This window comes from Pantoea sp. JGM49, from assembly GCF_018257655.1.
GTDB lineage: Bacteria > Pseudomonadota > Gammaproteobacteria > Enterobacterales > Enterobacteriaceae > Pantoea > Pantoea communis.
In genome coordinates, this window is record NZ_JAERJM010000003.1 from 57,672 (window position 1) to 115,342 (window position 57,671).

53 protein-coding genes and 1 riboswitch (1 of these 54 only partly in view) are annotated in these 57,671 nt (G+C 54.4%); of the genes, 26 read left to right on the forward strand and 27 right to left on the reverse strand.

What is annotated here, in order from left to right; genetic code table 11:
- Positions 1-27: 27 nt before the first annotated feature.
- Positions 28-714, forward strand: a complete 687-nt coding sequence (locus JK231_RS06300) for a GntR family transcriptional regulator (RefSeq protein ID WP_034824871.1) — start codon at positions 28-30, stop codon at positions 712-714.
- A 213-nt stretch (positions 715-927) separates the two neighbouring features.
- On the opposite strand, the gene fbaB is transcribed toward JK231_RS06300, so the two are convergent.
- The 3 genes from fbaB to thiM all read right to left on the reverse strand — a co-directional run bounded on the left by fbaB (position 928) and on the right by thiM (position 3,770).
- Positions 928-1,980, reverse strand: a complete 1,053-nt coding sequence (gene fbaB / locus JK231_RS06305) for a class I fructose-bisphosphate aldolase (RefSeq protein ID WP_045832840.1) — start codon at positions 1,978-1,980, stop codon at positions 928-930.
- Positions 1,981-2,187: 207 nt separating this feature from the next.
- Complete coding sequence (thiD, locus tag JK231_RS06310; protein ID WP_211728228.1) at positions 2,188-2,988, reverse strand: bifunctional hydroxymethylpyrimidine kinase/phosphomethylpyrimidine kinase; 801 nt, start codon at positions 2,986-2,988, stop codon at positions 2,188-2,190.
- A complete protein-coding gene (gene thiM / locus JK231_RS06315) occupies positions 2,985-3,770 on the reverse strand; it encodes a hydroxyethylthiazole kinase (RefSeq protein WP_211728229.1) in 786 nt (261 codons plus the stop codon). The genes thiD and thiM overlap by 4 nt, the downstream gene beginning before the upstream one ends.
- Positions 3,771-3,803: 33 nt before the next feature.
- Positions 3,804-3,899, reverse strand: a riboswitch (TPP riboswitch).
- Positions 3,900-4,223: 324 nt separating this feature from the next.
- Here thiM and JK231_RS06320 point away from each other — a divergent pair.
- Entirely contained in the window at positions 4,224-4,427 is a 204-nt protein-coding gene (locus JK231_RS06320) for a hypothetical protein (RefSeq protein WP_211728230.1), read from the forward strand.
- A gap of 66 nt (positions 4,428-4,493) precedes the next feature.
- Here JK231_RS06320 and ahpF read toward each other — a convergent pair whose 3' ends face one another.
- Both ahpF and ahpC read right to left on the reverse strand, forming a co-directional pair.
- Positions 4,494-6,062 (reverse strand): alkyl hydroperoxide reductase subunit F, encoded by a 1,569-nt coding sequence (ahpF, locus tag JK231_RS06325; RefSeq protein ID WP_097116623.1) that lies wholly within the window; start codon positions 6,060-6,062, stop codon positions 4,494-4,496.
- A gap of 70 nt (positions 6,063-6,132) precedes the next feature.
- The gene (ahpC, locus tag JK231_RS06330; RefSeq protein WP_034824884.1) at positions 6,133-6,696 is read right to left on the reverse strand and encodes an alkyl hydroperoxide reductase subunit C; all 564 of its coding nucleotides are present in this window, start codon (positions 6,694-6,696) and stop codon (positions 6,133-6,135) included.
- 335 nt (positions 6,697-7,031) lie between these two features.
- On the opposite strand from ahpC, the gene JK231_RS06335 reads away from it, so the two are divergent.
- Positions 7,032-7,484: a GNAT family N-acetyltransferase gene (locus tag JK231_RS06335; protein ID WP_097116622.1), complete on the forward strand. Its 453-nt coding sequence runs from the start codon at positions 7,032-7,034 to the stop codon at positions 7,482-7,484.
- Here JK231_RS06335 and apbC read toward each other — a convergent pair.
- Complete coding sequence (gene apbC, locus JK231_RS06340; RefSeq protein WP_034824889.1) at positions 7,481-8,593, reverse strand: iron-sulfur cluster carrier protein ApbC; 1,113 nt, start codon at positions 8,591-8,593, stop codon at positions 7,481-7,483. The two genes, JK231_RS06335 and apbC, sit on opposite strands and share 4 nt — an antisense overlap.
- 88 nt (positions 8,594-8,681) lie before the next feature.
- On the opposite strand from apbC, the gene metG reads away from it, so the two are divergent.
- From metG to sanA, 6 genes are all read left to right on the forward strand, one after another.
- Complete coding sequence (gene metG, locus JK231_RS06345; RefSeq protein ID WP_283215549.1) at positions 8,682-10,769, forward strand: methionine--tRNA ligase; 2,088 nt, start codon at positions 8,682-8,684, stop codon at positions 10,767-10,769.
- 57 nt (positions 10,770-10,826) lie between these two features.
- Positions 10,827-11,201: a CidA/LrgA family protein gene (locus tag JK231_RS06350; protein WP_097116619.1), complete on the forward strand. Its 375-nt coding sequence runs from the start codon at positions 10,827-10,829 to the stop codon at positions 11,199-11,201.
- On the forward strand, positions 11,194-11,886 hold the full coding sequence (locus JK231_RS06355) for a CidB/LrgB family autolysis modulator (protein WP_097116618.1): 693 nt from the start codon (positions 11,194-11,196) through the stop codon (positions 11,884-11,886). Before JK231_RS06350 ends, JK231_RS06355 begins: the two co-directional genes overlap by 8 nt.
- Before the next feature lie 124 nt (positions 11,887-12,010).
- On the forward strand, positions 12,011-12,907 hold the full coding sequence (gene cdd / locus JK231_RS06360; RefSeq protein WP_211728231.1) for a cytidine deaminase: 897 nt from the start codon (positions 12,011-12,013) through the stop codon (positions 12,905-12,907).
- A 160-nt stretch (positions 12,908-13,067) separates the two neighbouring features.
- Positions 13,068-14,765, forward strand: coding sequence for an NAD-dependent malic enzyme (locus JK231_RS06365; RefSeq protein WP_211728232.1), 1,698 nt, complete (start codon positions 13,068-13,070; stop codon positions 14,763-14,765).
- Positions 14,766-14,901: 136 nt separating this feature from the next.
- On the forward strand, positions 14,902-15,621 hold the full coding sequence (gene sanA / locus JK231_RS06370) for an outer membrane permeability protein SanA (protein ID WP_034824903.1): 720 nt from the start codon (positions 14,902-14,904) through the stop codon (positions 15,619-15,621).
- 947 nt (positions 15,622-16,568) lie between these two features.
- Here sanA and mglC read toward each other — a convergent pair.
- The 7 genes from mglC to JK231_RS06405 all read right to left on the reverse strand — a co-directional run bounded on the left by mglC (position 16,569) and on the right by JK231_RS06405 (position 24,804).
- Positions 16,569-17,579 carry a galactose/methyl galactoside ABC transporter permease MglC gene (mglC, locus tag JK231_RS06375; protein ID WP_034824905.1) on the reverse strand — a complete coding sequence of 337 codons (1,011 nt, stop codon included), beginning with the start codon at positions 17,577-17,579 and terminating at the stop codon, positions 16,569-16,571.
- An 18-nt stretch (positions 17,580-17,597) separates the two neighbouring features.
- Positions 17,598-19,118, reverse strand: coding sequence for a galactose/methyl galactoside ABC transporter ATP-binding protein MglA (gene mglA, locus JK231_RS06380; protein WP_034824907.1), 1,521 nt, complete (start codon positions 19,116-19,118; stop codon positions 17,598-17,600).
- Between the two features lie 70 nt (positions 19,119-19,188).
- Complete coding sequence (gene mglB / locus JK231_RS06385) at positions 19,189-20,184, reverse strand: galactose/glucose ABC transporter substrate-binding protein MglB (RefSeq protein WP_034824919.1); 996 nt, start codon at positions 20,182-20,184, stop codon at positions 19,189-19,191.
- Positions 20,185-20,488: 304 nt separating this feature from the next.
- Positions 20,489-21,529 (reverse strand): HTH-type transcriptional regulator GalS, encoded by a 1,041-nt coding sequence (galS, locus tag JK231_RS06390; RefSeq protein ID WP_097116615.1) that lies wholly within the window; start codon positions 21,527-21,529, stop codon positions 20,489-20,491.
- A 141-nt stretch (positions 21,530-21,670) separates the two neighbouring features.
- Complete coding sequence (yeiB, locus tag JK231_RS06395) at positions 21,671-22,831, reverse strand: DUF418 domain-containing protein YeiB (RefSeq protein WP_097116614.1); 1,161 nt, start codon at positions 22,829-22,831, stop codon at positions 21,671-21,673.
- A gap of 51 nt (positions 22,832-22,882) precedes the next feature.
- Positions 22,883-23,548 (reverse strand): GTP cyclohydrolase I FolE, encoded by a 666-nt coding sequence (gene folE, locus JK231_RS06400; RefSeq protein WP_034824925.1) that lies wholly within the window; start codon positions 23,546-23,548, stop codon positions 22,883-22,885.
- Positions 23,549-23,673: 125 nt separating this feature from the next.
- On the reverse strand, positions 23,674-24,804 hold the full coding sequence (locus JK231_RS06405; RefSeq protein WP_211728233.1) for a YbfB/YjiJ family MFS transporter: 1,131 nt from the start codon (positions 24,802-24,804) through the stop codon (positions 23,674-23,676).
- A 104-nt stretch (positions 24,805-24,908) separates the two neighbouring features.
- On the opposite strand from JK231_RS06405, the gene JK231_RS06410 reads away from it, so the two are divergent.
- Genes JK231_RS06410 through fghA form a run of 3 tightly spaced genes read left to right on the forward strand, consistent with a single transcriptional unit; the run spans position 24,909 to position 27,846 of the window.
- On the forward strand, positions 24,909-25,820 hold the full coding sequence (locus tag JK231_RS06410; protein ID WP_038645851.1) for a LysR family transcriptional regulator: 912 nt from the start codon (positions 24,909-24,911) through the stop codon (positions 25,818-25,820).
- 46 nt (positions 25,821-25,866) lie between these two features.
- Positions 25,867-26,991 (forward strand): S-(hydroxymethyl)glutathione dehydrogenase/class III alcohol dehydrogenase, encoded by a 1,125-nt coding sequence (locus JK231_RS06415; protein WP_034824931.1) that lies wholly within the window; start codon positions 25,867-25,869, stop codon positions 26,989-26,991.
- A gap of 12 nt (positions 26,992-27,003) precedes the next feature.
- Complete coding sequence (fghA, locus tag JK231_RS06420) at positions 27,004-27,846, forward strand: S-formylglutathione hydrolase (protein WP_034824933.1); 843 nt, start codon at positions 27,004-27,006, stop codon at positions 27,844-27,846.
- 142 nt (positions 27,847-27,988) lie between these two features.
- Here the strand turns inward: fghA and JK231_RS06425 are convergent, their stop codons facing one another.
- From JK231_RS06425 to JK231_RS06450, 6 genes are all read right to left on the reverse strand, one after another.
- Positions 27,989-28,777: an ABC transporter ATP-binding protein gene (locus JK231_RS06425; RefSeq protein WP_034824935.1), complete on the reverse strand. Its 789-nt coding sequence runs from the start codon at positions 28,775-28,777 to the stop codon at positions 27,989-27,991.
- Positions 28,777-29,856 carry an iron ABC transporter permease gene (locus tag JK231_RS06430; protein WP_034824944.1) on the reverse strand — a complete coding sequence of 360 codons (1,080 nt, stop codon included), beginning with the start codon at positions 29,854-29,856 and terminating at the stop codon, positions 28,777-28,779. The genes JK231_RS06425 and JK231_RS06430 overlap by 1 nt, the downstream gene beginning before the upstream one ends.
- Positions 29,857-30,029: 173 nt before the next feature.
- Positions 30,030-31,496 (reverse strand): amino acid permease, encoded by a 1,467-nt coding sequence (locus tag JK231_RS06435; protein ID WP_034824946.1) that lies wholly within the window; start codon positions 31,494-31,496, stop codon positions 30,030-30,032.
- Positions 31,497-31,633: 137 nt separating this feature from the next.
- Entirely contained in the window at positions 31,634-32,500 is an 867-nt protein-coding gene (yieE, locus tag JK231_RS06440; protein ID WP_160869476.1) for a DNA-binding transcriptional regulator YeiE, read from the reverse strand.
- 9 nt (positions 32,501-32,509) lie between these two features.
- Positions 32,510-32,887 carry a YkvA family protein gene (locus JK231_RS06445; protein WP_034824950.1) on the reverse strand — a complete coding sequence of 126 codons (378 nt, stop codon included), beginning with the start codon at positions 32,885-32,887 and terminating at the stop codon, positions 32,510-32,512.
- A 120-nt stretch (positions 32,888-33,007) separates the two neighbouring features.
- Positions 33,008-33,325 (reverse strand): hypothetical protein, encoded by a 318-nt coding sequence (locus JK231_RS06450; protein ID WP_058962262.1) that lies wholly within the window; start codon positions 33,323-33,325, stop codon positions 33,008-33,010.
- A 229-nt stretch (positions 33,326-33,554) separates the two neighbouring features.
- Between JK231_RS06450 and nfo the strand changes: the two genes are divergently transcribed.
- Positions 33,555-34,400 carry a deoxyribonuclease IV gene (nfo, locus tag JK231_RS06455; protein WP_038649994.1) on the forward strand — a complete coding sequence of 282 codons (846 nt, stop codon included), beginning with the start codon at positions 33,555-33,557 and terminating at the stop codon, positions 34,398-34,400.
- A gap of 50 nt (positions 34,401-34,450) precedes the next feature.
- Here the strand turns inward: nfo and fruA are convergent, their stop codons facing one another.
- The 4 genes from fruA to JK231_RS06475 form a co-directional block, all read right to left on the reverse strand.
- Positions 34,451-36,145, reverse strand: a complete 1,695-nt coding sequence (fruA, locus tag JK231_RS06460) for a PTS fructose transporter subunit IIBC (protein WP_058962260.1) — start codon at positions 36,143-36,145, stop codon at positions 34,451-34,453.
- Between the two features lie 16 nt (positions 36,146-36,161).
- On the reverse strand, positions 36,162-37,100 hold the full coding sequence (gene fruK / locus JK231_RS06465; protein WP_038645831.1) for a 1-phosphofructokinase: 939 nt from the start codon (positions 37,098-37,100) through the stop codon (positions 36,162-36,164).
- A complete protein-coding gene (gene fruB / locus JK231_RS06470) occupies positions 37,097-38,227 on the reverse strand; it encodes a fused PTS fructose transporter subunit IIA/HPr protein (RefSeq protein WP_211728234.1) in 1,131 nt (376 codons plus the stop codon). Before fruB ends, fruK begins: the two co-directional genes overlap by 4 nt.
- Before the next feature lie 276 nt (positions 38,228-38,503).
- Entirely contained in the window at positions 38,504-38,758 is a 255-nt protein-coding gene (locus tag JK231_RS06475) for a YkgJ family cysteine cluster protein (RefSeq protein ID WP_097116606.1), read from the reverse strand.
- A gap of 149 nt (positions 38,759-38,907) precedes the next feature.
- Here JK231_RS06475 and yeiP point away from each other — a divergent pair, with 149 nt between their 5' ends.
- The 9 genes from yeiP to yejF all read left to right on the forward strand — a co-directional run bounded on the left by yeiP (position 38,908) and on the right by yejF (position 49,846).
- Positions 38,908-39,480, forward strand: coding sequence for an elongation factor P-like protein YeiP (gene yeiP / locus JK231_RS06480; RefSeq protein ID WP_034824964.1), 573 nt, complete (start codon positions 38,908-38,910; stop codon positions 39,478-39,480).
- 95 nt (positions 39,481-39,575) lie between these two features.
- Positions 39,576-40,550, forward strand: coding sequence for a GTP-binding protein (locus JK231_RS06485; RefSeq protein WP_097116605.1), 975 nt, complete (start codon positions 39,576-39,578; stop codon positions 40,548-40,550).
- Between the two features lie 45 nt (positions 40,551-40,595).
- Positions 40,596-41,303 (forward strand): phosphatase PAP2 family protein, encoded by a 708-nt coding sequence (locus JK231_RS06490; RefSeq protein WP_097116604.1) that lies wholly within the window; start codon positions 40,596-40,598, stop codon positions 41,301-41,303.
- 516 nt (positions 41,304-41,819) lie between these two features.
- Complete coding sequence (gene mepS / locus JK231_RS06495; protein ID WP_034824970.1) at positions 41,820-42,395, forward strand: bifunctional murein DD-endopeptidase/murein LD-carboxypeptidase; 576 nt, start codon at positions 41,820-41,822, stop codon at positions 42,393-42,395.
- A 298-nt stretch (positions 42,396-42,693) separates the two neighbouring features.
- Positions 42,694-44,259: a cyclic di-GMP phosphodiesterase gene (locus tag JK231_RS06500; protein WP_211728235.1), complete on the forward strand. Its 1,566-nt coding sequence runs from the start codon at positions 42,694-42,696 to the stop codon at positions 44,257-44,259.
- Between the two features lie 65 nt (positions 44,260-44,324).
- Complete coding sequence (locus JK231_RS06505; RefSeq protein ID WP_160833475.1) at positions 44,325-46,133, forward strand: extracellular solute-binding protein; 1,809 nt, start codon at positions 44,325-44,327, stop codon at positions 46,131-46,133.
- Positions 46,134-46,143: 10 nt separating this feature from the next.
- Complete coding sequence (locus tag JK231_RS06510; RefSeq protein WP_211728236.1) at positions 46,144-47,235, forward strand: microcin C ABC transporter permease YejB; 1,092 nt, start codon at positions 46,144-46,146, stop codon at positions 47,233-47,235.
- On the forward strand, positions 47,235-48,260 hold the full coding sequence (locus JK231_RS06515; RefSeq protein ID WP_211728237.1) for a microcin C ABC transporter permease: 1,026 nt from the start codon (positions 47,235-47,237) through the stop codon (positions 48,258-48,260). Before JK231_RS06510 ends, JK231_RS06515 begins: the two co-directional genes overlap by 1 nt.
- Positions 48,257-49,846, forward strand: coding sequence for a microcin C ABC transporter ATP-binding protein YejF (gene yejF / locus JK231_RS06520; protein ID WP_211728238.1), 1,590 nt, complete (start codon positions 48,257-48,259; stop codon positions 49,844-49,846). Before JK231_RS06515 ends, yejF begins: the two co-directional genes overlap by 4 nt.
- Here the strand turns inward: yejF and JK231_RS06525 are convergent.
- The 3 genes from JK231_RS06525 to rsuA all read right to left on the reverse strand — a co-directional run bounded on the left by JK231_RS06525 (position 49,840) and on the right by rsuA (position 52,508).
- Positions 49,840-50,166, reverse strand: a complete 327-nt coding sequence (locus JK231_RS06525) for a hypothetical protein (protein WP_097116600.1) — start codon at positions 50,164-50,166, stop codon at positions 49,840-49,842. The two genes, yejF and JK231_RS06525, sit on opposite strands and share 7 nt — an antisense overlap.
- Before the next feature lie 416 nt (positions 50,167-50,582).
- Positions 50,583-51,773: a Bcr/CflA family multidrug efflux MFS transporter gene (locus JK231_RS06530; protein ID WP_211728239.1), complete on the reverse strand. Its 1,191-nt coding sequence runs from the start codon at positions 51,771-51,773 to the stop codon at positions 50,583-50,585.
- 12 nt (positions 51,774-51,785) lie between these two features.
- Positions 51,786-52,508 (reverse strand): 16S rRNA pseudouridine(516) synthase RsuA, encoded by a 723-nt coding sequence (rsuA, locus tag JK231_RS06535; protein WP_058961320.1) that lies wholly within the window; start codon positions 52,506-52,508, stop codon positions 51,786-51,788.
- Between the two features lie 169 nt (positions 52,509-52,677).
- Here rsuA and JK231_RS06540 point away from each other — a divergent pair, with 169 nt between their 5' ends.
- Positions 52,678-54,432, forward strand: a complete 1,755-nt coding sequence (locus tag JK231_RS06540; protein WP_211728240.1) for a DEAD/DEAH box helicase — start codon at positions 52,678-52,680, stop codon at positions 54,430-54,432.
- A 128-nt stretch (positions 54,433-54,560) separates the two neighbouring features.
- A complete protein-coding gene (rplY, locus tag JK231_RS06545) occupies positions 54,561-54,845 on the forward strand; it encodes a 50S ribosomal protein L25 (RefSeq protein ID WP_034824983.1) in 285 nt (94 codons plus the stop codon).
- Between the two features lie 56 nt (positions 54,846-54,901).
- On the opposite strand, the gene yejK is transcribed toward rplY, so the two are convergent.
- Positions 54,902-55,906, reverse strand: a complete 1,005-nt coding sequence (yejK, locus tag JK231_RS06550) for a nucleoid-associated protein YejK (protein ID WP_211728241.1) — start codon at positions 55,904-55,906, stop codon at positions 54,902-54,904.
- Between the two features lie 158 nt (positions 55,907-56,064).
- Between yejK and JK231_RS06555 the strand changes: the two genes are divergently transcribed.
- Complete coding sequence (locus JK231_RS06555) at positions 56,065-56,292, forward strand: YejL family protein (protein WP_034824987.1); 228 nt, start codon at positions 56,065-56,067, stop codon at positions 56,290-56,292.
- Between the two features lie 23 nt (positions 56,293-56,315).
- On the forward strand, positions 56,316-57,671 hold the 5' portion of the coding sequence (gene yejM / locus JK231_RS06560) for an LPS biosynthesis-modulating metalloenzyme YejM (RefSeq protein ID WP_097116597.1). 396 nt of this gene lie beyond the right edge of the window; 1,356 of the gene's 1,752 nt are visible here — the first part of the coding sequence; the start codon lies at positions 56,316-56,318; the stop codon falls past the right edge of the window.

The following is a 57,671-nucleotide window of genomic DNA, read 5'->3' on the forward strand; positions in this document are numbered from 1 at the left end:
GGCCAGCCGTAATACGGATATTGCTGCATGTCGATTGCCTATACCATTACCACCAGCGAACCCGTAAATCAGCAGATTTATCGTTATCTGCGCAAAGATATCGTGACCTGCGCCATTCATCCCGGCTCGTTGCTGTCGGAAAAAGAAGTGTCCGCGCGCTTTAATGTGTCGCGCCAGCCAGTCCGAGAAGCCTTTATCAAACTGGCGGAAGCGGGCCTGGTGCAGGTGCTGCCGCAGCGCGGCACTTTCGTGCGTAAAATTTCCGCCCAGCGTGTGGCCGACGGCCGTTTTATTCGTGAAGCGGTGGAGATCGCCGTGGTGCGACGTGCGGCACAGGAGATTACTCCCGAGGGCTTGATGGCGCTGGAGCACAATCTTCAGTTGCAGCGTCTGGCGGCTGAACGTCACGACAGCCAGGCATTCTTAGCGCTGGACGATGAGTTTCACCGCCTGATTGCCGAAGGGATTAACTGCCTGCTGGCATGGGAAACGGTGGAGAACATTAAAGCCACCATGGACCGCGTGCGCTTCCTGACCCTGAGTGAAGTGTCGCCACCGGAAAGCCTGATTCAGCAGCATGAAAACATCTACCAGGCGTTAAAAGCGCAAGATGTTGAAGCGGCAGAAGCGGCGATGCGACGTCATCTGCAGGAAATGATTTTGACCATTACGCCGATTGCTGAGCGTAATAGCGAATGGTTTGAAGCGCCTTAGATTGTCTGCGATTAGAGCCCCTCAACCTGGTCCTCTCCCATATAAAGGGGGAGACCCAAGCAAAGTGCGATTGGCGAGCGAGTGAAGCGCGTGTTGCCGCTCAATAGAGAGCTTTGCAGATAAGATTTCGTCCCCATGCTCTCGATCAATCCCCAATCATTACTCCGCTGACCGATTCCCCTCCCGCTTGCGGGAAGGGATTTGGGCAATCAATTACGCAATTGTGACATCTTTCGCCAGATAAACATCCTGCACCGCATTAATCAGCTGTACGCCCTCTTTCAGCGACTTCTTAAACGCCTTACGGCCCAGTATCAGCCCCATACCGCCCGCACGTTTGTTGATCACCGCAGTACGCACCGATTCGGCAATGTCAGTGTCTCCGGCTGATGCGCCACCGGAGTTGATCAATCCAGCACGGCCCATATAGCAGTTCGCCAGCTGGTAACGCACCAGATCGATCGGGTTCTCCGTGGTCAGCTTGCTGTAGACGCGCTCATCGGTATGGCCGAATTTCACCGCCTTGTAGCCGCCGTTGTTCTCGGCCATTTTCTGCTTCACGATGTCTGCGCCAATGGTGGCTGCCAGATGGTTGGCCTGGCCGGTCAAATCAGCGCTGGCATGGTAATCTACGCCGTCTTTCTTGAAGCCATCATTGCGCAGATAGGCCCACAGCACGGTCACCATGCCCAGTTCATGCGCACGCTCGAAAGCAGCCGAGATCTCTTCAATCTGACGACGTGACTGCTCAGAACCAAAATAGATGGTCGCGCCCACCGCAATCGCCCCCAGGTTGAATGCCTGCTCGACGCTGGCATACAGCGTTTGATCGTACTGGGTGGGATAGCTCAGGGTTTCGTTGTGGTTAAGTTTCACCATAAACGGAATGCGGTGTGCATAGCGGCGTGATACTGAGGCCAGCACACCATAGGTAGAGGCGACACAGTTACAGCCGGCTTCAATCGCCAGCTCAACAATGTTCTTCGGATCGAAGTAAGCCGGGTTGGCGGCAAAAGAGGCACCCGCTGAGTGCTCAACGCCCTGATCGACCGGCAGAATCGACAGATAGCCGGTGCCCGCCAGGCGACCAGTGTTATACAGGGTTTGCATATTGCGTAATACGGCAGGAGAACGATTGTTGTCGATCATCACACGATCGACGAAATCCGCGCCCGGTAAATAAAGGCTGTCCGCTGGAATGGTCATGCAGCGATGTTGAAGAAGTGAATCCGCTTCTTTGCCCAATAACTGTACGATGTCCGTCATGTTGGCTCCTGAAATAAATGGCTGGAATGGAACCGGCAATGGCCGATTCGCCCCCAACAGCCTGGACCGAAAAGCGCCAGGCTGGCAAATTGCTGACTCCATTTTTCAGACGGATACGCAGTAAAAATATTTTGCCACCTTGCGATGGGCGGCCTTCAGATTGAATCCTGCAACGCAGAGGCACGCCTTAATCGCCGTTCTGCTGCCCTACCACCACTGATGGAAATGGTGCACCGGACCAATGCCCTTGCCGACTTCCAGCGAGTCGGCGTGCAGCAAGGCCTGCTGCAGCCAGGCTTTGGCTTCGGTGACTGTATCCGCCCAGTTATCGTGACGTGGACGCAGTGCCGCTAAAGCGGCGGACAGCGAACAACCGGTGCCGTGGGTATGGCGCGTATTGACGCGTGGTGCGGTGAAGCGCTGACGCCCTGCACGGGTGATCAGCCAATCCGGGCTTTCGGCATCACTGAGATGTCCGCCCTTCATTAATACCGCTTCACAACCGAGATCCAACAGCGCATCGCCCTGCATCAGCATGGTTTTCTCATCCTGCGCCATATCACGGCCCAGTAGCGCAGCGGCTTCGGGCAAATTGGGCGTGATCAACGACACCTGCGGCATCAGCAGTTCACGCACGCTGGCCACCGCATCGGGCGACAGCAGCGGATCGCCACTCTTAGCAATCATCACCGTATCCAGCACCACAAACGGCAGGCTGGCGCGTTTCAGCCGCTCGGCCACCACTTCGACAATCGCAGATTCCGACAGCATGCCGATTTTGGCGGCATCAATACGCACATCGTCCAGCACCGAATCCAGTTGCGCGCCCACGAAATCGGGTTCAATGCGATACACCGACTGCACGCCGCAGGTGTTCTGCGCCACCAGCGCGGTAATCACACTGGTGCCATAGGCGCCCAATGCGGAGAAGGCTTTGAGATCGGCCTGAATGCCTGCGCCACCGCTCGGGTCAGTACCTGCAATGGTTAACGCGTTGATGCGCTTCATACGGCAACCTCCAGCGTCCAGAGGTTATCGAGGAAAGCCGCGACAAAGCTGCCTGGCCCCTGAACAGCACGCGCCGCCTGCTCGCCCGCCAGCGACATCACGCGACATGCCGCCGCCACATGCTGCAAGCGGTCGCCCGGTAAGCTGCTGAAGGCCGCGACCACGGCGGTAAGCGCGCAGCCGGTGCCGACCACGCGCGTCATCAGCGGGCTGCCGCCTGGAATCGCCAGCGTGCGTTTGCCATCAGTGACGTAATCGACTTCGCCTGTGACCGCCACCAGCGTGTGGTAATCCTGTGCCAACTGTTGCGCCGAGCTGAGTGCGGCATCGGCCTGATGCACGCTGTCCACGCCGCGCCCGCCCGCAGCCTGGTTAGCCAGCGCGAGGATTTCCGAGGCGTTGCCACGAATCGCGGCGGGATGCAGGCTCAGCAGCTGCTGGCAGAATTCGGTGCGGAATGAGAGTGCACCCACGGCCACCGGATCGAGCGTCCAGGGCGTGCCGACTTTAGAGGCGGACTGCACCGCCGCCAGCATCGCATCGCGACGGTCGCGGGTTAAGGTGCCTACGTTGATCAGCAGCGCATCGGCAAAACTCACGAACTGCGCGGCTTCCTCGGCATCGATCACCATCGCGGGAGAGGCTTGCAAAGCCAGCAGCACATTGGCGGTAAAGGTTTGCACCACGTCATTGGTCATGCAGTGCACCAGCGGTGCCTGCTGACGCAGCAGCTGCAGGGATTGCGCGAATTGCGCGGAGGTAAGAAGGTCAGGCTGTGTCATAAAACTCCCAACCGGCGATCAAGAAGGCGAATGCGGTCAGGCATCTGACTTCCCTACGCTGGCATTATCCAGATCAGGTCAGCGGGTGTATCTCAGCCCTGTTTAACAGGGGCACCCCGAGTCATGGCATGGTGAACATGCCGCACACAGGATAAGGCGAGCGTGAAGGATTGTAAATCGTGGTCGTTTGAAGGATGCTGAAAACGGCACTAAATCAAAATAGTTAAAATAATTCGACAGGCTAAATTTTAAAAAGAGCCGTTTCGATCAATTATCATCATTAATTAACTCTCTTCTGAATTTTCCAGATTTATTCTAATCACTGAAAAATCGACTAATCAACACGCGCCTCCATATTCATTGATGCACATCAACGCCCTGCCAGGCGTAGCAAGGCCTAATCCCCCTCCGGACTTGAACAGAGTCACTGCCTATCCAATTCCGGAATCGATAATGATCTCAAAATTATTCAGCTTTGTTCCGCATGCCCATAAATGGCACGACATTCGTATTTCGCGCAAAGGCGCTATTTGCCCTTCCGGTCGCCACTATTTTTCCACCCATGTTGAAGCTCGATGTAAAAGTTGCGGCGAACGTTTGCATAAAGTTTATTACCGCGACGTGAGCGATGCGGAAGCACGGCGTTGGTTGGGATGAAAAACAGGCAAAAAAAAGCCCCGTAACATCCGTTACGGGGCTGCTGCGTGGCTATCGCAATAAAACTTATTCAGCCGGTTGGGTGCGGATCAGGTAATCGAACGCGCTGAGTGAGGCTTTCGCGCCTTCACCGCTGGCGATGATGATCTGCTTGTACGGCACCGTGGTGCAGTCACCCGCTGCGAACACGCCTTTCAGGCTGGTTTCGCATTTGGCATCGATAATGATTTCGCCCATCTTGTTACGTTCTACCGCGCCTTCAAGGAAGGTGGTGTTCGGCAACAGACCAATCTGCACGAAGATGCCGCTCAGCGCGATCTCGTGGCTGGTCTGGTTGTTACGGTCGATGTAGCTCAACCCGGTCACTTTGCTGCCGTCACCTTTCACTTCGGTGGTCTGCGCATTCAGAATCACATCGACGTTTTTCAGGCTGCGCAGTTTGTCCTGCAGCACTTTGTCGGCGCGCATTTCGCTGGCGAATTCCAGCAGCGTCACGTGCTCAACCAGACCCGCGAGGTCGATAGCCGCTTCAACGCCGGAGTTACCGCCGCCGATAACTGCCGTGCGCTTGCCTTTGAACAGCGGGCCATCGCAGTGTGGGCAGTAAGTCACGCCTTTGGTGCGATACTGCTCTTCGCCCGGCACGCCCATGTTGCGCCAGCGTGCGCCAGTGGCAATGATGATGCTGCGTGATTTCAGCACTGCGCCAGACGCGGTTTCAATCGCGTGCAGACCGCCCTCTTTCGCCGCAGGAATCAGCTTGATGGCGCTCTGGGTGTCGATGACGTCAACATCGTAATCATCGACGTGGGCACGCAGTGAACCGGCCAACTTCGCGCCTTCGGTTTTCTGTACGGAGATGTAGTTTTCGATGTCCACGGTGTCGAGCACCTGACCACCAAAACGCTCGCCCATCAGGCCAGTGCGGATACCTTTACGTGCCGAGTAAATCGCTGCCGCTGCGCCCGCTGGGCCGCTGCCGACGATCAGCACTTCATAGGCGTCACGCTTGTTCAGCTCTTCTGCTGCACGTTTCTCAGCGTTGGTGTCCACTTTGCCGACGATTTCCGCCAGGCTCAGACGGCCCTGACCGAACTCTTTGCCGTTCAGGAATACCGCAGGAACGCCCATCACGTTACGTTCGGTGATTTCGTTCTGGAACATGCCGCCGTCAATCGCGGTGTGGCTGATGCGTGGGTTCAGCACCGCCATCAGGTTCAGCGCCTGCACCACGTCAGGACAGTTATGGCACGACAGCGAGTAATAGGTTTCGAAATGCAGGTCGGTATCCAGAGCAACCACTTGCTCCAGCAGACTCTGCGACTCTTTCGAAGGGTGTCCACCGGTCTGCAGCAGGGCCAGCACCAGTGAAGTAAATTCGTGACCCATTGGCGAACCGGCGAAGCGTGGGCCGCTCTGGCTGCCTGGGTTAGTGATCAGGAAAGAGGGTTTACGAACCGGACGATCATTCTCTTCACGGAAGCTGACTTTTTCTGACAAGCTCGCGATATCGGCTAGCAGAGAACGAATCTCCGCAGATTTAGCGCCATCATCCAGTGTGGCAATCAACTCAACCGGTTTCTTTAATTTCTCAAGGTAAGCCTTGAGCTGTGTTTTTAAATTGGTATCGAGCATAGTGAGTTCCTGTCAAGAAAATCGGGTGCCGTAGCACCCGATTGAGAAAGATCGAATGGCTGGGTGTGACTTAGATTTTGCCAACCAGGTCCAGAGATGGAGCCAGTGTTGCTTCGCCTTCTTTCCATTTAGCTGGGCAAACTTCACCTGGGTGAGAAGCCACATACTGAGCCGCTTTAATTTTGCGGATCAGGTCAGATGCGTCACGGCCAATGCCTTCAGCGGTGATTTCGATAGCCTGGATGATGCCCTGTGGGTCAACAATGAAGGTACCGCGATCCGCCAGACCTTCGTCTTCGCGCATGATTTCGAAGTTACGGGTCAGTGCGCCAGTTGGGTCGCCGATCATCGCGTATTTGATTTTTGCGATGGTTTCGGAAGAACCGTGCCAGGCTTTGTGGGTAAAGTGCGTGTCGGTAGAAACAGAGTAGATGTCTACGCCCAGTTTCTGCAGTTCTTCGTGATGGTCTGCCACGTCACCCAGCTCAGTTGGGCAAACGAAGGTGAAGTCAGCCGGGTAGAAGAAGAATACACTCCATTTACCTTCAACGTCTTTCTCGGTTACGTCGATGAATTCGCCGTTTTTGAACGCTGCGTTTTTGAATGGTTTGATTTTGGTATTAATGATGGACATGGTGACCTCCGTTAAAAGATGTGATGCAAGTTACAGTTTTTCCGGGCCAACTTCTAATATGCAGTCGTTATCAATCAGATAATCAAAAGCTATCAAAGTGCTGATGCCAGATTCCATGCGGCTTGCCGCGGCATTCTACACAGAAAGCCTGATGATTTGACAGGCTTTATCTTTTTTCGTCGGCTAGTGTTACCTGGGGTCGCCATTTGTGACGACCGCCACGAATGGCAAAAGTACTCATTAATACGCACCCTACGAAAAACCTGCTTTGTTGTAGGGTTGCCATTTAAAGCGACCGCCACGCTACCTAATCTTGTTTATGATGGAGCCCATGCTTGGACATTCGATTATTTGAGGAAGCCGACCGCCCTTTTCTGCGCACACTGTTTCTTGCAGCACGTCGTCACAACTGGACCTGGCTGGATGGCGATGATTGGGCACTGGAAGATCTGGATGGCGTGATTTTGGGGGAGACGGTGTTAGTCGCGTTGGTCGATGGGCATCGTGCCGGGTTCGCGGGCATCCTTCCTAATGACAACTTCCTGCACAGCCTGTATGTCGACCCCGACTTTCAGGGCCGTGGGGTCGGCAGCGCCTTGCTGGAGGCAGTGCAGAAGCGTTTTACCTCAACCGGCGTGCTGAAATGTCTGATGCTGAATGAGTTAGCGCAGGCGTTTTACCTGAAACATGGCTGGCAGCGTGAAGCCACCGGTGAGAGCGAGCAAGGAAAATATGTGCTGATGCATTTTCCGCTGACGGCGCGCGCCAGCGGAAAAGTGAAGCGTTAAACCGCGCGGAAGGCAATATCGGCCGGAATCACGTCACCCTGCCAGTAGAGCTGTGCCGCCACACGTCCGGCTAACTGGCGATACAGTGCAGTGAATTCGCTGTCCGGACGGCGGATCACCGTTGGTTCACCATCATCCAGATCCTCACGCAGATTGATATGCAGCGGCAGTTGCGCCAGCAGCTGCGTGTGGTAATCCGCCGCCAGTTTCTGCGCGCCGCCGGTGCCAAAAATCGGCTCGTGATGACCGCATTCGCTGCAAATATGAATGCTCATGTTCTCCACCACCCCCAACACCGGCACGCTGACCTTCTCAAACATCACAATGCCTTTACGCGCATCAATCAGGGCGATGTCCTGTGGCGTGGTGACCACCAGCGCGCCCGTCACCGGGACGTTTTGCGCCAGCGTCAACTGGATATCCCCGGTGCCCGGTGGCATATCGAGAATCAGGTAATCGAGATCCGGCCACATCGTCTCGTTGAGCAGCTGCATCAGCGCTTTGCTGGCCATCGGGCCGCGCCACACCATGGCATTTTCATCGGTGACCAGGTAGCCAATCGAGTTGGTCGCCAGTCCGTGCGCCATGATCGGCGCCATGTGCGTGCCATCCGGCGAGGTTGGCCGCTGGCTCTCGGTGCCGAGCATATTGGGAATCGACGGGCCGTAAATATCGGCATCGAGAATACCGACCTTCGCACCTTCGGCAATCAGCGCCAGCGCCATGTTCACCGCGGTGCTGGATTTGCCCACGCCGCCTTTACCGGAACTCACCGCAATGATGTTCTTCACGCCTGTTGCGCCAGGATGATTTTTCACGCGCTTCAGCGTGGCAATGTCGTGGCGCAAACGCCAGTCGATGGCGCTAGCATGGGTGAGACGCAGCAGTTCGGCGCTGACTTGTGCCTTCAGCTCTTCGAAAGCCGAGGCCCAGGCAAACGGCATCACTAGTTCGATGTGCAGCTTGCCGTCCAGCAGTGCCACATGGCGCAGGGCTTTCAAGGTCGTCAGATTGTGATGCAGCGTCGGATGTTCAAAGTCACTCAGCACGCCGATAACCACAGCGCGCAATGCTTCGGGTGAATGATGTTCCCGGGATTGTGAAGTCATCCCAACTCCTTGTGTTTTCATCACGCCAGATATCGGCGATGTGCTTTCAATAATATCAGATGCCGTCCAGTTGTGTTTACGCCAGAGGGTGCTTCGGGTAACATCTAAGCCCGATTTTTATTCACGGAACGCTACGCAAACTATGACTCAAGTCGCTAAAAAAATTCTGGTAACGTGCGCACTGCCGTACGCAAACGGTTCAATCCATCTCGGTCACATGCTTGAGCACATTCAGGCTGACATTTGGGTCCGTTACCAGCGAATGCGTGGCAACCAGGTTTACTTCATCTGCGCAGACGATGCCCACGGCACGCCGATCATGCTGAAAGCCCAGCAACTCGGTATCCCACCTGAGCAGATGATCGCCGAGATGAAGCAGGAGCACGAAACTGACTTCGCTGGCTTCGACATCAGCTACGACAACTATCACTCCACGCACGGCGATGAAAACCGTGAGCTGTCAGAGTTAATCTACGGTCGTCTGAAAGAGAACGGTTTTATTAAGAACCGTACCATTTCACAGCTGTACGATCCGGAAAAAGGCATGTTCCTGCCGGACCGTTTTGTCAAAGGCACCTGCCCGAAATGTAAGTCACCGGATCAGTACGGCGATAACTGCGAAGTGTGCAGCGCGACCTACAGCCCGACCGAACTGATCGATCCAAAATCCGTGGTATCCGGCGCGACGCCGGTACTGCGTGATTCTGAGCACTTCTTCTTCGACCTGCCTTCATTCAGCGCGATGTTGCAGACCTGGACCCGTTCAGGTGCGTTGCAGGAGCAGGTGGCGAACAAAATGCAGGAGTGGTTCGAATCGGGCTTGCAGCAGTGGGATATCTCCCGCGATGCGCCTTATTTCGGTTTCGAAATTCCAGGCGCGCCGGGCAAATACTTCTACGTGTGGCTGGATGCGCCAATCGGTTACATGGGTTCCTTCAAGAACCTGTGCGACAAGCGCGGTAACATCGATTTCGACGAGTTCTGGAAAAAAGATTCTTCTACCGAGCTGTATCACTTCATCGGTAAAGACATCGTTTACTTCCACAGCCTGTTCTGGCCAGCAATGCTGGAAGGCAGCAACTTCCGCAAGCCGACCAACCTGTTCGTGCACGGTTATGTGACGGTGAACGGCGCGAAGATGTCCAAATCACGCGGCACCTTCATTAAGGCCAGCACCTGGCTGCAGCATCTGGATGCGGACAGCCTGCGTTACTACTACGCGGCGAAACTCTCTTCACGCATCGACGACATCGACCTGAATCTGGAAGATTTCGTACAGCGCGTGAATGCCGATATCGTCAACAAGGTGGTGAACCTCGCGTCACGTAACGCCGGTTTCATCACTAAGCGTTTTGGCGGCAAACTGGCGAGCGAGCTGGCCGATCCGGCGCTGTATCAGACCTTTGTCGATGCCTCAGAGAAGATTGGTGAAGCCTGGGCGAGCCGCGAGTACAACCGCGCGATTCGTGAAATCATGGCGCTGGCGGATATCGCTAACCGCTATGTGGATGAGCAGGCACCGTGGGTGGTGGCGAAACAGGAAGGCCGAGATGCTGACCTGCAAGCGATCTGCTCAATGGGTATCAACCTGTTCCGCATTCTGATGACCTGGCTGAAGCCGGTGCTACCTTCACTGAGCGCGCGTACCGAAGCCTTCCTTAATACGGAACTGAGCTGGGATGCGATTGCACAGCCGCTGCTGGATCACGATGTGGCGCCTTTCAAAGCCTTGTATGGCCGTATCGAAATGGCCAAAGTTGAAGGCCTGATTGAAGCATCTAAAGAAGATGCAGCTGCGGCGAACAAGCCAGCAGTAACCGGCCCTCTGGCGGATGCGCCGATTGGCGAAGCCATCACTATCGACGATTTCGCTAAAGTTGATATGCGTGTAGCACTGATCGAGAAAGCCGAGCTGGTTGAAGGATCTGACAAGCTGCTGCGTCTGGAACTGGATCTTGGCGGCGAGAAGCGCCAGATCTTCTCGGGCATTCGCGCGGCCTATCCGGATCCGTCAGTGCTGGTCGGCAAGATGACCATCATTGTCGCTAACCTGGCACCGCGTAAGATGCGTTTCGGCATCTCAGAAGGCATGGTGCTGTCAGCCGGTTCCGGCGGTTCAGATCTGTTTGTGTTGTCCGTTGATAGCGGTGCACAGCCTGGAATGCAGGTGAAGTAATTGAACAAGCCGCCTTCAGGGCGGCTTTTTTATCGACCCTCTGTTGTGGAGCCTGTCGTGCTAACTGCTTGCTGGCACTATTTGCGTGCCTTTGTGATTATCTATGCCGCGCTCTATGCCGGAAACGGTATTGCAGCCCTGCTGCCGTTTACCATTCCGGGCAGCATTATCGGCATGCTGCTGCTGTTTACCTTGCTGGCGCTGCAAATCCTGCCGGTCGGTTGGGTGAAACCGGGCTGTCATTTGCTGATACGTTATATGGCGCTGCTGTTTGTCCCGATCAGTGTCGGCGTGATGGGTTATACCGATATCCTGAGCGCGCAGTTTGGACCGATTGTCGTCTCCTGCGTGGTAAGTACCTTTATGGTGCTGTTAATCGTTGGCCTGAGCGCCGAACGTTTGCAGCGCCCGAAGGAGCATCCTCATGACTGACGCCTGGTGGTCACTGCCGCTCACCGTGGTGGCGTATCTGCTGGCGCGTAAGCTGGCAGCCAAAATCAATATCTCGATCATCAATCCGCTGTTGGTGGCGATGGCGATTGTGATTCCGATCCTGCTGCTCACCCATATCCCTTATACCCGCTATTTTGCCGGCAGCACCTTCCTTAATCAGCTGCTGCAACCTGCGGTGGTCGCGCTCGCATTGCCGCTGTATGAGCAGATGCATCAGATTCGCGCGCGCTGGAAAACCATCATCAGCGTCTGTTTTATTGGCAGCATCACCGCGATGGTCTCCGGCACCGCTATTGCGCTATGGATGGGAGCTACGCCAGAAATTGCCGCGACGATTATGCCGAAATCCGTCACCACGCCTATTGCCATGGCAGTATCCGGTTCGCTGCACGGTATTCCCGCCATCAGCGCCATCTGTGTGTTGATTGCCGGCGTGCTCGGCGCAGTGTTCGGCCATATGCTGCTGAATCTGTTTAAGGTGCACAGCAAGTCTTCACGCGGCCTGGCGATTGGCAACGCATCGCATGCCTTAGGCACGGCGCGCGCGGCAGAGATCGATTATCAGGAAGGAGCATTTAGCTCTTTGGCATTAGTGATTTGCGGCATTATCACATCGCTGCTGGCCCCCTTCCTTTTCCCGCTGCTGATGCACTGGTTGGGCTAAAACTTGCGAGAGATCTCGCAAAGTTGAAACAACTCAATCAGCTTACATTGTCATAGCGACACAGATCACATATAACCCCATAGGCGGCGCATCGCCGCTAACGCGTTAATGAGGTCATCACATCATGCATCCACGATTTACTGCTGCTTTCTCCGCCCTGCCCGCTGACTTGCAAACTGCGATTCATCCCTTGCTGGATGCAGCTGATTTTGACGGCGTACTGCGCCCGCAAGACGTGGCGCGCCTGAAGCAGGAAACGGGGCTGGATGATGATGCCCTGGCGCTGGCACTGCTGCCGATTGCCGCCTGCTGTGCGGTGGCACCGGTGTCTCACTTCAATGTGGGTGCGATTTCACGCGGAGTGAGTGGTCACTGGTATTTCGGTGCCAATATGGAATTCGAACATGCGCCGCTGCAGCAAACCGTGCATGCGGAGCAAAGCGCCATTACTCATGCCTGGCTGCACGGCGAAGAGAAACTGGATGCCATCACCGTCAATTACACGCCTTGCGGCCACTGCCGTCAGTTTATGAACGAGCTTAACAGCGGCACGGCTATCCGCATCAGTCTGCCAGGTCGTGCAGTGAGTACATTGGGCGATTATCTGCCGGATGCGTTTGGCCCCGCCGATCTGAATATCACGGAACGTCTGCTGACACCGATTCATCACGGCTTCGCTGCGCAAGGTGATGCCTTACAGCAAGCGGCGATTGAGGCGGCGAACAACAGTCATGCGCCCTACAGTCACAGCTACAGTGGTGTGGCCCTGCGCAGCCAGAGCGGTAACCTCTTCACCGGTCGCTATGCAGAAAACGCCGCTTTCAATCCAAGTTTGCCGCCATTGCAGGCAGCGCTGATTATGATGAACATGCGTAATGAAGCGCTGGATACGATTAAACAGGCAGTATTAGTCGAATGTGAAGGTAGTACGTTAAGCCAGCGCGATGCCACGCACGCTACGCTGGCGGCACTGGGCTGTGAAGATTTCTCACTTACTTTAGTTTCGAAAACATCAGTTTAGTGATCCTTTCATCGCTTTTGTGACTTTCTATTAACAAAAGCTGTACATCCGCAAGAATCCTCATAGGATTGGGCGCCAGAACTACTTCACAAGAAACAGGTCTGGCGTTACCTTTTCCCGGTGACACGTCAGAAAACACTGCAACCGGAGCAAAGACTGCATGGAACTCGAATACGAAAGTAAACGTCCGCTGTATATTCCTTACGCGGGTCCGATTCTGCTGGAATTTCCGCTGCTGAACAAAGGCAGCGCCTTCACCCTGGAAGAACGCAACGAATTTAACCTCAATGGCCTGTTACCCGAAGCCGTTGAAACCATCGAAGAGCAGGCCGAGCGTGCCTGGCGTCAGTTCCTGGATTTCAAAAACAATAACGACAAGCACGTCTATCTGCGCAACATTCAGGACACCAACGAAACGCTGTTCTACCGCCTGCTGGATAATCATCTGGAAGAGATGATGCCGATTATTTATACCCCAACCGTCGGCGCGGCCTGTGAACACTTCTCTGAAATTTATCGTCGTGCGCGCGGTGTGTTCATCTCTTATAACAATCGCGATCGCATTGAAGACATGCTGCAAAACGCCACTAAGCAGAACGTGAAAGTGATCGTGGTGACCGATGGCGAGCGTATTCTCGGCCTCGGCGATCTCGGCATCGGCGGTATGGGTATCCCAATCGGTAAGCTGTCGCTGTACACCGCGTGTGGCGGGATCAGCCCGGCGTATACCCTGCCCGTGGTGCTGGATGTCGGTACCAACAATCAGCAGTTGCTGAATGACCCGCTGTATATGGGCTGGCGCCATCCGCGTATCACCGGCGAAGAGTACGAAGCCTTCGTTGATGAATTTATCCAGGCAGTGAAACGCCGCTGGCCAAATGTGCTGCTGCAGTTTGAAGACTTTGCACAAAAGAACGCTATGCCGCTGCTGGAGCGTTACCGCGATGAGGTGTGCTGCTTTAACGATGACATTCAGGGCACTGCCGCCGTTACCGTTGGCACCCTGATCGCCGCCAGCCGTGCAGCGGGCAGCCGTCTGTGCGAGCAGAAAGTGGTGTTCCTCGGCGCCGGTTCCGCCGGTTGCGGTATCGCTGAGCAGATCATCGCGCAGATGAAATCTGAAGGTCTGAGCGACGACGAAGCACGTTCCCGCGTGATGATGGTCGATCGCTTTGGTCTGTTGACCGACAAACTGCCTAATTTGCTCGATTTCCAGGGCAAACTGGTGCAGAAGAGTGAAAACCTGAAGGACTGGGATGTGACCAGCGATTCTATTTCACTGCTGGATGTGGTGCGCAACGCGAAGCCAGACATTCTGATTGGCGTGTCAGGTCAGCCGGGGCTGTTCACCGAAGAGATCATCCGCGAGATGCACAAGCACACTAAGCGTCCGATCGTGATGCCGCTGTCAAACCCAACCTCACGCGTTGAAGCCACCCCAGCAGATATCATCTCCTGGACCGACGGTGAAGCGCTGGTCGCGACTGGCAGCCCATTTGCACCGGTAACCTGGAAGGGTAAAACCTACCCGATTGCCCAGTGCAACAACTCCTATATCTTCCCAGGTATTGGTTTGGGTGTGATTGCCGCCGGTGCCACCCGCATCACCGATTCGATGCTGATGACCGCCAGCCGCGCCCTGGCTGACTGCTCACCGCTGGTGAACGATGGCGAAGGCCCGGTGCTGCCAGAATTGAAACACATTCAGGGCGTTTCGAAGCTGATCGCTATGGAAGTGGGTAAAGCAGCGCAGTTGGCTGGCGTGGCCGTTGTGACCTCAGAAGACGTGCTGTCAAAAGCCGTTAACAACAACTTCTGGCTGCCGCAGTATCGTCATTATCGCCGCACGTCTATCTAAGCAGGCAGCGCAGCCGGTAAATTCAGTACCGGCTGCGCTTAAAATATCGCCAGCCAACCGGCGTAAACTTGCTTAGCGCCCCCACCTCAAGTAGCCTTTAGCCATCCTTTTTTCCGCCAACCGAGTGCTTACGCGCATGATTAAACGCGTTTTCTTTGGTCTGTTTTTCATCATCTTATTGATGGTGGCGACCGCGCTCGGCCTGGATCGCTGGATCAGCTGGAAAACTGCCCCGTTTATTTATGAAGATGTCACCTCGCTACCGCATCGTCAGGTCGGGGTGGTCTTAGGCACCGCCAAGTATTACCGCACCGGCGTGATCAATCAGTATTACCTTTATCGCATTCAAGGTGCGCTTAACGCGTATAACAGCGGCAAGGTGAATTATCTGCTGTTGAGTGGTGACAACGCGCTGCAAAGTTATAACGAACCGATGACCATGCGCCGCGATTTGATCAAAGCCGGTGTCGATCCTGCCGATATCGTGCTCGACTATGCCGGATTCCGTACGCTGGACTCGATTGTACGCACCCGCAAAGTGTTCGATACCAATGATTTCATCATCATCACACAACGCTTCCACTGTGAGCGCGCGCTGTATATCGCCCAACATCTGGGAATTCAGGCGCAGTGTTATGCGGTTCCGTCTCCGAAAAATATGCTGTCGGTGCGTTTCCGCGAGGTTGGTGCTCGTTTAGGCGCATTAGCCGATTTGTATCTGATGAAACGTGAACCTCGTTTCCTCGGCCCGCTGGTGCCGATTCCGGCGGTGCATGAAGTGCCGGAAGATGCACAGAGTTATCCGGCGGTGACGCCAGAGCAGTTGCTGGATTTGGAAGAGAAGCTGCAGAAGTAACGCTACCTGAAAATATTGCGTTGATGCCATCTGGTGTCGCTTGGTTGTTGTGGTGACGCTGTCTGGTGCTGCTTCAGTTTACTGTTATAACGCTGTCGGGTATCGCCTCAGGTTACTGTTATAACGCTGTCTGGTGTCGCTTTAGGTTACTGTTATAACGCTGTCTGGTGCCGCTTTGGGGGCTGGCGGTCCTCGCGCCGCTGACGCGGTGCCTTCACGCCGTTCGTCTGCCTTACGGAACGGCGGGATGGCACATCCATGTGCCGCCCCGCCTTCCGCCCGCATCCCTGCGGGCTATCCTGGCATCCTCACTCTGTTCAGCGCTGCGAAAAGCCTGCCCCCAAAGCGGCACCAGCCTGCTATTGAGCTTAATTGCGTGCTGTTAAAAAAGAGCACACAGCGTCAGACCATAGCCGAATAGCTGTAAGGCTGTGCTCGGATGCCGTGCATTTGGTATCAAGACAGGCACAACGATGTTGCTTCCGCTCTTTTCCACCACAAAAGCCATCTGCAAAAAGTACAATATCCGTTCAGAAAACGGGCTCGATGTTTGAAGCCATGTCCCTTCACCGCTGAAAGAAGTATTCGCAGAAGCCGCATATTTTTGAAAAAACGGGCACAACGTTTGAGGCCAAAGCACCTCTGCTGATGCAAGGGCTATCCGCAGCGCTGAGGCTTTTACGTTGGGCCAGGAGATCCACGCAGGGATGCGTGGATCAGTTCGGGGCCGACCAGGGATGGTCGATCCCCGAACGGTCCGTCGGCACGACGTGTAAGCCGAGGGCACCGCGTCAGCGGCGCGAGGACTGCCCGGCAGCAGCAGAGGTGCTTTGAGCCCACACCGCACCCGCCCTTCGCCCTTCGCCCTTCGCAGTTTGCACAAATAAAAAAGGCCACCATTTATAAAATGGCAGCCTTTTGCAGTGATGTGTTGCTGTGTGTCAGTCTTATTTTTTACGTGCGTACTTCAGTGAATCCAGGGCTACAGCGAAGATGATAATGCCGCCCTTGATAATGTACTGCCAGTAAGGGTTCACGCCGATGTAGGTCAAACCGTAGTTGATAACGGTGAAGATGATCACACCGGTCACCACGCCCGCAACTGTACCCACACCACCCGCAAATGACACGCCGCCGACCACACAGGCCGCAATCGCATCCAGCTCATACATAAAGCCGAGGTTGTTGGTGGCACTGCCGATGCGGCCCGCTTCCAGCATCCCGCCGAAGGCGTAGAACACACCTGACAGCGCATACACCAGAATCAGGTTCAGCGGCACGTTAACGCCTGAAACACGAGCGGCTTCCGGGTTACCGCCGATGGCAAAGATGTTCTTACCGAAGCGCGTTTTATTCCACAGAATCCAGACAAAAATAATGGCAATAAACGCGTAGAAGGTGATGAATGACAGCTTGAAATCACCGAAACGGAAGAAGCCCTGAGCAAAGGTCGAGAAGCCCGCGTCAAAACCGGCCACCGGTGATGCGCCAACAAAGTCGTAATACAGCGAGTTAATGCCGTAAACGATAATCATGGTGCCCAACGTGGTGATAAATGGCGTCACTTTCAGATAAGCGATGATCACGCCGTTCACCAGGCCAATCACACCACCGATAATGCACACGGTCAGGATAACCAGTGGAATCGGTACGGTATCCAGGTGCGGGAACACCTTATTGGCGTTATCCATGGATTGCAGCAAGGTCGCCGCAACCACCGCGGCCAGACCGACCTGGCGCCCGGCTGACAGGTCAGTACCCTGCGTCACGATCAATCCGGCCACGCCCAGTGCAATAATAATACGCACTGAAGATTGGGTCAGAATGTTACTCAGGTTCATCAAACTTAAAAACGTCGGGTCCTGGAAAATAATAATTGCCAGCAGTACCAACAGGACAACGTAAATGCCGCCCTCTTTTAACCAGGTTAGCGCATTCTTTTTAGTAGTCGCTTTCATGTTAAAGCCCTTGCTTCATTAAAGGTGTAATGACGCTAAACGCAGGATTTCATTCTGCGAGGTCGTTTTGGTCTCGACAATGCCCGCTACCAGGCCATTACTCATCACTAAAATACGATCGGTAATTCCCAGCAATTCTGGCATTTCAGAAGAGATAATAATGATGCCCTTCTCTTTCTTCGCCAACTCAGAAATTAACTGATAAATTTCGAACTTAGCACCAACGTCAATACCGCGCGTCGGTTCATCCAGCATCAGAATTTCCGGCTGGGTTAATAACCAGCGACCAATAATAACCTTCTGCTGGTTACCACCGGAAAGCGAACCAATTTGCGTATGATGACCTGGCGTTTTCACGCGCATTGAATCAATCACCCACTGGGTATCACTCTTCATGCGCTTATTATCAAGCAAGCCCATGCTGGATTTGTATTTTTTAATATTGGAAATAAGCGAGTTAAAACCAATATCCAGATAAGCATAAATCCCGGTTGAACGACGCTCTTCCGTTACCAGCGCAAAGCCGTGGTTAATCGCTTCATTGGCACTGTGGTTATTAATCGCTTTACCGTGCAGCTTAATGGTACCGCCTGACTTCTCGCGAATACCAAATAAAGTCTCAACGATGTCAGTACGTTTAGCGCCCACCAATCCGGCGATGCCTAAAATCTCACCTTTGCGCAGGTCGAAGGAAATATCGCGAATCGACGGCTGACGCAGCGAGGTTAAATGACGCACCTCAAGAATAGTTTCGCCCGGCACGTTGGTCTTATCCGGGAAACGCTGGTTCAGTGAACGACCGACCATCATGGCGATGATCTTGTCCATATCCAGCCCTTCCAGCGGCTGGGTGGCAATCCACTGTCCATCACGCAAAATCGTAATCTCATCACACAGTTGGAAAATCTCTTCCATCTTGTGTGAGATATAAACAATACCGCAGCCACGATCTTTCAGCTTACGGATAATCGTGAACAAGTGATTCACTTCTTTTTCGGTCAGCGACGATGTTGGCTCATCCATGATGACGATTTTCGCGTCATAGGAAAATGCCTTGGCAATTTCAATCATCTGCATTTGCGAAACAGACAGATTAGCCACTTTATCGCGTGGATCGATATCAATATCTAATTCGTCAAAGATCGCTTTGGTATCGCGATACATTTTATCCTGATCAACAAACACGCCTTTACGTGGATAGCGGCCAAGCCACATGTTATCCATCACGTTGCGTTGTAAAACCAGGTTTAATTCCTGATGCACCATTGAAACGCCATTCTCCAGCGCTTCTTTGGAACTTTTATAATCAATTTCTTCACCCTGAAACAGGATGCTCCCCGTATCCTTTTTATAAATACCAAACAGGCATTTTAATAATGTGGATTTTCCGGCGCCGTTTTCGCCCATTAAGGCATGGACGGAGTGCGGCCGCACTTTCAAATTCACATTATCTAAGGCTTTCACCCCTGGAAATGATTTCGAGACATTCGTCATCTCCAGCAGATATTCACGCTGTGCGGTCGGATTCTCACTGGCCATAATTTACCTGGCTAAATAAAACGTGGGTCAGATGCAATAAGGCGCGGCGTGCTGCCGCGCCCGGTACGTATTACTTCACAAACTGAGACAGGTTTTCTTTATCTACTGGTACGTAAGGAACACGTACGATTTTGTTTTCCATCTTGAAGTTAGTACCGGCGGTTGGCTCTTTGCCATCGGCCAGGTTCTTCGCGATATCAATGGTGGCTTTCGCCTGGTTTTCCGCATCGTTCAGCACGGTACCGGCCATCGCACCGGATTTCACCAGTGCCAGCGCTTCTGGCAGCGCATCCACACCAAACACAGGAATGCTGGTTTTGTTATGCGCTTTCAGGGCTTCTACTGCGCCCATTGCCATCGCATCATTGTTCGCGATGATCACTTCAATTTTGTTGCCGTTCGGGCCAGACAGCCAGGCGTCAACTTTGTCTTTTGCCTGTGCGGTGTCCCACATCGCGGTATCCATCGCCAGCTGCTGAGTTTTGAAACCATCGGTGTTCAGGGTTTCGATCACGTATTTGGTACGTGCTTCAGCATCCGGGTGGCCCGGCTCACCTTTCAGCAGAGCAAACTGAATCTGACCATCTTTGTTCAGATCCCAGGCTGGGGTGGCTTTCCAGTGCTTCTCAATCAGTTTGGCCTGGATGATGCCTGACTCTTTAGAGTCGGTACCCACGTAGTAGGCTTTCGGGTAGCTGGCCAGTACTTTGGCATTCGGCTCTTTGTTGAAGAACACCACTGGCACATCATTCGCTTTCGCTTTGTCGATCACCACTGCCGCAGCAGCAGGGTCAACCAGGTTGATTGCCAGCGCTTTCACGCCTTTGGCCATCAGTACGTCAATCTGGTCGTTCTGGGTGGACTGGCTGTTCTGCGAGTCATTCATCAGCAACTGAATGCCGCCCAGTTTTTTGGCTTCGCTGTCGATGTCCTTGCGAACCATAGACATAAAGTTGTCGTCGTATTTATAAATTGTCACGCCAATGCGGGTATCGGCGGCGTGCGCAGTTGCACCAAACATCATGCTGGCAACCAGTGCTGTGAGCGTGAAAACCTTCTTATTCATGGTATCTCCGGTTTTTTATGTAGGGCATATCATCGCGCTGTGCTGCCTGCGGGCAACCAGCGCAGTCGGTTCAAACTCATTTATGGGGCGGACGCGTAACGCAAAGCCGGGCCACCATCGCTATCCTGACTTCCCTGTACGTAAACGCTTCCTGAAGAGTGTTGTGAACTATTTCAATCGGCTACTGAAACCTGACCGGAGAAGGAGAACCCGGCGTTACATGATGTTTCAGTCCGGTAAGACGCTGCCATCATAGTGAGCGCCATGTTAATTAACTGTGAATGTAATCACAGATTGGAAACGGTTACACAGCGCTATCGCCCGAATTAGTGACCGACTCCACAATTTGCCGCTGAGCAACGGAATGGCGGCGTACCAGGGTCGGCATAAAGCAGTGTGTGGCGTCGGGATCGAGTTCGCCCGCTGCGCCTTTTAAGGCCAACTCCGTGGCCAATTTAGCCATAGAAACAATAGGATATCGCACAGTCGTGAGTTGCGGGTCGGTGTAACGTGAGATGGGAATATCATCAAAGCCGATGACGGAGAAGTGCTGTGGCACCTGAATGCCATTATCTTTCAATGCGGTCAGCGCCCCAGCGGCCATACCGTCGCAGTAGGAGAAGATGCCGGTTAGATGCAGGTTACGGCCCAGTAACTCCACCATCGCCGCTTCCCCACCCTGCATGTCCGGTTCGCCATGGGCAATCCAGGACTCCTGGGGGCGAATCCCCTGCTCTGACAAGGCCTGCAGCCAGCCTTCACGCCGTTGCGTCACATCTTCAATCGGGTGGCTGGAGCTGAGATAACCAATGCGTTGATGTCCCTGTTGTAACAACATGCGCGTTGCCATCAGAGATCCCGTTACATTATCCAGGCAGACGCAACGATGTTCGTACCCGGGAATAGTCCGGTTAATCAGCACCATACCGGGAACCTGATCCATAAACTGAGTTAGTTCAGCGTCTGAAAGCGTTTTCGCGTGGACCACTAAAGCGTTACATCGTTGACGGATCAGCACTTCAATCGCATGACGTTCTTTCTCTTCCTGATGCCATGAATTGCTGATTAACACGTGTTTGTGCACGCGCTGCGCCACGGTATCTACCGCTTTTACTAACGCGCCAAAGAAGGGATCGGATACGTCCATCACCACCACGCCAATAGTGTCACTGACCTGGGTGGCCAGTGCCTGCGCGTTGGCGTTCGGGCGATAACCCAGTGATTCCGCCGCCTGGAGTACGGCTTCACGGGTATCAGGGGTGACTGCACTGCTGTTATTGAGCACACGCGACACGGTGGCTACTGATACACCGGCCTGACGGGCGACATCTCGAATCGTTATCATGCAGCTGTTCCACAGAGGAGAAAATGCGCGACAAGCGCGTAACGGCGCTATTTTGTCAGGGCATTTTATTCAGCTGCGTGAATCACGTCACACAGATGAAAACGGTTACATACAAATCTGCAACCTTTGTGATGAACATCATTATCTGATGCGGGAGGAAGGTTCCGTTTTGCCGGCGGCGAGACGTGTCAGTTTGCGCCAGATCCACTCCATTGGGCCCTGCGGGAAAAAGCGCAGCCAGAGTACAGAAAACAGGATGTTAACCAACCAGATAGCCGGGACCAGTGCCAGCAGATGCAGGCGATCAAACTTGAGGAACAGATTGAAGCGATAGAACAGCGTGGTGCAGATCAGCGTCTGTAACAGGTAGTTGCTGAGTGCCATGCGGCCAACGCATTGCAGCGCATAACTGAAACGTGTGGCACCGATTTGCGGCCAGAAGCCAAAACAGAGCGCCGCATAGCCGAGACTGATAAACGGGCTGGCGAGATCGCGCGGCACCTGCAGTAAGAAGCCGCTCCAGCGAAACTCCCAGTCCAGTAACCATTGCGCCACAATGCCGGGAATGGCTATCAGCCAGCCGATCGTCAGCAGCAGCGCGGCCGAGCGACGATAGTGCTGCACGCTGAACTCGCCTTTCAGCCAGCCGCTGCGCATCAACGCCGCGCCAATCAGCATCAATCCCGCCAGCTGCCAGCCGTACTGCGCGGCCAGCGCCATCAAGCCGGATGAAAGATGGTCGAGGCGGTTCTGAATCGCTTCCCAGCCGCCGACCAGTTTCCAGTAGCTTTCATACTCGATATCGGCAGCACCCGGCAGCCACGAACGGCCCGGTTCCGGGCTGGAAATGCCCCAAAATACCAGCAGTACGCCGCAACCGATCAGGTAAAGCAACACGCCAGTTTGCAGCAGAGCTTTGTCCGAAGGCACTTCACGCAGCATCCGCCAGATAATCAGCCCGGTCAGACCGTAATCCAGCAGGATATCCCCTTCCCAGAAGAAGATGCTGTGAATAAAACCCAGCAGCACCAGCAACGTCAGGCGCGCCGACATCCAGCGACTGCCACGCGGGATCTGCAGACACAGGCCACCACCGAACAACAGCGCAAACAGCGTGAGGAATTTCAGTTGCGCCAGGCCATCCATGATCGCCCAGGTCCAGGCATCGGAAAGCGAGATAGTGCCCTGCCACGCCGGATTGAGATAGGCAGCCGATGGCAAGCCAAAACCCACGATATTGAGCAGCAGAATGCCGAGAATGGCGCAACCACGAATGAAATCCAGCGCAAGATAGCGTTGCATCGAGTGACCTGACGGAGAGAGAAAACGGGCGGCAATAAGCCGCCCAAAGGATTAGCTGTGACGCACCGCGCGTAAGAACTCCTGGCGCGTATTCTGGCTGGACTTGAACAGGCCACCCAGTGATGTGGTGGTGGTGGCGCTGGTGGCATCTTTCACGCCACGCGCTTTCACGCAGTAGTGCACCGCATCAATCGACACCGCCACGTTGTTGGTGCCAAGCAAAGTTTGCAGCGCCACCAGCACTTGCTGGGTTAAGCGCTCTTGCACCTGTGGACGCTGGGCAAAGAACTGCACGATGCGGTTGATCTTCGACAGACCAATCACCTTCTCTTTCGGGATATAAGCGACGGTGGCTTTACCGTCGATAATCACGAAGTGGTGCTCACAGGTGCTGGTCAGGGTGATATCACGCACGGTGACCATCTCATCCACCTTCATCTTGTTTTCGATGACGGTGATTTTCGGGAAGTTGGCGTAATCGAGGCCTGAGAAGATCTCGTCCACGTACATCTTGGCGATGCGATGTGGCGTCTCCATCAGGCTGTCATCTTCCAGATCCAGATTCAGCAGCTGCATGATTTGGGTCATATGACCGGCGATTTCACGCTTGCGGGTTTCGTCATCCATCTCGCGCACCGGGGCGCGTAACGGCGTTTCCAGGCCACGCGCCAGCAGCGCTTCGTGAACCAGGGCGGCTTCCTGACTTAAGGTGCTCATCGTACTCTTTCTCCGGCAGGTGATGCGCCCGCAGATCGTCGCCTGCGGGGGAAATTCTGAGCGCGTATTGTGAAACACAACGCGCGCGTAATCCAGCAATCAATCCAATCGGAGATGAAAGCTTTTCATGGTGCCGAACGGCGTAACACCAGTAAGCCCGCCAGAATCAGTGCACCACCCGCTACCCACAAGGCAGGATCGAGGCGGTGCCACAGCAAACTGGCGATCCATGACAGCAACGGCCCGCCCAATTGACCGACTGCGTAGCCGGTGGTCAGCAGACCGGCCAGATAGCGCGCGTGATGCGGCGCCAGCTCGCGACCGTATTGCAGTGTCAGCTGCACCACACATAAGAATCCGCCGCCAACTAACAGCGCGCTAATCAACAGCCCATCCAGCCCTGGCAGGACAATGGCGGAGATCACGCCCAAAGCCTGCGCCCAGAGCACCACTGCCAGCCGCAGATGGCTGCTGCCCCAGCGCCGCGTCAAAATGCCGAGCACAATGCCGATCACCGCCGCACCGCCAAACACCGGCCAGACAAACTGCGCCAGCGCACTGTCCGGGAAACGCGCGGCGGTCATCTGCGATAAGAAGGTTGCGGGCAGAATATAACCAAAACCGGCGAGACTGTAGCTCAGTACCAGGCGTTTCAGGTTACCGTTGAGCACCAGCGGCGCAGGCGCCTGATCGGGACGATGTAACTGTCCCGTGCGCGGTAAAAAACGCGCAATGGCGGCGATGAACAGCAGCGCCAGCAAACCATAAGCCGCCCAGCCCAGTGCCGCGCTGGCCCCGCTGGCATGCAGCGCCACCGCCAGCATTCCGCTGATGAAAATCCCGGTGCCGGGTCCGGCAAACACCGCCGCCGACAAGCCTGGCCGTCCATGATGCAGCAGTTGCTCATTACTCCAAGCAGCGATTAGCACCATGGCCCAACCGCTGGCACCGCCAATCACAAAGCGGATCAAACCGTGCAGCCACGGCCCGCTGACGCAGGCAGACAGCAGCGTCAGAATCACCGCGCCCCACACGCCAGCCTGCAGCCGCCATTCGACACGCTTATGCGCGCGCATGGCATCAAAGGAGCCACACAGATAACCAAGATAGTTGAGCGCCGCCACCAGACTGGCGCTGGTCAGCGTTAACTGATGGTCCTGAATCATCAATGGCACCTGCGGGGTGAAAGCAAATCGCCCAATCCCCATCGCAACCACTAAACTTAAAAACGCGCTCAGCGCGACACGAAACGCCATTCCCACTCCCGTTCAGATTCTTTTAGCACTTGTTATTAGCATGCATGACGATTACACTCACGAAAAGTGAATAATATTAACCAAGTTGTTTACGGAAAGAGAATATGGATTTAGTACAACTCCGCATGTTCTGTTCTGTGGCCGAAACCGGTTCGCTGGCGCGCGCCGCGGAGCTATTGCATCGCGTGCCCTCTAATCTCACCACTCGTCTGCGCCAGTTGGAAGAAGAGATTGGCGTCGACCTGTTTATCCGTGAGAAGCAGCGTATTCGATTGTCGCCAATGGGCCACAATTTCCTCAATTATGCTCAGCGCATCCTTAGCCTGAGCGATGAGGCGCTGAATATGGCCCGTGCCGGAGAACCGGGCGGGAACTTTGCTTTTGGTTCGATGGAGAGCACCGCCGCGACCCGTCTTCCTGGTCTGCTGGCGGCTTATCATCAACGATTTCCCAATGTGGCGCTATCGCTGGTGACGGGCACCTCGGGCGATATCATCGATAAAGTGCGCGCCGGTACGCTGGCGGCCGCGCTGGTGGATGGCCCAGCCACCCATGATGATCTCAACGGCTGCATCGCCTTTCGCGAGGAGATGGTGCTGATCACCAGTCTCGATCACGACCCGATTACCAGCGCCCGCGACACGCAGCATGACACGCTGTTTGCCTTTGGTAACAGCTGTTCGTATCGCACCAAACTGGAGTCCTGGTATCGCGAAAGCCAGACCTCACCGAAAAGCGTGATGGAGATTCAGTCTTACCACGCGATGGTGGCGTGTGTGGCAGGCGGTGCGGGCGTGGCAATGATTCCGGCGTCGGTCCTGACGCAGATGCCCGGCCGCGCGCGCGTGCAGGAGCATGCACTGCCACCCGCTTATCGCGATACCGCCACCTGGCTGATGTGGCGCCGCGATGCCTTCACACCCAACGTGGAAGCGCTGAAGTATTTGATTATTGAAATGTTTGACGACCGCCCACTTAACGATGAGTTGCTGCATCCGCTGCAAACCGCTGAGTGAGTTTTTAATTTTAAGTAAATCACGACATCTGAAGAAGAGGGATTGCATGAACATGATTAAAACCCGCGCTGCCGTTGCCTGGGCAGCGGGCGAACCGCTGAAAATTGAAGAAGTGGATCTAATGCCACCGCAGAAAGGTGAAGTGTTAGTGCGCATCGTCGCCACCGGGGTGTGCCACACCGATGCTTACACCCTGTCCGGTAAAGATCCGGAAGGCGTGTTCCCGGCGATCCTCGGTCACGAAGGCGGCGGCGTGGTGGAAGCGGTGGGCGAAGGCGTCACCAGCGTGGCGGTCGGCGATCACGTGATCCCGCTTTACACCCCAGAGTGCGGCAAATGTAAGTTCTGTCTGTCAGGCAAAACTAACCTGTGCCAGGCGATCCGCTCCACCCAGGGTAAAGGTTTGATGCCAGATGGCACCACCCGTTTCTTCAAAGACGGCAAGCCCATCTTCCACTACATGGGGACTTCAACTTTCTCTGAGTACACCGTGGTACCGGAAATCTCACTGGCGGTGATCAGCAAAGAAGCGCCTCTGGAAGAAGTGTGCCTGCTGGGCTGCGGCGTGACCACCGGCATGGGCGCCGTGATGAATACCGCCAAAGTGAAAGAAGGCGATACCGTGGCGATTTTCGGCCTCGGCGGCATTGGTTTGTCGGCGATCATTGGCGCGAAAATGGCGAAGGCCGGTCGCATCATCGGTATCGACCTCAACACCAGCAAATTCGATCTGGCGCGCAAACTGGGTGCCACCGATCTGATCAACCCGAAAGATTACGATAAGCCGATTCAGGATGTGATCGTTGAACTGACCGACGGCGGCGTGGACTTCTCCTTTGAGTGCATCGGTAACGTGAACGTGATGCGTTCCGCGCTGGAGTGCTGCCACAAAGGCTGGGGCGAGTCAGTGATTATCGGCGTAGCCGGTGCCGGTGAAGAGATTTCCACGCGTCCGTTCCAGTTAGTGACCGGTCGCGTATGGCGCGGTTCGGCGTTTGGTGGCGTGAAAGGCCGTACCCAGCTGCCGGGCATCGTACAGGATTATCTGGACGGTAAGTTCGCGCTGAACGATTTCATCACGCACACCATGCCACTGGAAGAGATTAACGAAGCCTTTGATCTGATGCACGAAGGGAAATCCATTCGTTCGGTTGTGCATTTTAACAAGTAAAAAGGAGGCGTTATGGCATCCACTCTGGAACTGCTGGAAGAACATCGTATCTTCGGCGGCTGGCAGCAGCGCTGGCGTCATCAGTCGGCGGTGCTGAACTGCCCGATGACCTTCAGCATTTTCCTGCCGCCACCGCAGGATGACACACCGCCGCCGGTGGTATGGTTTCTCGCCGGACTGACCTGTAGCGACGAGAACTTCACCACCAAAGCCGGTGCGCAGCGTGTTGCCGCTGAGCTGGGCCTGGTGCTGATTATGCCGGACACCAGCCCGCGCGGTGACGAAGTGGCCAACGACAGCGGTTACGATCTCGGTCAGGGCGCAGGTTTTTACCTCAACGCCACGCAGCAGCCCTGGGCGGCGCACTATCGTATGTTCGATTATCTCAGCGAGGAGTTGCCGGCCCTGGTGGCGGACAATTTCAAAGTGAGCGATCGTCAGTCGGTAATGGGGCATTCAATGGGCGGCCATGGCGCGCTGGTATTGGCGTTGCGTCAGGGTGGACGTTTTGCTTCGGCATCCGCGTTCGCTCCAATCGTCAATCCAACCGAAGTGCCGTGGGGACAAAAAGCTTTCACCGCCTATCTGGGTGAAGATCGCCAGACCTGGCGCGAGTGGGACAGTTGCCTGCTGATGCGTGAAGTGGAACAGCGCTTACCGATTCTGATCGATCAGGGAGATAGCGATCAGTTCCTCGCCGATCAGCTGCGTCCGGATCGCCTCGAAGCGGTAGCGCGTGAGCAAGGTTTTCCGCTGGAGCTGCGCGTGCAGCCGGGCTATGACCACAGCTACTTCTTTATCGCCAGCTTTGTCGAGGACCATCTACGGTTCCACGCGAAGCATCTGTTGGTGTAGTTCACGTCAGTTGATGTGGAGACAGTAAGGGCGCACCAGGTGCGCCCTTTTTTGGCTATGGCTGACTGTGATTGGCTAAAAGCCGCACCAACATTCATCCTCAGCTTCTCTTGATGTTGAGCTTAAGCGTCTTTTGCGAGGTTTAAGCCAGCGATTCCGCCACCAGCCCATCGATCATCACCTGCGGCATGCCCTGCGAGCAGTGTTCAATACGCCCGCGCACACCATACACCTGCGCCAATGTGTCCGGCGTGATCACCTGTGACGGCTCGCCGTCAGCCAGCAAGGTGCCCTCTTTCAGCATCAACGCATGATCGGCATGACGCAGTGCAATGTTGATATCATGCACCACCACTACCGTGACGATATTGCGCAGGCGGGTTTCGCGACGTACTAAATCCATTACGTGGAACTGGTAATTGAGATCGAGCGCACTCAGCGGTTCATCCAGCAGCAGCAGTTCCGGACGGCGAATCAGCGATTGCGCCAGACCCACCAGCTGTTTCTGCCCACCCGATAACTGGTCCAGATAACGCATCGCTAAGTGGGCAATGCCCAGCTGTTCCAGCAGATGCATAATCTCGGCTTCACTTGATGCGCTGTGTAAGCCACCGGACGCACGTTGCGCCACGATGATTGACTCCAGCACATGCAGATGCACGCCTGCCGGCAAACTTTGCGGCAGATACACCACACGCTGGGCACGACGGGCAAACGGCTGTGACATCAGCTCTTCGCCATTCAACCACAGTTCGCCCTGCCCTTTGCTCAGGCCCGCCAGTGCGCGCAGCAAGGTAGACTTACCGCAGCCGTTAGGTCCAAGTAGTACGGTGATTTTGCCGCGTGGCAGCATCGGCACGTTGAGATCTTCAATGACTTTACGCTTCGGATAACCGGCGTAGAAATGGCTGAGACCTAATCCCTGTTCCATTACACCGTCCCCCGATGACGCAGAATAATACTCAGGAAGAATGGCACGCCAACCAGTGAAGTGACGATACCCACTGGAATGATCACGCCTGGAATCAGGTTCTTCGACGCTACCGAGGCCAGTGACAGCACCAGTGCACCGACCAACGCACTGGCCGGCAGATAGTAGCGGTGATCTTCACCAAACATCATGCGAGCGATGTGCGGTGCCACCAGACCAATAAAGCCAATCGGCCCGACAAAAGCCACCGCCAGCGCGGAGAGAATACTGATGCGCAGTAGCGTCGCCAGACGCAAACGGCGCACATCAATGCCGAAACTCACCGCACGATCTTCACCCAGGCGCAGCGCGGTCAGTTTCCAGCTGCTTAGCATCGAGAACGGGATCAGGATGGCGAAAGCCGCCGTGAGCACACCGAGTTTTTCCCACGAAGCACGCGCCAGGCTGCCCATGGTCCAGAACACCAGGCCCTGCAAGGTATCTTCACTGGCGATAAACTGCATCATCGAGACCAGCGCGTTGAAGGTGAACACCAGCGCGATGCCGAACAGCACCACGCCTGAAGTGGACACTTTGGTCCAGCGCGTCACGCCATCCAGCATCAGTGCGGCAAACAGCGCAAACACAAAGGCGTTCGCCGAGATAAACCACTGGTCTGGCACACCGGGAATACCGATGCCGAGAATAATTGCCAGCGCCGCGCCGAAAGCGGCCGCTGAAGAGACGCCGAGCGTAAACGGACTCGCCAACGGGTTATTGAGGATAGTTTGCATCTCAGCACCCGCCAGACCCAGCGAAAAGCCGACGACGACAGCCATCAACGCATAAGGTAAGCGGATATCCCAGACGATCACGCGCGTGCCCGCATCCACCGCATCAGGATGGGTGAGCGTTTGCCACAGGGTATCAAGGGAGAGCCCAGCCGGGCCAAGCGTGAAATCAAGAATCACTGACGCCAGTATTGCCAGCACCAGTACGCCAATCAGCATCAGGCGCTGACGTAATACCTGACGATAACGCGTCATGGTATCGGCTTCGCGGTTATTTTCCGCCAGCAGCGCGGAATCCGTGGTCTGCATTGTTCTACCTGTTTCTTATCGAAATCATAACGGCAGCCACAATAGTGCAGGTGATAATAATTATCAATTATATCTGTATGACAAAGCCCAAAACGTTGTAACACGGTTCATCTTTGCCAAAAAAAACGCCACTAGTCAAAGGTAGCGGCGTTATGTCACCCACGTTTAACGCATTACTCTTTAAACGTCGGGAATTCCATTTCGCTGTACTTCACGAAGCGCGAGCCACGTGCCAGCTTGTAACCGAGCCAAATCAGCAGGAACAGCGGAATGCCGATGTAGGTCGCCGCCACGCCATACCAGTCAATACGATCCGCCAGAAACGCCTGGTAGTTCTGACCCAGTGTAATAATCAGGCACAGCACGAAGGCGAAAATCGGACCGAGCGGAAAGAAGCCGGAACGGTATGGCAGAGCCGCTAAATCATGCCCTTGCGCCACGTAGCCGCGACGGAAGCGATAGTGGCTAATCGCAATACCCAGCCAGGCGATAAAGCCGGTCATGCCTGAGGTATTCAGCAACCACAGATAGACTTCCTGGTTGCCGAACTTCGAGCTCAGGAAGCATAAACCCGCTACCACGGTGGTGGCAATCAGGGCATTACGCGGCACACCGCCTTTCGACAGTTTGGCAAAAATACGTGGGGCTTTGCCTTCCTGCGCCAGGTTGAACAGCATGCGCGTTGAAGCGTACATGCCTGAGTTACCCGCTGACAGCACCGCCGTCAGGATCACCGCGTTCATCACTGCCGCTGCCGACAGTAATCCGGCATTCTGGAACACCAGCGTGAACGGGCTGATGGCGATATCGGTGACATCGTTATGCAGCAGTTTCGGATCGGTGTACGGCAGAATCAGGCTGATTATCAGAATCGCAAAGATATAGAACAGCAGAATACGCCAGAACACCTGACGCACGGCGCGTGGAATATTTTTCGCGGGATCCTGTGATTCACCGGCTGCGATGCCGATCAACTCTGTACCCTGGAACGAGAAGCCGACAATCATTGCCACGCCAATCATCGCGGCAAAACCGCCGGCAAAAGGTGCGTCGCCCACGGTCCAGTTATGCCAGCCGGCGTTTTCTGCACCGCGCATAATGCCGACGATCATCAGCACACCCACCACGATAAAGATGATGACGGTGGCAACTTTGATCAGCGAGAACCAGTATTCCGCTTCGCCGAAGCCTTTGACGGAAATGTAGTTAAGCAGGAACATCAGCCCAAGGAACAGCGCGCTCCAGATCCAGCCCGGCGTATCCGGGAACCAGTAGTTCATCACTAGTTGCGAGGCGACGAGATCAACGGCGATGGTGACCGCCCAGTTGTACCAGTAGTTCCAGCCCAGCGCGAAGCCGAAGCCTTCTTCAACGTATTTAGAGCCGTAAGTGGCGAAGGAGCCAGAAACCGGCATAAACGCCGCCAGTTCGCCGAGGCTGGTCATCAGGAAGTAAACCATCAGGCCAATCAGCGCGTAAGAGAGTAATGCGCCACCGGGACCTGCCTGAGAAATGGTGGCACCCGAGGCGACAAACAGGCCGGTGCCAATGGAACCGCCGATGGCGATCATGGTGAGATGGCGCGCTTTTAATTCACGGCGCAGCCCAGGTTGTTGTGTTGTTTTTGAGTCATTATGCATGTGTAAACGCTATGCCGGATAAAAATAAGGCGCGATTGTAGCAGCTAACCCCAGGCTGTATAGCATTCACGTCGGGTTATTAGTTACCTTCATAATCGGCGCGAAATTATTAGCCGTTTACGTTATGACAGCCGCGATTACTCGCGGCAATAGGAGAGAAATCGGCTTAGCGCTTTCGACAAATGCTTCTGCCGATGATGAATGCGATACAGCGTGCGCGTCAGACGTGGTAACGGCACAGCCACTTCCACCAGCGTGCCCGCCTCCAGCAGATCGCTGATCACCCGGCGCGATAAACAGCTGATGCCCATGCCGTGACGCACCGCATGTTTGATTGCTTCAGAATTGCCCAGCTCCATGCCGAGTTGAAACTGCGGCAGGTGAGACAACAGCAGGTAATCAACAATTTCACGCGTGCCCGAACCGCGCTCACGCAGGATCCAGGGGGCGGCCGCCAGTGATGCCAGCGTGATCGGCTGTTGCAGGATGTCAGCATCAGGCGCGGCAAACACCACCAGTTCATCTTCCAGCCATGCTTCGCTAACGATATCCGGCTCGTGACACGGCCCTTCAATCAGGCCGATATCCACACGGAAATCCGCCACTGCGTTAATCGCATCCTGGCTGTTGCCGACGCTCAGTTCGAGCGGCAGCGTGGGGAAGTCACGACGATAGGCGGCGATCATCCCTGGCAGTAAGTAGTTGCCGATAGTGCTACTGGCAAACAGACGAATGGCGCCATTATCCTCTTTAAACAGCTGTTCGATCTCGCCGGCCTGTTCCAGCAATCCGACCGCGCGTGGATAGAGCAAACGACCATGCTCGTTCAGGGCTAGTCGTTTGCCGACGCGATCGAACAGTTGTACCCCGAGTTGGTTTTCCAGATCGGCCAGCGCCGCACTCACCGCTGATTGCGACAGGGCCAACACCTGCGAGGCCTGCGTGGTTGAACCGCTTTTCAACACTTCGGTAAAGACTTCAATCTGACGCAGCGTGATATGCATGCGCCCTCCTCACATTGCGTAACGCTTCACAAGATAAGCCACCACCGCTAACCAGACGATCACCGTCAGGAAGAATCCAGCCCAGCTGACAATCTTTTTGCCGCGTGCCCGCTGGACATCAGCCCGTTCTGCACTGCTGATGCGAATTTCACGCGGAAGCAAACGCAGCAGGATGATCACACCCAGCGGGACGATGATGGCATCGTCGAGTAAGCCGATAATGGGAATGAAATCAGGAATGAGATCGATGGGGCTGAGTGCATAGGCGACAATGCCAAATGCCAGCAGCTTAAACCACCAGGGGGTACGCGGATCGCGGCAGGCAAACCACAGCGTGAGCACATCGCGTTTAATTAAGCGTGCCCAGCGGCGCAAGCGCTTCAACATCCCGACTCTTCCTTATTAGTTATACTGGTCAATGGACAATATATTACCAATTTAACTTTTAAACCAGTCGGGTATATGCGCAGGCTAGCAGCCGCCATGAGATTGTCGGCGGAGTGTGTGTCAGGCTTTCATACCGATCAGTTCTTCCAGTTCTGTGTCACAGGCCGTGAACTCATCGGTAATGGTGCGAATCAACCAGTCCTGATAGCCAAAGTTTTCCCGGCGGGAATAGAGGCATTCAGAGCGGTACAACTTTTTCGGATCGCTGTTATTGACTCCATAACGATAAAAATGGACCAGCGAGTTGTCGCTATCGGGCACGGCGAGCGTGAAGCCGACAGCGCCATGACCATTATAAAAAAGGGTCACTGCATTGGTTTTACCTAAAGTTAATTTATGGATTACGTTGAATTTTTCATGCTGTAAAGCGGTATCCAAAGTACTTCTATAAGCTGTTTTCATGGTTATAGTTAAAAGTTTCTAATTTGTTAAACTATAGTTAACCAGAAAAAAAGCGCACCTGCTAACTTTGGTAGGTGTGTTGATAATTTGGATAGGTGTTTACCCGTGCCGTTTTTCTCCCCACGAGCGATGCAACATTTCATGGCGGTAGCGCATCCGCTATGATGTGCCCTTTGCAGCAGCAATCGCCAACCAGGAGAGCGGCATGAAATATATCGGCGCACACGTCAGTGCATCAGGCGGCGTAGACCAGGCAGTTATCCGTGCCCACGAACTCGAAGCCACAGCCTTTGCGCTGTTCACCAAAAATCAGCGCCAGTGGAAAGCCGCCCCGCTTTCAGGTGAAGTGATTGATGCCTTCAAAACCGCCTGTGAGAAATACAACTTCACTTCCGCGCAGATTTTGCCGCATGACAGCTACCTGATTAACCTTGGCCATCCGGTGATGGATGCGCTGGAGAAATCCCGAGAGGCGTTTCTGGATGAGATGCAGCGCGCCGAGCAGTTGGGGCTAACGTTGCTGAATTTCCACCCTGGCAGTCACCTGAAGCAGATTGAAGAAGAGGCCTGCCTGAAGCGCATCGCCGAATCGATCAATATCGCGCTGGATCAGACCCACAACGTGGTGGCAGTAATTGAGAACACCGCGGGTCAGGGTAGCAATCTCGGTTTCCGTTTCGAACACCTCGCCACCATTATCGAGCACGTCGAAGATAAATCACGCGTCGGTGTGTGTATCGATACCTGCCATGCATTTGCTGGCGGCTACGATCTGCGGACAGAAGAAGCCTGCGTGGAGACCTTCGCCGAATTCGAACGCATCGTTGGTTTCCAGTTCCTGCGCGGCATGCACCTGAATGACGCCAAAAGCACGCTCGGCAGCCGTGTGGATCGCCACCACAGCTTAGGTGAAGGCAACATTGGCAAGACGGTGTTTAGCTGGCTGATGAAGGATAAGCGCTTTGATGGCATCCCAATGATTCTGGAAACCATCAATCCGGATATCTGGAAAGATGAGATTGCGTGGCTGAAGTCGGAACAACAGGCTTAAAACAGACAGCAAAAAGGGAGCCGCAGCTCCCTTTTTTTAACCCGTGAAAATTACGCGGCTTTCGCCAGCTCTTCTTCCGGACGTTTCAGAATCGCGTAACCGAGGCCAGCCACTGCGGTACCAATCACAATCGACATCAGGTAACCCAGCACCGGGGTGATTGCACCCGGGATCAGCAGTACAAACAGACCACCGTGAGGTGCCATCAGTTTCGCGCCAACCAACATGGATACCGCGCCAGTGATTGCACCGCCGACGATGCAGCAAGGCAGCACACGCATAGGGTCACGCGCCGCAAACGGAATTGCACCTTCAGAGATGAAGCACAAGCCGAGCACCAGTGCCGCTTTGCCCCCTTCCTGCTGACCTTTGTTGAACTTACGACGTGCAACAATTGTTGCCAGGCCCATCGCTAACGGTGGCACCATACCGGCGGCCATGATCGCGGCCATCGGCGCATAGGTTTGCGAACTCAGCAGGCCGACACCGAAGGCGTACGCCACTTTGTTTACCGGACCACCCATGTCGGTACACATCATGCCACCAAGGATCGCGCCCAGTAGTACCGCATTGGCGGTGCCCATGTTTGCCAGCCAGTGCGTCAGACCGCTCATGATGCCCGCAACAGGTTTACCCACCACGTAAATCATCAGCAGGCCGGTAATTAAACTCGCTACCAGCGGAATGATCAGGATCGGTTTTAACGCTTCCATACTTTGCGGCAGTTTAACTTTGCTGCTCAGCATCTTCGCGGCGTAACCGGCAATGAAACCGGCGATGATACCGCCAAGGAAACCGGCGTTAATGCTGGTGGCGATCATACCGCCAATCAGACCTGGGGTCAGACCCGGACGGTCGGCAATCGAGAAAGCAATAAAGCCGGCCAGCACCGGTACCATCAGCGCGAAGGCACTGCCGCCACCAATCTGCATCAGCGCAGCCGCTAAGGTGCCCTGCTCTTTAAATGCGGTGATACCAAAGGCAAAGGAGAGCGCGATGCTCAAACCACCCGCTACCACCATCGGCAGCATGTAGGACACGCCGGTCAGCAGGTGACGATAAGCACCGGCTTTCTCTTTGCTGTCGCTTTGCGTGCTGGCTGACGCGTTGCCGCTCGGTTGATAGGTTTTGGCTTCAACCTGCGCTTTATCCAGTTCCTGCGCGGTTTTCTTCAGCGCCAGGCTGGTTGAGGTGCGGTACATCGGCTTGCCAGCGAACTTCGCCAGGTCCACATCGATATCTGCTGCCACGATCACCAGATCGGCCGCCGCCACCTCTTCAGGGGTGATGGCATTGCCTGCACCCACGGAACCGCGGGTTTCCACTTTTACCCACCAGCCACGCTTGGTCGCTTCTGCCTGAATCGCCTCAGCCGCCATAAAGGTGTGCGCTACGCCGGTTGGGCAAGCGGTAACCGCGACAATGCGTTTCTGACCGGTGCTCTGAGCGGCAGCTGGAGCAGTAACCGCCGCGGCAGCCTGCCAGACCTTGGCACTGGCTTTAGCCTGATTAATGGCCGCCAGCGGATCGCGCAGCGCCTGCTGCACATCGACCAGCGCCACGGATTTGCCTGCCAGTTGTGCATCGTTCGGCACAGCATGGCCAGCAACCAATACCAGTTCAGCATCGGCCGCGTTGTCAGTCAGCGTCAGGCCAGCCTGTGCTGCGGTTGCGCGCAGACGTTCTAAAGCCAGATGTCCTGATGCCAGTCCCAGTGAAGAATCTTTTATCAGCAGCGTTTTCATTATCGCTCTCCTGCTGTTAGTTAACGGGTTGTAAGTCGACGCGCGCCATCATCGCGGCCAACTGGGTACGATCGGTCACACCAACGTTGCTCTGGCTCACCGCCATCGCAGCCACTGCGGTAGCCAGACGCAAGGTATGCTCGCTGGATTCACGCATCAGCAGCCCGTAAATCAGGCCGCCGACCATTGAATCTCCCGCGCCTACGGTGCTGACCACTTCACAGGCTGGTGGTTTGGCGATCCATTCGCCAGAGGCGTTGACCCACAGTGCGCCTTCCGCACCAAGGGAAATCACCACATGGGCAATGCCCTGCTCACGCAGTTCATGCGCGGCTTCGATCACATCCTGCAAGGTTGGCAGTTTGCGGTCGGCCCAGATTTCCAGTTCACGACGGTTCGGCTTCACCAGCCACGGCGCGGCTTTCAGCCCCGCCACCAGCGCTTCACGACTGCTGTCGAAAATAATGCACGGACACAGGGTGCGCAGATCGCTCATCCATTTGGTGAACGCTTCGGGCGCCACGCCCGCGGGCAAGCTGCCGCTGACGCATACCATGTCGAACTGTCCCAGCCAGGTCAGGGAATCGGCAGTGAAGCGATCCCAATCCTGCGCGGTGACATTAAAGCCGGAGAAATTCAGATCGGTGACTTCACCGTCTTTTTCCGTCAGCTTGACGTTGATGCGGGTACGGCCCTGCACCACCTGAAAACGGTTGGCGATACCCAGCTCGCTGAACAGCTGCTGGAAGCCATCCTGGTTCTCTTTGCCGAGGAATCCACCGACGGTGACGTCGATACCCAGGTCTTTCAGCACTTTGGCAACGTTGATGCCTTTACCCGCCGCGTGCAGACCGGTGGTTTTCACCAGGTTAACTTCGCCACGTTCGATTTCTGGCGTATAGCCCACCAGATCGTAAGCGGGATTCAATGTGATTGTGGCAACGCGGCGGCTCATGCGACCCCCTCGCCCAGTCCAGAATTGATGGCCTCTTCGATGGCATTCAGCGCCTGCTGTGCATCTTCACCGCTGGCGGTAAAGCGCAGGCGATGGCCTTTTTTCACGCCCAGCGCGACAACTTTCATCAGGCTGCGTCCGTTGGCCGGTTTGCCGCTGCCGTCAAGGTTGGTGACGGTGATGTCACTGTTGAACTGTTTAATGACCGTAACCAGCGCAGTACCCGGACGTGCGTGCAGTCCGTGCTCGTTGCGGATAGTAAATTCAGCCACCAGTTGATCCGCGCTTTCATCCACTTCACTGGTCAGCAGCGCCAGGATGCCTGCCGCGTCGGCTTTCATCAGACGTTCAGCTTTGTTGCTCAGCAGCAGATTGCTCAGATAACCCAGCACTTCCAGCGGACGATCGTCAGTGGCGGCCACGGTCAACAGCAGCGCCACATTCTCGCCCTGATGCACGAATGGCGTGGCGGTACGGCTGACTGCAATGGCGCTACCAAGGTTGCCATTGGCGCTGTCACTCAGCCAGATGCCCTGTCCGAGGCTCAGCGGCGTACGCGAAATCGCATCCGCCACAAACGCCGCTTCAACAGCTCCTGCTGCCTGTAAACGTCCAGCGTTCAGCGCCTGCAAGGTGATGAGATCGCTGGCTGCAACGTCAACCGCAATCAGCGAGGTATCGAATTTGAACTCAGCCGCCTGCTTTTCACCCATCAGGATGGCACGGAGATCTTCGGCTGAGGCGGTTTTCAACTGCTCTGCGATACTGTCATCGCTCAATACGTGAGTCAGCTGGCGCAGCAGCGCAAGATGTTCATCTGATTTTGCCGCGATACCGATGGCGACATAAGCCGTTTGCCCGTCACCCCACTCCACGCCCTGCGGGAACTGATAAACCTGTACGCCGGTCTTCAGCACCATATCGCGCGTATCGGTGGTACCATGCGGAATGGCAATACCATTACCCAGGAAAGTGGTGGTCTGCTGTTCGCGCGCCAGCATGCCGTTAACGTAGCCTTCCGACACATTACCGGCTGCGGTTAACGCAGCGGCAACCTGACGGATAGCCTCTTCTTTATTTTGTGCACTGGCACCGGTATGGATGGCCTGAACGTCGAGCTGGAACATATTTCTCCTCGCTTGCTGAAATTGAATCGTTTCAGCTTAATGGCGAAAAATTACGCTGTACTTCTCGGGGGTTACCGAGAGGACAACGCTGAAACGTTTCAGGGAATATGGTACAGCATGAGAAAGCAGGCAAGAAAATGCGCGATCGGCGTAGCAGATTTTTGATGTTCCGCACACTTCAGATCGGATTTAAGATTTTTCAGGCCTGTACGGCTGACGTCATTGCTGTAACGCATGGGTCACATAAGGCAAATTCTTCAGCACCGCGTCAGCAATTTAAGGCGCGGTATCTGCTTCGAGTTGTAACAGGAAGGTCATCGCGGCTTCGCGACTGCTACCGCACATCTCTGCGCTGGGCTGTAAACCCGCACAGACTGCGGGACGCAGCGGAGAACCAAAAATTTTGCAGCGCTGATTGTCATCCAGCTGAACGCAGCGGGTATTGGCCGGTTTGCCCTGGGGCATGCCGGGAATCGGGGAAGAGATTGAGGGGGCTGTGCAACAGGCACCGCACTGGTCACGACAATACATCATGCGCTCCTGAGGATTTCGTCGCGACAATAGCAGGCTGATGACGGGAATGCCATGCGCGGGCAACAATTTTACACTGCCTCCCTTGCCTGTTTTTCACGGCGCGAGTAACGTGGCGCGCATTAACCTTTTCACAGCGAGTTATCCCCATGCCAAAGGCAAATGAAATCAAAAAAGGAATGGCTGTTACCTGGAACGGCAAACTGTTGCTGGTAAAGGACATTGATGTCCAGAGCCCAAGCGCACGCGGTGCTGCCACCCTCTATAAGATGCGTTTTACCGACGTGCGCACTGGCCTGAAAGTGGAAGAGCGCTTCAAGGGTGACGATATTATCGATGCCATTCAGCTTAGCCGTCGCGCCGTGACCTTCTCTTATATAGACGGTGACGAGTACGTGTTTATGGATGATGAAGATTACACGCCCTATAGCTTCAAGAAAGATCAGATTGAAGAAGAACTGCTGTTCATCCCTGAAGGCGGCATTCCTGGCATCCAGGTGTTAACGATGGAAGGTCAGGTGCTGGCGCTGGAACTGCCACAGACCGTGGACATGGAAATTGTCGATACTTCACCAGGCATTAAAGGCGCTTCCGCCAGCGCACGCACCAAACCCGCGGGCATGAGCACCGGCTTGTCGATCCAGGTACCGGAATACCTGAGCAATGGCGATCGCATCCGTATTCACGTGGCTGAACGCCGCTATATGAGTCGCGCGGACTAACCGCACGATTTTATCCGGCCGCTGAAGGTTGTTATAGTATAACAACGTCGTGCGCGCCGGGTATGTTGTCCGCGCGCCTGAAAATGGAGCCTGTAATGACGCGCGTTAATGTAATCACCGGATTTCTCGGCAGCGGCAAAACCACTACTCTGCTGCATCTGTTAGCCCATAAACCGGCCAATGAAAATTGGGCGATTCTGGTCAACGAGTTTGGCGAAGTAGGCATCGACGGCGCACTGCTCGCCGATCGCGGTGCCACGCTGAAGGAAATTCCTGGCGGTTGCATGTGTTGCGTGAACGGCCTGCCACTGCAGGTCGGACTCAATATGCTGTTAAAGCAAAATAAGCCCGATCGTCTGATTATCGAACCCACCGGCCTTGGCCACCCTAAACAACTGCTGGATATGCTGCGCGCCGCTGTGTATCAACCCTGGATTCAGGTTGATGCCACCATCACGCTGCTTGATGCGCGCCAGTTAGCCGACACGCGTGTCGTCGAGAATGAAAACTTCCGCGATCAACTGACCGCCGCCGATATTATCGTCGCCAATAAGAGCGATCGCTGGAGCGAGGAAGATCGTCAGCGCTTGCAGCAGTGGCAACAGGACAACCTGGGCGATCGCCAACTGGTCGAGTCGGCCTGGGGTAAAGTCGACCCCGCCCTGCTCAGCCAGCCCGCGTTGACGGATCGTGCGGTTCCTGAAGCGGCCCATCATCATCATACTTCACGTCCAAAAGGACTGGCAGCACTGAAACTTGAGGGTTCCGCACGTTGGCGCCGTGCATTAAATGAAGGCCAGGGCTATGCTTCCTGTGGCTGGATTTTTGATGGTGATACCGTGTTCGATACCATCCCGGCGCTAGAGTGGGCGCGGCTTGCACCGGTGGATCGCGTCAAAGGTGTACTGCGCACACCAGACGGTCTGGTGAACATTAATCGTCAGGGTGACGACTTCTTTATGGAAACGCGCCCCACCACACCGCCGGACAGCCGTATCGAGTTAATCCACCACCAATCTGTGGACTGGAACGTTTTGCAATCAACCTTGTTGAAGATTCGTTTAAATTAGCTGCGTTAGGTTGCCCCGTTATTTTTCTTTTTGAGTCTATTTCTTATGCGCGCGTCTCGTTTAATCACCATCCTGCTGCTGAATGCATTGGGGATCATGCTGTTCTTCTCGTGGTATCTGCCGCCAGACCATGGTTTCTGGTTTGGTATTGATAAAGCCATCTTCTTTAGCTTTAACGATAAGATGGTGGATCACCACGGTTTCGCTTTGCTGGTGGCGATCACCAATTACCGTGGCTTTGATGCGGTATCGCTGCTGGCGATGGGTCTGCTGTATCTGTGGTTCTGGCGTCGTGAAACGCCACAGGGCCGCCGCCGCATGCTGGCCATTGGTATCACCATGCTGCTCACCGCCGTGGTGCTCAATCAATTGGGTCATTTGATCCCCGTGCAACACGCCAGCCCAACGCTGTTCTTTGACAACGTGCATCGCGTGAGTGAACTGACAGGGATTCCGGCGAAAGATGCCTCCAGTAATAGCTTCCCAGGCGATCACGGCATGATGCTGATTATTTTTGCCTGCTTTATGTGGCGTTATTTTGGCTTTCGCGCTTTCCTGGTGGGTTTAGTGATTGTGGTGGTATTTGCACTGCCGCGGGTGATGGCGGGTTCTCACTGGTTTACCGATATTGCGGTGGGATCGATGTCGGTGATTCTGGTGGGGTTGAGCTGGTGTTTATTAACTCCGCTCAGTGACAAACTGGTGAATTGGCTCAATCGCGCCCTGCCAGGGAAATATAAGCCACGCACATAATTGTTAAGCGCGGATGACAATAAGTAGAAAAGTCGATCATCCGCGCTTATCGAATTCAGAAATACATTATTAGCAGGCTAACGTTTTTCTATTAAAAGAAAACATTATGATGCAAAACGCGTAACAATCGCCTTTTTCCTGGCTTGCCCAGCCAGAAGCCTCTCAAAATCAGCCCTAGCGCTGGAATTACCCCCTGAAAACCCGCCTTATTGGCTATTAAATCGCTACCAATCGTTGATAAAGTAACCATTGTGTTACGGATTGATTTCACATCAATAAAAGCTATAAAAATTTATATAAAAGCACTCGCCACGCGGTCTGTAATCGGTTAACCTCAAACGCGATTACTTAGAGTGCAGCATAAAATTCGGTGCCTTATGCAACAAAAATGTGTTCATTAACACATTTTAGTAATTAAGGAATTGTCTTAAGCCTTAGCTCTTATTAATCTCAAACCCGTTTTGTCATCTGGCTGGCGACATTGTGTCGTAAGGACTTCAAAGGAACACACGTATAATGGTCAAGTCTCAACCAATACTGAGATACCTCAGGCGGATCCTTCCCGCAGTAGCATTAGCAACACTCTTATCGGCATGTAGTAGTACGCATAACGGTCAGAACGCGAATAACGAGAATCATGAAGTTAACAACCAGAATGGTTTTTTACTTCAAGCGTCTCAGGACGAATTTGAACAAATGGTGCAGAATGTGGACGTTAAGTCCCGCATCATGGAACAGTACAGTGACTGGAAAGGTGTTCGTTATCGCTTAGGCGGCGACACCAAACGCGGCATTGATTGTTCTGCTTTTGTTCAGCGCACCTTTCGCGAGCAGTTCGGTTTAGATTTACCCCGTTCAACGTCAGAACAGCAGGATACGGGCAAAGAGATTTCTCGCGGCAAACTGCGCCCGGGTGATTTAGTGCTGTTCCGTGCCGGTTCTACCGGACGACACGTTGGCATCTATCTGGGTAACGATAACTTCGTTCACGCGTCCACCAGCAGTGGTGTGATGATCTCCAGTTTAAACGACAGTTACTGGAAAACGCGTTACCGTGAAGCCCGCAGGGTTTTAGCTAAAAACCCTAGCTAACGTATCCTTTTGAAGATCCTCTCAGCCAGAGAATCAGAAAACGCTGCCCAGGCAGCGTTTTTTTTCGCCTGCCGTTTCTTAACGCAAATCCGATAGATAAAAAGTAATTGAGAATCAGAAATATAACGAGACTTTTCGCGCTTCCTCGTTATATTCTCGTTTGCTTACTGGCAGCAAATTGTTGCGTCTTCGTCGGCTGAAAAAACCCGTCCTGATGCAATGTTTTACGCCAGACACCAGCGAGCAGTAGTGCACGATTTACATAATAATAATGGCGCCATAAAGGGGAATGCACTCCATGCCACTGTCGGGGACGTTAAAACGTCATGCAACCTATTCGCGCCGTATCGCCTGGAGTAGTGCGATCATCGGCGGTGTGTTCTTTCTGTTGTTTGTCATCGTACTGCTGACGCTCACCTGGCAAAAACGAGTACAACAACATGAACAGTTGCTGATCCATAGCCGCGACGATCTACAACAGGTGATGTCGACCCTGGTGGATACCCTTTATCCATTGCAACAATACACCCAGCTTGAATGCAGTAGCGTCAGCCGCGAACTCACTTCACGTGCCGCCTTTGCCGGCAATATCCGCGCGATTTTGCTGGTACGTAACAGTAATGCCTATTGTTCATCTGCTACCGGCGCCTTTCTGCTGCCTGCGAATGATATTTCGCCACAATCGGAACTGGAGCGCGATCGCGATTTACGCTTACTGGAAGGCACGCCCCTCTTGCCAACCAAACCGGCGCTGGCGTTGTGGATGAAGAATCCAGGCTCAGCTGAGACCGGCATTCTCGCCACCATGAATATCAGCCTGACGCCTTATCAGCTGCTGGCTTCTTATCATCCCGAAATCACCGGTATGGCGTTGGTGATTGGCGATAAAGCCCTGATGAGTGGCAAGAATCAGGTGGTGAACATCCACGATTTACCACCAGCCTTGAAAGAAATGAGTTTTAAAGATAATGGCATGCGCTTCGTGCTGTACGGTACGACGCTGGCGCAACGCGATTATCATCTGATCCTGCTGACCGGCCTCCTCTCAGCCCTGTTTATGAGTGCGGGTAGCTGGCTGCTGCTGACACTGTATCAGCGTCCTGGCAAAGAGATTATGCAGGGCATTAAACGTGGTCAGTTTCATGTTGAATATCAGCCCCTGGTCACCGCCCACGATGGGCAACCGTATGGCGTTGAAGCACTACTGCGCTGGACACATCCCACCGAGGGAATGATTCCCCCCGATGCCTTTATTAGCAACGCCGAAGCGCAAAATCTGATTATTCCCCTGACTCAGCATTTGTTTAAGCTGGTGGCACGCGATGCGAAGTTCCTCTGCCAGCAACTGCCGCGCGGCACGCGTATGAGCCTGAACCTTTCCCCTCTGCACCTCGCATCAGAAAGTTTTCGTCAGCATGTGCAGGAGTGGATTGCCGACATGCCAAAAGACCACTTCAACTATGTTTTTGAAATCACCGAACGCACCATGGTGGGCGAAAGAAATGCTGGCGAGATTTTTGCCTGGCTGCATGAGCAGGATATTAAAATTGCCATTGATGACTTCGGCACTGGCCACAGCGCATTGATCTATCTTGAACGCTATCCGTTTGACTACCTCAAAATTGATCGCGGTTTTGTACAGAGTATTGGTACCGAAACGGTGACCTCACCGGTACTGGACGCGGTATTGCTGCTGGCGAAGAAGCTCAATCTCAAAACCGTGGCAGAAGGCGTTGAAACCGGCGATCAGGCAGCGTGGCTGGTGAACCGTGGGGTGACACATCTGCAGGGATATTTATTCAGCCGCCCGCTGCGTCCGGAAAACCTGATCAGTTATTACCAACGTCAGGCAGCACTCGGTTAACGTCACGCTATCGTCACGAAACTGCTACCATTCAGTGCGGATTATTTAAGGAGAGCGCCCCACTTATGCTGCTGCGTCTTGTCACCGCGTTGTTGGTTTGTAGCGCCATCGCGCCACTGCATGCGGAAACCATCAATGAGAGTTATGCCTTTGCCAAGCTGGGCGAACCGAAGTATGTGGTGAATTTCACCCATTATGATTACGCGAATCCCGCTGCGCCTAAAGGCGGCAAGATGACCATCGCGGTGGTGGGCACTTACGATAACTTCAATCGCTTTGCTTCACGCGGTAATCCTGGCGTCGGAACCGATACGCTGTATGACGGGCTGTTCACCACCTCCGATGATGAGCCTGGCAGCTACTATCCCTTGATTGCTGAATCCGCCCGCTATCCCAGCGATTATCACTGGATGGAAGTCTCCATCAATCCGCATGCGCGTTTTCAGGACGGCAGCCCGATCACCGCCAAAGATGTCGCTTTCACCTTCCAGAAATTTATGACCGAAGGTGTGCCGCAGTTCCGCGTGGCGTTCCGTGGAGTTGAAGTGAAAGCGCTCAACAATCTCACCGTGCGTATCGACATGCCGAAACCGGACAAGGATATGATCCTGAGCTGGTTAACGCTGCCGGTATTGCCGCAAGCCTTCTGGCAGAATAAAAAATTCAACGAGCCGATCGGCTATCCCCCGCTCTCCAGCGGCCCCTATCGCATCACGTCTTATAAGCCAGGTCAGTTCATTCAATACAGTCGGGTGAAAAACTACTGGGCGGCAAATCTGCCGGTCAATCGGGGACGTTTTAACTTTGATACGCTGCGCTACGATTACTATCTTGATGACAATGTCGCCTTTGAAGCCTTCAAAGCCGGCGCCTCCGATCTGCGCGAAGAGGGTTCGGCGAAGAAGTGGGCCACGCAATACCGCGGGCGTAACTTTGATAGCCACGCCATCGTGAAAGCCACCACGCCGAATACCGTCTCCACCGATACTCGCTGGCTGGCCTTTAACAATGAAAAACCGCTGTTTGCTGACCGTCGGGTGCGTGAGGCGCTGACGCTGGCGTTCGATTTCGAGTGGATGAACAAAGCGCTGTTTTACGGGGCGTACAAACGCACTGATAGCTATTTCCAGAACACCGCCTATGCGGCCAAAGATTACCCTAAAGCCGACCAGCTCATTCTGCTGGCACCGTACAAAGCGCAGCTGCCCGCTGAAGTGTTCAACAACGACTATGCACCGCCGCGTTCCGATGGCAGCGGATTCGATCGCGGCAATCTGCTAAAAGCCATGAAGCTACTAAAAGAAGCGGGCTGGCAGATTAAGAATCAGCATCTGGTAAACGATAAGACCGGACAGCCCTTCCGCTTTGAACTGCTGATGCGCAGCGGCACGCAGAACGACTGGGCGCTGCCGTTCCAGCATAGCCTGCAGCGTTTGGGGATTCAGGTGGAGTTGCGGCAAATTGATAGCTCGCAGTATCTGCGCCGTTTACGCGAAGGCGATTACGATATGATCCCAACGCTGTATCAGGCCAATCCATGGCCCTCCACCAACTTACGTATCAGTTGGCAGTCGCAATACATTGCCTCCTCGTGGAACACGCCACGGGTGAAAGATCCCATCGTGGATCACTTTGTGCAGCAGATCGTCGAACATCAGGGCGATGAAAAAGCGCTACTGCCACTGGGCCAGGCACTGGATCGCATTCTGTTATGGAATGCCTATATGATCCCGATGTGGTACAACGCCGAACAGAGGCTGGCATACTGGGATAAATTTTCCCGCCCTGAAATCAAACCCGCGTATGCAACCGGGTTAGAGAACTGGTGGTATGACGTGAACAAAGCCGCACAATTGCCGGCCGACAGACGCTGAGGAGAGCGGTTTGGGTTCCTATTTCCTGCGCAGGTTGCTGCTGATTATTCCCACACTGTGGGCGATCATCACCCTGAACTTTTTTATCGTGCAGATTGCGCCCGGTGGACCGGTGGATCAGGCGCTGGCGAATGCGCAATTTGGTCATAGCTCCGGTTTTTCCTCGGGTAGTGCTGGAGATGTCGGCGGGCGCGGTGCGCTGGCGCATGATAATCCGGGCGACAGCCAATATCGCGGCGCGCGTGGCCTTGATCCTGAGGTGATCGCCGAGATCAAACACCGCTACGGTTTTGATAAATCGCTGCTGCAGCGCTATGGCGAAATGCTGTGGAACTATATTCGTTTTGATTTTGGCGACAGTTTGTTCCGTAGCGCCTCGGTGCTGCAGCTGATCAAAGAGAGCTTGCCGGTTTCCATCAGCCTGGGCTTGTGGAGTACGTTGATCATTTATCTGGTCTCGATTCCGTTGGGGATTAAAAAGGCAGTGCGCAACGGCAGCGCTTTCGATATCTGGAGCAGTACCTTTATCATCATTGGATACTCCATCCCGGCCTTTCTCTTCGGCATCATGCTGATTGTGCTGTTTGCCGGGGGCAGCTATTTCGACTGGTTCCCACTTCGCGGGCTGACCTCGCCGCAGTTTGATACGTTGCCGTGGTACAGCAAGATTGGCGACTATCTCTGGCACATCACGCTGCCGGTACTGGCCACGGTGATTGGCGGTTTTGCCACTCTAACCATGTTGACCAAAAACTCATTCCTCGATGAGATCCGCAAACAATATGTGGTCACCGCTCGCGCGAAAGGGCTGGATGAAAAACGTATTTTGTACGGCCACGTATTCCGCAACGCCATGCTGCTGGTGATCGCCGGTTTCCCTGCCACCTTTATCAGCATGTTCTTTACCAGCTCGGTATTGATTGAGGTGATGTTCTCTCTCAACGGACTCGGTTTGCTGGGATACGATGCCACCATTCAACGCGACTATCCGGTGATGTTTGGCACGCTGTATATCTTCACGCTGATCGGCTTGCTGATGAACATTCTCAGCGATCTGACCTATACGCTGGTCGATCCGCGCATCGATTTTGAGGGGCGCTAATGGGCTTATCGCTAATCAACCAGCAACGCTGGCAGCGCTTTCGTTATAACCGCCGTGGATACTGGTCGCTGTGGATTTTTCTGGTGATTTTTCTGCTTTCACTCGGTGCGGAGTTGCTGGCCAATGACAAGCCACTACTGGTGCACTATCAGCAACGCTGGTATATGCCGCTGTTGTTCAATTACAGCGAGAGTGATTTTGGCGGCGACTTTGCCACCCCTGCCGATTACCAGGACCCGTGGCTAAAACAGCGGATCGATCAGCAGGGATGGGCGCTGTGGGCACCGATTCGTTTCAGTGACAGCACCATTAATTTCGCCACCGATGTGCCCTTCCCTTCTCCGCCTTCGAAGCAGAACTGGCTCGGCACCGACGCCAATGGCGGTGATGTGCTGGCGCGTTTGCTATATGGCACGCGCATCTCGCTGCTGTTCGGGATCTTGCTGACCCTGTTCTCCAGCGTGATCGGTATCGTAATCGGTGCGGTGCAGGGCTATTTTGGTGGTCGTGTCGATTTAGTTGGCCAGCGTCTGATTGAGGTGTGGTCTGGCATGCCATCGCTATTTTTACTGATTTTGCTTTCGAGCGTGATTCAACCCGGCTTCTGGTGGCTATTGCTGGTCACCGTGATATTTGGCTGGATGAGCCTGGTGAGCGTGGTGCGAGCGGAGTTTCTGCGCACACGTAACTTTGATTATGTGCGTGCGGCACGCGCGCTCGGCGTCAGCGATGGACGCATTATGCTGCGCCACATGTTGCCGAATGCGATGGTAGCCACACTCACTTTCCTGCCCTTTATTTTATGCGGTTCGATTACCACTCTGACCTCGCTGGATTTCCTTGGTTTCGGCCTGCCAGTGGGCTCCCCTTCGCTGGGCGAACTGCTGTTACAGGGCAAAAACAACTTACAGGCGCCGTGGCTGGGGCTTTCCGGCTTCTTCGCCCTCGCCCTGCTCCTCTCGCTGCTGATTTTTATTGGTGAAGCGGTGCGTGATGCCTTTGATCCCAGCCGGGGGGTGAAATGAGCCTGTTAAGCGTCAACCATCTTGCCGTGGCCTTCAATCAGCGCCGCGTGGTGGAAGATATCTCACTGCAGATTGATGCCGGTGAAACCCTGGCGCTGGTCGGTGAATCTGGTTCAGGAAAAAGCGTCACGGCGCTCTCGATTATGCGCCTGCTGCCGCAGCCGCCTGTGACCTATCCGCAAGGTGAGATCCTGTTCAATGGCCAAAATATCTTGCAGGCCAGCGAGCGCGAGATGCGCGGTCTGCGTGGCAATCAGATGGCGATGATTTTCCAGGAACCGATGGTGTCGCTCAACCCGCTGCACAACGTTGAGAAGCAGCTGTATGAGGTGCTGTCTTTGCATCGTGGGATGCGTAAAGAAGCGGCGCGCGGCGAAATTCTTAGCTGCCTCGATCGCGTCGGCATCCGCAATGCGGCATCACGCCTCGGCGATTTCCCGCATCAGCTGTCAGGTGGGGAACGCCAGCGCGTGATGATTGCCATGGCGTTACTGACGCAGCCCAAACTGCTGATTGCCGATGAGCCCACCACCGCGCTGGATGTCACGGTGCAGGCACAAATTCTGCGCTTGCTGCGTGAACTGCAGCGCGAACTGAATATGGGCATGCTGTTCATCACCCACAATCTCAATATCGTCCGCCAGCTGGCGCATCGTGTCACGGTGATGCGCGAGGGTCGGGAAGTGGAGCACAATCTATGCAAGCCGCTGTTCAGCCAGCCCGAGCATCCTTATACGCGTGAATTACTCGCCGCCGAACCGGATGGTCAGCCTGTGCCGCTTAACGATGCACAGCCGCTGCTGCAGGTTAAAAACCTGCACGTGGGCTTTCCGATTAAACGCGGATTGTTCAAACGCAGCGTGGCGGAAAAAACCGTGCTCAGCGATCTCAACTTCACACTGCGCCGGGGTGAAAGCCTTGGTTTGGTGGGGGAATCCGGTTCAGGCAAAAGCACCACCGGATTGGCGCTGCTGCGTTTGATTACCGCGCGCGGTGAGATTTGGTTTGACGGTCAGCCGCTGCATAGCCTATCGCGTAAACAGCTTTTGCCGCTGCGTCCGCATATTCAGGTGGTGTTTCAGGATCCCAACTCATCACTCAATCCGCGCATGACGGTACAACAGGTGATTGCAGAAGGGCTGGCAGTACATCGTCCTGAACTAAGTGCCGCCGAGCAGGAAGCGAAAGTGATTGCCGTGATGCAGGAAGTGGGACTGGATGCAGAGAGCCGTTCACGCTACCCCGCAGAGTTTTCCGGTGGACAACGTCAGCGTATCGCCATTGCCAGAGCGCTGATTCTTGAGCCGCAGTTAATCGTGCTGGATGAACCGACCTCTTCGCTGGATCGCTCAGTGCAGAAGCAAATTCTCACCCTGCTGCGTCGTTTACAGCAGCAGCACCAGTTAGCGTATCTGTTTATTAGCCATGATTTGCAGGTGGTGCGCGCACTCTGCCATCAGCTAATTGTGCTGCGCCAGGGGGAAGTAGTGGAACAGGGAGAATGCGAAGCGTTGTTTAACGCACCGGCCAGCGATTATACGCGTCAGCTTTTAGCCTCCGCGCAGGGCGAATCGTTAACTCAGTGACCTTCAAAGGTCTCTGCGATGGCAACGCCCTGATTTTTCAGACAGCAGTTGGTGGTACTTTCGTCACCGCGCTGAATCAGTAAACAGGGCTGCCCTTCACACAGGGCAATTTTGCAATCGACCTGAATCTGCGCCAGCGTCTCTTGCAACTGGTGCAGAATTTCCAGCGCCGGATGGCCATCGTGACTTAACAGACGCAGTGCGACGAGATCTTCATCGTGCACACCGTTGACCGCTTCCTGACGTTCAATTTCACCGACATGGTCGGCTGACCAACGATAATGTTGCGGTAAGCGATGCATAACCGAAAGTTGCAGCATAATTACAGTCCCCAGAGACGTTAACGCTTATTCACGACGACGGCGATTACGCAGTGAATCCCTACCTGGTAAACTCAGAATACGGACGTCAAGGTTTGCCTTCTCGTTTTAAACACAAAGCATGTAGCAAAGTTATTATTTGCGAGCTTTCTCGCATTTATGCCTATGTGTACCTTGTTCGGCGGCAGTTAACAATCATTTTAGACGCAATATAGTTACTTTTTTACACCTAAATTTTCACATTATGGAAACATTAAGCATAACGAAAATGTAGGGATTCGCGAGTGAACGTGAAGAATTCATCGCATACGGCAAGAGGGAATGTGACAACGGCGCGGTTTTTTATTCGCGATTTCAATGGCTCTAAAAACCAGTAAACTCCGCGATCAACCGCGCCGTAAGAGGAAAGTGCAGATTTAAGCGTGGCGTGGACGTGCGGCGTAGCTAAACAACACAATGGATACGGTTGCGCATAGGGCAATGGTCGCCACCATTGGCCAGGCGCTGTTAATACTCACCAGTGACAGCAATGCCCCCACCAGCGCACCCACGCCAAAGCGCAAAGTACCGGCCAGTGACGATGCGGTGCCCGCCATATGCGGAAACTCATCGAGAATCACCGCCATCGCGTTCGAAGAAACCGTCGAGACGCAGCCGATAAACATCGCCACGCCAAACACCAGCGACAGGAAACCTAAATCCAGCGCGCTAGCAATCAGCAGCCAGATGCCCATCGCAAACTGTATGATCAGTCCGATACGGAACATCGCCAAAGGCCCGAAGCGGCGTACCGCGCGGCTGTTGATCAGCGTCATGACAAACAGGAACACCACGTTAAGGCCAAAGTAGCAGCCAAAGTTTTGCGGTGAAACGTGATTCACTTCGATGTAAACAAAAGGCCCGGCGTTGAGGAAGGTAAACAATCCCGCAAAGGAGAAGCCGCTTGCCAGCATGTAGCTGAACGCACGTTTATGGCGCACCAGCGCGACGAAGTTACTCAGCGTGGTTCGCAAATGGAAGCGCTGCCGCAGTTCAGGCTTGAGCGTCTCGCGGATCTGCGTCACCACCAGTACGGTAGTGATCAATGCGGCCACAGCCAGCGTCCAGAAAATCGCGTGCCAGTTCCACAGCAGCAACAGCCAACCGCCGATAATGGGTGCCAGTAACGGTGCAATGGTGGTGACCAGCATGACAAACGACATCATGCGCGAGAAATCCTCTTTCGAGTAACTGTCTCGCATCAGCGCGTTAATCACCACGCTGGCCGCTGCCGCCGACAAGCCGTGCAGGAAGCGCATAAAGATCAGTTGATCAATGGACTGCGACAAGGCACATGCCGCCGCGGCGCAGGCAAAGATCAGCGTGCCCAGCACAATCACCGGTTTACGTCCGTAGCTGTCCGCCAGCGGGCCATACACCAACTGCCCGATAGCAAACCCCAGAATGTAAAGGTTCAGCGTCATCTGCACGCTGCCTGCCGAAACGGCAAATTCGCGTGCGATTTGCGGCATTGCCGGCAAATACATATCAATGGAGAGCGGCATCAGCATCGCCAGCAATCCCAGAATCACGACCAACCCTACCGGTGAATTCTTTTCCTTACGCACCGCTTTCTCCCGCTATTTGCGTTTTTTCAGCTCTTCTGGCAGGCCGATGCTGTCGACCTCTTCTTCCGTGAGTTCACGGTATTCACCTTCAGCCAGGTCGTCATCCAGCACAATCTCGCCAATGCTTTCGCGATGCAGCGCGGACACATGATTACCCATCGCGGCAAACATGCGTTTGACCTGATGATAGCGGCCTTCCGTGATAGTTAAACGAGCGGCTTTTTCATCGAGGATTTCCAGCACCGCCGGTTTGGTCAGTTCTTTCTCATTGTGCAGTTGAATCCCCGTCGCGAACTTCTCCACCAGCGCAGGATCAATCGGCTCTTCCACTTCAACCAGATAGGTTTTTTCCAGGTGATGGCGCGGAGAGGTAATACGGTGTGACCACTGACCATCGTCCGTCAACAGCACCAGACCGGTGGTGTCGATATCCAGACGGCCCGCCGCATGCAGCTTAAAAGCAGCCGGTTCTTCCATGAAGAACAACACGGTAGGATGATCGGGATCGTCAGTGGAGCAGACATAGCCCTGCGGCTTATTCAGCATGAAGTAGCGTGGGCCGGTTTGCACCACCAGGGGGTTGCCGTCGTATTCGATTTCGTCATCTGGCAACACTTTGTAGCCCGCGTCGCGAACCACTTCGCCGTTAATGGTGACTTTCCTGGCGCGGATTTCGCGGCCAGCGATAGCACGGCTGACTTCCAGCTGCTGAGATATGAATTTTTCGAGTCGCATGAATTCGCTTTTGCCTGTTACTACGGAGGGAACTGAAACGGCGTTTTTAAACCGTTAAAAAAGTGTGGGCAGTATAGCTTGATCCTTCGCCTGCTAACAGTACCGCGCCTGCGTTTCAGCTGTTTTCATGGCATAATGCGTGTCCGTTTGAAGAAAAAAGTTTGCCCTGATGTCCTTCACCCTGCGCCCGTACCAGCAAGAGGCGGTTGACGCCACGCTCCAGCATTTTCGCCGCCACGATGCGCCCGCCGTGATTGTGCTGCCGACGGGTGCCGGTAAAAGTCTGGTGATTGCTGAACTGGCGCGCATTGCCCGAGGCCGCGTGCTGGTGCTGGCGCATGTGAAAGAGTTGGTCGAGCAGAACCACAGCAAATATCAGGCGTATGGTCTGGAAGCCGATATTTTTGCCGCCGGTTTACAGCGCAAACAGAGCGAAAGCAAAGTGGTATTTGGCAGCGTGCAATCCGTGGCGCGCAATCTGGATCGCTTCGACAGCGCCTTTTCTCTGGTGATCGTCGATGAGTGCCACCGCATCAGCGACAACGAAGAGAGTCAGTATCAGCAGCTGTTCGCCCATCTGCGGCAGCATAATCCTCAACTGCGCCTGCTGGGGCTCACCGCGACGCCCTTTCGCCTCGGTAAAGGCTGGATTTATCAGTTTCACTATCACGGCATGGTGCGCGGCGATCAGCACGCGCTATTCCGTGACTGTATTTATGAATTGCCGCTGCGCTACATGATCAAGCACGGTTTCCTTGTGCCACCCGAACGGCTGGATATGCCGGTCGTACAGTACGATTTCAGCCGCCTGATCCCGCAAAATAACGGTTTATTCAGCGAAGCCGATCTCAATCGCGAATTAAAGCAGCAGAATCGCGTCACGCCGCACATCATCAGACAGATCGTGGAGTTCGCGGAGGATCGTCGTGGCGTGATGGTATTCGCCGCCACGGTAGAACATGCGCGTGAAATTCTTTCTCTGTTGCCGGAAAACAGTGCATTAGTCTCAGCGGAAACAGTGGTGAAAGAACGTGACCGCTTGATCAGCGAATTTAAAGCACAGCAGTTAAAGTTTCTGGTGAACGTGGCGGTACTGACCACCGGCTTTGATGCGCCGCATGTAGATCTTATCGCCATATTGCGCCCCACCGAATCGGTCAGTTTGTATCAACAGATTGTCGGGCGCGGCCTGCGTTTGTCACCAAACAAAACCGACTGCCTGATCCTCGATTATGCTGGCAATCCGCACGATCTCTTTACACCGGAAGTCGGCACGCCAAAAGGCGCCAGTGACAATCAGCCGGTGCAAGTGTTCTGCCCAGCCTGTGGTTTCGCCAATACCTTCTGGGGAAAAACCACCGAAGATGGCCATATCATTGAACATTTTGGCCGTCGGTGTCAGGGCGTGATGGAGGATGATGAGGGCAATCGTGAACAGTGCGACTATCGCTTCCGCTTTAAAAGTTGTCCCGACTGCGGTGCAGAAAACGATATTGCGGCCCGCTGCTGTCATCAGTGCGATCGTATTATGGTCGACCCTGATGATATGTTGAAAGCCGCGCTAAAACTTAAAGATGCACGTGTGCTGCGCTGCGGCGGTATGACGCTGGAGCAAGGGCGCGACGAGAAAGGCGAATGGCTAAAAGCGACCTACTTTGATGAAGATGGCACCAGCGTCAGTGAACGTTTTCGTCTGCAAACGCCTGCTCAACGTAAAGCCTTCGAGCAGCTGTTTATGCGCCCACACCAGCGCGCACCCGGCGTGGAACTCGGTTGGCAAACGGCTGCGGATGTTATCGCTTTGCAGCCACTGCTGCGTCATCCCGATTTTGTGGTGGCACGCGCGAAAGGTCATTTCTGGCAAATTCGCGAGAAGATATTCGATTATCAAGGACGTTATCGACGCGCGAATGAGCTGCGTTAAGCGACGGAATCATTTGCCCGCGTCTTCTATTGCGGCTATAATGCCGCCCGCTTTTGCATCCGTAAAAGCATATGAATAACCGTCTGTTGCTGGGTCGCCTGTAGCAGAAATGATTGAAGAGAAATCAAATGACCACTTTCAACGCTGAAGTACGTAAAGAGCAGGGTAAGGGTGCGAGCCGCCGTCTGCGTGTAGCAAATAAATTCCCAGCCATCATCTATGGCGGAAACGAAGCGCCAGTTGCTATCGAACTGGACCACGACGTTGTAATGAACCTGCAGGCTAAGCCTGAGTTCTACACCGACGTGCTGACCATCGTTGTTGATGGTAAAGAAGTTAAAGTTAAAGCTCAGGCGGTACAGCGTCATCCGTTCAAGCCAAAACTGCACCACATCGACTTCGTTCGCGCTTAATCGCCAACGAGTTGAAAAGAGAACGCCGCTTACGCGGCGTTTTTTTTGCCTGAAAATCAGTTACCGCTGGTTCGGCGCTGTAACTGATCGCGCAGATTAGGCGGTGTGCCTTTGATGGTCAGGGTATCGGTCGCGGGATCCCAAAAAATGCGCTCGCCCAGTAGCATGGCATCAAAATTCAGCGTCAGGCCGCCACCGCTGCCAGCAAACTTGGTCAACTGGCGTAATGTGCTACGGTCAGCCGGGAAATGCTCTTCCAACTCATAACCCTGCTCCTGGGTAAAGGCCTGGAAGGTTTTCTCTCCCAGCGGCGGCAGTTCACTGGAAAGATCTTCCAGCGCAATCTCCTCACCCGCCTGCAGTTGGTCGTTGCAGTAGCTGTAAACCTGCTGACGATAGTTCTGGCGCTCGTTCTTATCGAGATTCGATTCCGCGCAGTAATCATCTACCGCCTGCAGCAACCCCCGGTTCTGTGCTTTGGTATCGAGTCCAACGCTGGCACCGAGGAAATCCATAAAGAAATCGGCCACTTTGCGCCCGACGCGTCCACGCAGGAAGGTCAGATAACGGGTGGATTCTGGGTTGGTTTCCCATTCAGTAAGATCGATACGCGCCACAATATCCGCATGATTAATATCGAGATAATGAGTGCTGCTAATATCCAGTTGTTCATTGACGCGCATGCTTGACTGGCTGCTCAGCATCGCCACCAGCAAATACTCCACCGCCAGATAGCGATAGTGCAGGAACAGCACCACGCCACTTTCCGCAAACGGATATTTGCCCAGCTCATCACGCAGACGCCCGGTCGCGGCACGGCTAAAGGCCAGAAAGTCATCTTCCCCTTTGCGGCAATTGCGCAGCGCATCGGCCAGTTCACTCTCTTCATTAAACAGGCCATAGGCTTTGCTTTTGGCGCTGTACACCCGATGCAGCTCTTCTGCCATCTCTTCTACCGCACGGGTCGCGGGCAGCAAAGTGTCGCGCAGGACCACCTCAAGCTGGTTTTCATCACGTTTGACTAACTGATGCAGGGCAATCTGGTCGATATCCAGACTCATGGTAGACTCTCCTTTGGGCTCAGGCGCGTATTCAAACACCGCCCGCCGCTGCTTTCAACTCCACGCACAAACTGATCGCTCTGCTTGCGATTTAATTGCGGAAAAAAGCGCGTTGTTACGGTAATATACCGCCTTTTCACACTTGATTAGTCGACGATATGCCACAATCATCCCGTTATAGCGACGAGCGCGTAGAGAAGCTTCTCGCGCAGATGGCGCAGATTCTTGAAAAAGACAAAGCGCCAACCGACCTTTCCCTGATGGTGTTAGGGAACATGGTAACCAATTTGATTAACACCAGTGTCTCGCCGGCCCAGCGCCGCAGCCTGGCGAAATCTTTCGCGGAAGCGTTGCAGTCTTCCGTTCGCGATGACAACGCCCACTAAATTGCAGATCTGACCTCATAAATATGGTAACCAACCGGCAGCGCTACCGCGAAAAAGTCTCCCAGATGATCAGCTGGGGGCACTGGTTTGCCCTGTTTAACATCATCTTCGCGCTGATTTTAGGCAGCCGCTACCTGTTGGTCGCCGACTGGCCCGCCTCGCTTGCGGGCCGTATTTATGCCTATACCAGCTGGATTGGCCACTTTAGCTTTATTGTGTTTGCCGGTTATCTGCTGATTATCTTCCCACTCACCTTTGTGGTGATGTCACAGCGATTGCTTAGGGTGCTGTCGGCGATTATCGCCACTGCCGGGCTGACGCTGATTATGGTCGATAGCGCGGTATTCAACCGCTTCCACCTCCATCTGAATCCGGTGGTGTGGGAGTTGGTCATCAACCCCGACCAAAGCGAGATGGCGCGTGACTGGCAGCTGATGTTTATTAGCGTACCGGTCATCTTCCTCGTGGAGATGTTGTTTGCCACCTGGAGCTGGCAGAAGCTGCGCAGCCTGAATCGACGCTCATTTGGTAAGCCGCTGGCCGCGCTGTTTATCTGTGCTTTCTTTGCCAGCCATCTGCTGTATATCTGGGCCGACGCCAATTTCTATCGCCCGATTACCATGCAGCGCGCCAATCTGCCGCTCTCCTATCCGATGACCGCGCGACGCTTTCTTGAACGCCATGGCTTGCTGGATGCGCAGGAGTATCAGCGTCGTCTGGTGCAACAGGGTGATCCTGAGGCGCTGTCAGTGCAGTATCCGCTGAGTGATATCACCTTCCGCGATGGCGGCACACGCCACAACCTGCTGCTGCTAACCGTTGATGGTTTGAGTCATGACAATCTGGATAAGGCAATGCCATCGCTGAATCAGTTTGCCAGTGACAACGTACGCTTTACCCAACACTACAGTGCCGGGATTGCGCCGGAGAAAGGCATGTTCGGGCTGTTTTACGGCATCTCCTCCAGCTATATGGACGGCGTACTTGCCGCGCGCATGCCTTCGGCGTTACTCGGTGCGCTAAATTCGCAGGGGTATCAGTTTGGTCTGTTCTCCTCCGATGGTTTCAGCCAACCCTTGTATCGCCAGGCGCTGTTAGCGGATTACAGCCTGCCAGAGGCGGATGCTCAGCCAAACAGCACGACGGTGAACCAATGGCAAAACTGGCTCAACGGCCAGAAAGCCGAGGGTGCGCCCTGGTTCTCCTGGATTTCACTTGATGGCGTCAACGTGACTGGCGAAAGCATTAAAGCGCGTCAGCGCAGCTATTTGCGCCAGGCTAACAGCGTTGATGAGCAAATTGCGGCCGTGCTACAGACGTTGCAGCAACGCGATTTGCTCAAAAATACCGTGGTGGTGATTACCGCCCAGCGTGCGGTT

What these genes read in the sequence shown, in the direction of transcription:
- JK231_RS06300 (WP_034824871.1), top strand. Translation starts at nt 28, where the DNA reads ATGTCGATTGCCTATACCATTACCACCAGCGAACCCGTAAATCAGCAG.
- fghA (WP_034824933.1), top strand. Translation starts at nt 27,004, where the DNA reads ATGGCATCCACTCTGGAACTGCTGGAAGAACATCGTATCTTCGGCGGC.
- yejK (WP_211728241.1), bottom strand. Translation starts at nt 55,906, where the DNA reads ATGAGTCTGGATATCGACCAGATTGCCCTGCATCAGTTAGTCAAACGT.
- JK231_RS06540 (WP_211728240.1), top strand. Translation starts at nt 52,678, where the DNA reads ATGTCCTTCACCCTGCGCCCGTACCAGCAAGAGGCGGTTGACGCCACG.
- JK231_RS06320 (WP_211728230.1), top strand. Translation starts at nt 4,224, where the DNA reads ATGATCTCAAAATTATTCAGCTTTGTTCCGCATGCCCATAAATGGCAC.
- JK231_RS06445 (WP_034824950.1), bottom strand. Translation starts at nt 32,887, where the DNA reads ATGTTGAAGCGCTTGCGCCGCTGGGCACGCTTAATTAAACGCGATGTG.
- ahpF (WP_097116623.1), bottom strand. Translation starts at nt 6,062, where the DNA reads ATGCTCGATACCAATTTAAAAACACAGCTCAAGGCTTACCTTGAGAAA.
- JK231_RS06555 (WP_034824987.1), top strand. Translation starts at nt 56,065, where the DNA reads ATGCCACAATCATCCCGTTATAGCGACGAGCGCGTAGAGAAGCTTCTC.
- mglB (WP_034824919.1), bottom strand. Translation starts at nt 20,184, where the DNA reads ATGAATAAGAAGGTTTTCACGCTCACAGCACTGGTTGCCAGCATGATG.
- JK231_RS06430 (WP_034824944.1), bottom strand. Translation starts at nt 29,856, where the DNA reads ATGCAGACCACGGATTCCGCGCTGCTGGCGGAAAATAACCGCGAAGCC.
- JK231_RS06485 (WP_097116605.1), top strand. Translation starts at nt 39,576, where the DNA reads ATGACGCGCGTTAATGTAATCACCGGATTTCTCGGCAGCGGCAAAACC.
- yejF (WP_211728238.1), top strand. Translation starts at nt 48,257, where the DNA reads ATGAGCCTGTTAAGCGTCAACCATCTTGCCGTGGCCTTCAATCAGCGC.
- JK231_RS06415 (WP_034824931.1), top strand. Translation starts at nt 25,867, where the DNA reads ATGAACATGATTAAAACCCGCGCTGCCGTTGCCTGGGCAGCGGGCGAA.
- JK231_RS06405 (WP_211728233.1), bottom strand. Translation starts at nt 24,804, where the DNA reads ATGGCGTTTCGTGTCGCGCTGAGCGCGTTTTTAAGTTTAGTGGTTGCG.
- JK231_RS06490 (WP_097116604.1), top strand. Translation starts at nt 40,596, where the DNA reads ATGCGCGCGTCTCGTTTAATCACCATCCTGCTGCTGAATGCATTGGGG.
- JK231_RS06515 (WP_211728237.1), top strand. Translation starts at nt 47,235, where the DNA reads ATGGGCTTATCGCTAATCAACCAGCAACGCTGGCAGCGCTTTCGTTAT.
- fbaB (WP_045832840.1), bottom strand. Translation starts at nt 1,980, where the DNA reads ATGACGGACATCGTACAGTTATTGGGCAAAGAAGCGGATTCACTTCTT.
- thiM (WP_211728229.1), bottom strand. Translation starts at nt 3,770, where the DNA reads ATGACACAGCCTGACCTTCTTACCTCCGCGCAATTCGCGCAATCCCTG.
- cdd (WP_211728231.1), top strand. Translation starts at nt 12,011, where the DNA reads ATGCATCCACGATTTACTGCTGCTTTCTCCGCCCTGCCCGCTGACTTG.
- galS (WP_097116615.1), bottom strand. Translation starts at nt 21,529, where the DNA reads ATGATAACGATTCGAGATGTCGCCCGTCAGGCCGGTGTATCAGTAGCC.
- JK231_RS06410 (WP_038645851.1), top strand. Translation starts at nt 24,909, where the DNA reads ATGGATTTAGTACAACTCCGCATGTTCTGTTCTGTGGCCGAAACCGGT.
- JK231_RS06365 (WP_211728232.1), top strand. Translation starts at nt 13,068, where the DNA reads ATGGAACTCGAATACGAAAGTAAACGTCCGCTGTATATTCCTTACGCG.
- JK231_RS06525 (WP_097116600.1), bottom strand. Translation starts at nt 50,166, where the DNA reads ATGCTGCAACTTTCGGTTATGCATCGCTTACCGCAACATTATCGTTGG.
- mglC (WP_034824905.1), bottom strand. Translation starts at nt 17,579, where the DNA reads ATGAAAGCGACTACTAAAAAGAATGCGCTAACCTGGTTAAAAGAGGGC.
- ahpC (WP_034824884.1), bottom strand. Translation starts at nt 6,696, where the DNA reads ATGTCCATCATTAATACCAAAATCAAACCATTCAAAAACGCAGCGTTC.
- yeiP (WP_034824964.1), top strand. Translation starts at nt 38,908, where the DNA reads ATGCCAAAGGCAAATGAAATCAAAAAAGGAATGGCTGTTACCTGGAAC.
- JK231_RS06475 (WP_097116606.1), bottom strand. Translation starts at nt 38,758, where the DNA reads ATGTATTGTCGTGACCAGTGCGGTGCCTGTTGCACAGCCCCCTCAATC.
- yeiB (WP_097116614.1), bottom strand. Translation starts at nt 22,831, where the DNA reads ATGCAACGCTATCTTGCGCTGGATTTCATTCGTGGTTGCGCCATTCTC.
- thiD (WP_211728228.1), bottom strand. Translation starts at nt 2,988, where the DNA reads ATGAAGCGCATCAACGCGTTAACCATTGCAGGTACTGACCCGAGCGGT.
- JK231_RS06435 (WP_034824946.1), bottom strand. Translation starts at nt 31,496, where the DNA reads ATGCATAATGACTCAAAAACAACACAACAACCTGGGCTGCGCCGTGAA.
- sanA (WP_034824903.1), top strand. Translation starts at nt 14,902, where the DNA reads ATGATTAAACGCGTTTTCTTTGGTCTGTTTTTCATCATCTTATTGATG.
- rplY (WP_034824983.1), top strand. Translation starts at nt 54,561, where the DNA reads ATGACCACTTTCAACGCTGAAGTACGTAAAGAGCAGGGTAAGGGTGCG.
- rsuA (WP_058961320.1), bottom strand. Translation starts at nt 52,508, where the DNA reads ATGCGACTCGAAAAATTCATATCTCAGCAGCTGGAAGTCAGCCGTGCT.
- fruA (WP_058962260.1), bottom strand. Translation starts at nt 36,145, where the DNA reads ATGAAAACGCTGCTGATAAAAGATTCTTCACTGGGACTGGCATCAGGA.
- mepS (WP_034824970.1), top strand. Translation starts at nt 41,820, where the DNA reads ATGGTCAAGTCTCAACCAATACTGAGATACCTCAGGCGGATCCTTCCC.
- JK231_RS06355 (WP_097116618.1), top strand. Translation starts at nt 11,194, where the DNA reads ATGACTGACGCCTGGTGGTCACTGCCGCTCACCGTGGTGGCGTATCTG.
- yieE (WP_160869476.1), bottom strand. Translation starts at nt 32,500, where the DNA reads ATGCATATCACGCTGCGTCAGATTGAAGTCTTTACCGAAGTGTTGAAA.
- JK231_RS06500 (WP_211728235.1), top strand. Translation starts at nt 42,694, where the DNA reads ATGCCACTGTCGGGGACGTTAAAACGTCATGCAACCTATTCGCGCCGT.
- fruB (WP_211728234.1), bottom strand. Translation starts at nt 38,227, where the DNA reads ATGTTCCAGCTCGACGTTCAGGCCATCCATACCGGTGCCAGTGCACAA.
- mglA (WP_034824907.1), bottom strand. Translation starts at nt 19,118, where the DNA reads ATGGCCAGTGAGAATCCGACCGCACAGCGTGAATATCTGCTGGAGATG.
- JK231_RS06505 (WP_160833475.1), top strand. Translation starts at nt 44,325, where the DNA reads ATGCTGCTGCGTCTTGTCACCGCGTTGTTGGTTTGTAGCGCCATCGCG.
- nfo (WP_038649994.1), top strand. Translation starts at nt 33,555, where the DNA reads ATGAAATATATCGGCGCACACGTCAGTGCATCAGGCGGCGTAGACCAG.
- JK231_RS06425 (WP_034824935.1), bottom strand. Translation starts at nt 28,777, where the DNA reads ATGGAACAGGGATTAGGTCTCAGCCATTTCTACGCCGGTTATCCGAAG.
- folE (WP_034824925.1), bottom strand. Translation starts at nt 23,548, where the DNA reads ATGAGCACCTTAAGTCAGGAAGCCGCCCTGGTTCACGAAGCGCTGCTG.
- fruK (WP_038645831.1), bottom strand. Translation starts at nt 37,100, where the DNA reads ATGAGCCGCCGCGTTGCCACAATCACATTGAATCCCGCTTACGATCTG.
- apbC (WP_034824889.1), bottom strand. Translation starts at nt 8,593, where the DNA reads ATGACTTCACAATCCCGGGAACATCATTCACCCGAAGCATTGCGCGCT.